A 57030-nucleotide genomic window follows, 5' to 3' on the forward strand; every position below is an offset into this window, starting at 1 on the left:
ACAGGCGGCATGTTGGAAGACGACTACCTCCCATTGCTGCAGAAATATGTGGGTGGCTCTCAGAGCAGACAGGGCGACACCTACCAAACACCAGACACCGTGGCGCAGGTTGTCATGCAGGTTGTTGAAGCAAACTCGCCGCCCCTGCGCGTGCGAACATCAGAGTGGTCCGAAAACATCACCCGTTTCAAAACCGGCCTTGACCCCGACGGCCTGAAACAGCGCGATCTTATCGTCGAACGCTTCCTCAGCTGATACGGATACCAATTCGAAGGTCTATCATCATGAAAATCTTTGCGCTTGTTGTGTTTTCCCTCCATGCTCTTGCCGAGCTCACTTTCGGCGCGAATGCGTTTCTTTCTGGCGGCTTTTCGTCACAATCCGTTGAGGCGCTCGAGAACCAACCCGCAAACATCGCCGGTGCGGCGCGGTTTTTGGGCACGGCATTGATGTCGCTTGGGCTGTTGGGCGCGATTGTTTTGTTCGGGCCGGGTGTCGGCTCATCAATGGGCCGCTCTGTTGCTGTTTTGCTGGCGCTTTTCCACGGGATCGGAGTGGTTGGAGTCCTACTGACCGCGCAGCAGAATACCGGGTACATGACGCAAGGTGCAGCGCCGCTCATTGTACATCTCGTGCTTGCCCTTGGTTTTTTGATTGTGCTTGCGCGACACCGATTGATCAGGATCGATTGATACGGGCATCTCTTTAAGCCTGTCTCCTGCGAGATTTCAGGATTGGTGGAATTTAACAACCTAAATCACGTTTTTTTCAAACTGTTTTTTGCCCAAACCCGTTACGAGCGATGGCAACCGAGTGACATTTTGACAACCTGAAGCTTCCTAAAGCTGCCATTGGCGCAGCCGCAGCGAAAGCTAACAATGTCCCGCAACCCAGTCATCTGGTTCTCGATTTCGCTGCATCGGGCCCGAAGGTCCGCTTTGCCCGCCGCGCCGCAGCAGATTTCAGTGGGGTTCACCGGACGCATACACTCCAAAGTGAATCACCGAAGATCATCCAAACTAAAACGAGAATGGTGCCCTTGTCCCCCATATGTCCCCCACGACGGGCAAAGCTTGTTACCGAAAGCAGCAATCCACACAAGACATTGATTTATAAGGAAAAATGGTGAGCCGTGATGGGTTCGAACCATCGACCTACTGATTAAAAGTCAGTTGCTCTACCAACTGAGCTAACGGCCCACTAGAGGCGCTACTTAGAAAGGCCCGCGCGTGCGGTCAACCCCCAAATGCTTCGCACCGCTGGATAAGTGCCTGCGCTTTGATTATATCGCCGCCATGACCGCAAACGACTCAGCATATTTGCCCTTTATGAAGATGCACGGGCTTGGAAACGACTTTGTTGTCGTGGACGAACGGGGAATCACGCCGCGCGTGGATGCTGCTGTTGCCGTGGCCATTGCCGATCGCAATCGAGGTGTTGGGTTTGATCAATTGGCGGTGCTGTCAGAGACACCTGATGCCGACGTCCACCTGACCTTCTGGAACAGCGATGGGTCGCAATCCGCGGCCTGTGGCAATGCCACCCGATGCATTGCCCGCCACCTGATGGAAGAGACAGGCAAGACTGCACTGACCATCACCACGGATCGCGGCGCTTTGCAGGCGCGGGATGCCGGCGATGGGCGGACCTCGGTCAATATGGGGCAGCCGCAGCTGGCTTGGGATGAAATCCCGCTGGCCCACGAAATGAATACGTTGGAGTTGCCAATCGAAGGTGCACCGACAGCCACCGGCATGGGTAATCCGCATTGCACCTTCTTTGTTGATGACGCCGAGGCGGTTGATCTGGCCGCAATGGGCGCGGCCCTAGAACATCACCCGCTTTACCCGCAGCGCACAAATGTGCAGTTTGCCAGCCTCATCGGTCCTGACCACATGCGCATGCGCGTGTGGGAGCGCGGCGTGGGGATCACCCTTGCCTCTGGCTCTTCCTCTTGTGCGACGGCTGTTGCCGCCGCCCGGCGCGGCCTAACCGGGCGCGATGTGACGATTGATCTGGATGGCGGTCGCCTGCAGATTAGCTGGCGTGATGATGGGGTCTGGATGACCGGCCCGACCGCCCATGTCTTTGATGGTGTCTGGCGTCTGTAATGTCTGACCAAGCGCCCATCTTTTCCAACCACGGTTGCAGGCTAAACGCCTATGAGACTGAAGCGATGAAGGACCTCGCTCAGGCTGCAGGCGTGGGCAACGCCATTGTGGTGAACACCTGTGCTGTCACGTCAGAGGCAGTGCGCAAGGCCCGGCAAGACATCCGCAAGCTGCGCCGTGATCACCCGGATGCCAAATTGATTGTGACAGGCTGTGCCGCGCAGACGGAACCGGACACATTTGCGGGGATGGATGAGGTTGATGTTGTCCTCGGCAATACCGAAAAGATGAACCCCACAACGTGGGCCGGCCTTGCCCCTGATCTGATCGGGCGGACAGAGCCGGTGCAGGTTGATGACATCATGTCAGTTACCGAAACCGCCGGGCATTTGATCGACGGGTTCGGCACCCGCAGCCGCGCCTATGTGCAGGTTCAGAACGGCTGCGATCATCGATGCACTTTCTGCATTATCCCTTATGGGCGCGGCAACTCTCGCTCGGTTCCAGCTGGGGTTGTCGTTGATCAGATCAAGCGGCTGGTCGACAAGGGCTATAACGAAGTTGTCCTGACAGGCGTGGACCTGACCAGTTGGGGTGCCGATCTGCCCGGTGCGCCAAAACTGGGTGATCTGGTCATGCGCATCCTGAAACTGGTGCCTGATCTGCCGCGCCTGCGCATCAGTTCGATTGACAGCATCGAGGTGGATGAAAACCTTATGCAAGCCATCGCGACTGAGCCTCGACTGATGCCGCATTTGCACCTGTCATTGCAGCATGGCGACAATATGATCCTAAAACGGATGAAGCGCCGCCATTTACGCGACGATGCCATCGCCTTTTGCCAAGAGGCGCGCAAGCTGCGCCCGGATATGACCTATGGCGCGGATATCATCGCCGGTTTCCCTACGGAAACGGAAGACATGTTCGCCAACTCCCTCGCGCTGGTGGACGAATGTGACCTGACTTGGCTGCATGTCTTTCCATATTCACCCCGCCCCGGCACACCTGCGGCCAAGATGCCTGCCGTGAATGGCACGCAGATCAAGGAACGTGCGGCACGGTTGCGCGCTGCCGGGTCCGCGCAGGTGAACCGCCATCTCACCGCGCAACCGGGCAAGACCCATAGCATCTTGATGGAAAACGCGCGCATGGGCAGGACAGAGCAATTTGCCGAGGTGCTGTTTGAAACCGACCAACCCGAAAGTCAGATCGTGCAGGCACAGATCACCGGGGTTGCGGGCCAGCAATTGACAGCATGACAACACATCCGGTTCTCTGGAGCTTCCGTCGCTGCCCCTATGCGATGCGCGCCCGTCTGGCGATCCAATCCAGCGGACGGCAGGTGGCTTTGCAGGAAATCCTGCTCAGGGACAAACCGGCACCGTTTCTTGCCGCCTCACCCAAAGGCACTGTGCCTGTTGTGCAGGACGGCGACGCGGTGATCGAGGAAAGTCGCGATGTGATGTTATGGGCCTTGGGTCGGAACGACCCCGAAGGCTGGCTGGATATGCCGCAAGAAGGGTTTGCCCTGATCGATACCTGTGATGGCCCGTTCAAGCAGGCGTTGGATCACACGAAATATGCAGTACGCTTTCCTGACCGGGATGAGGCCTGCGAGCGGGCGAAGGCGATGGTCTTTCTCAAAACGCTTAATGACCGTTTGCGCGACACCCCTTATTTGATGGGATCAAGGCGCACACTTGCGGATATGGCGATCCTGCCGTTTGTCCGCCAGTTCGCAAATACGGACCGGGTCTGGTTTGATGCGCAGGGGCTTGCACCTCTGACACAATGGCTGGATAATTTTCTGGCCTCGGATCGGTTTCGCGCGATTATGGTGAAGTATCCACCTTGGCAAGCAGGTCAGGATCAGGTCTTGTTTCCCTGATCCCAGGAAAAGGACACGTCCGCATGCAACTTTTGATTTCTCCGGCCTCTCCTTTCGTGCGCAAGGTGCGCGTCCTTTTGCGCGAGACGAACCTGATGGACGCCGTCGAAGAGGTGAATGTCACGACAACACCCTTGAACTCTGCTTCAGAGGTTTTGGCGGCAAATCCTATGGGCAAAATCCCTGCGCTGATCCGCTCAGACGGCCCCGGCATCTATGACAGCCGGGTCATCACACGCTTTCTGGATGACCATGCGGGCAGCAACCTTTATCCGCAAAGCCGCATCTGGGAAATTCTGACACTCGAAGCGACAGCTGACGCTATTATGGATGCAACCGTCGCGATGTCCTATGAGGCACGGTTGCGCCCAGCAGATCAGCAATCACCCGACTGGATCGAAGCGCAATGGGCCAAGGCCGCACGCGGTATTGCTGCCGTGAACAGCCGCTGGATAAGCCATCTGTCGGGGCCGTTGAACATTGGTCAGATTGGGGTAGCCTGCGCACTGTCCTACATTGATCTGCGGCATAGCGAACGTGGCTGGCGGAACGGGAATGAGGCATTAGCCGCATGGCACGCAGAATTTTCTGCGCGCGACAGCATGGTCACGACAAGACCTGAATAACCGGCTTAGAAATTAAAGCTGACACCCACATTCAGGGCATTGGTGACAACATCTGCTTCCAGCGTACCGCCGGATTCCAGATCAGCCGTGTTTGACGAAAAGGTGCCTTTGTATTCACCAAAGATCGACCATTGGTCATTGATCGGCATGGACGCACCGGCAATCCATGTCGCCGCAGGGCCGGTGATCTGGTAGCCGAACGTCTCTGATGCGCCGTTGGTCAACTCAACATGCGGCAAGGATAAGCCAACACCGCCACCAACATAGGGGCTGAGGTTGCCAACAACAGGAGCCCAGCGCCGGTAGGCATTGACGGTCAGGGTGTTCAAGCCGTCGGTCATTTCCAAAACATCATAGCCCGCCGGCAGCGAGTCGTCCGTCGGGTAGACTTTATTGTGGGCGAAATCCAATCCGTATCCGAACGTCGGGGTTTGCCACCGTGTGGCACGGATACCGTAATAGGGTGGCGCCTCGAACGACCGGCCTTCCCAATCAAGGGAAAAGTCATCATCGCCGATATCAGGATCACGAATCGAAATGTCCGATGATGGGGCAGACTGGATGCCGCCATAGAAGCTCAGCTGCACCTCTGCAGGTGCAGTTGCCGGAACAGCCAAAAGTGCCAAGCACAATGCAAGCGCGCGATTCATCAGAGTTGTCGTCCAGTTGGAGTGGTATCAAAGCAATTAGAGCAACCGGTGGTAGTCTGACAACACAACATTAAGCGAGGATGAAGCGAGACACCGTGATTGTAGCGGCGCTGTCACAGCTTACGCGTGGAACTGGAATTTTTCCGCCTACCATAGGCACTTATCGGCGGAAATTTGAACATCAGCGCGATCATCTCACTAACGCTTGGCGGCGAATCGGTCGCCAAATGTGCGCGGCAGATTTTTCCCCGCGGCAGCTGTTGAGTGTGGTTTGAGAACAATAAACTGACCTCGGGTGTTAAACTGCGCCAGATTGTCCGCTGGACGTTAATGGTTTTGGTGGATAAACAGCGGGAAATTTGGCCAAAAATGCGTTTTGGCCTAACTCTTTGAAGATGGCCCTAGGGCTTGTAACGGAATCGGAGATGTAACTCGTGTCACATGCAGATGATCATCAGGGTACACGCCGCGACTTTCTGTACTACGCGACCGCTGGTGCGGGCGTTGTAATGACAGGCGCCGCGGTTTGGCCGCTGGTTAACCAGATGAACCCGTCGGCGGATGTTTTGGCGCTTGCCTCGATCCGCGTTGATATCAGCGCGGTTGAGCCGGGCACACAAATCACTGTGCTTTGGCAGGGCAAGCCCGTCTTTATTCGGTCCCGCACCGAAGAAGAAATCGCAGAAGCCCGTGCAGTTGACGTTGCCGAGTTGCCTGATCGGGATGCCAACAACGCCAATCTGGGTGAGGTACCTGCAACCGACGAAAACCGTGCATTATCAGAAGATGGCACATGGCTGGTTCAGATGGGTGTCTGCACACACCTTGGCTGCGTGCCATTGGGCGACGCAGGCGACTTCCATGGCTGGTTCTGCCCGTGCCACGGTTCGCACTACGATACATCCGGTCGGATCCGCAAAGGCCCAGCGCCACGCAACCTGCCCGTCCCTGTCGCGTCCTTCGCGGACGAAACAACAATCCAACTGGGTTAAGGAGAGAAAGCCATGGGCGGAATTCCCCACGACCATTACGAACCAAAGACCGGCGGCGAAAAGTGGCTCCATAGCCGCCTACCCATTGTTGGTTTGCTCTATGACACACTGATGATCCCCACACCCAAGAACCTGAACTGGATGTGGATTTGGGGTATCGTTCTGGTTTTCACACTCGTGCTGCAGATTGTCACCGGTATCGTGCTGGTGATGCACTATGTTCCGCACGTCGATATGGCGTTCCAATCGGTTGAGCACATCATGCGCAACGTGAATGGCGGCCATATGATCCGCTATTTCCACATGAACGGTGCATCGCTGTTCTTTGTGGCAGTTTATGCGCACATCTTCCGCTCGCTCTACTACGGTTCGTATAAATCACCGCGTGAGGTGACATGGATCGTCGGGATGCTGATGTATGTTCTGATGATGGGCACAGCCTTTATGGGTTACGTATTGCCTTGGGGTCAGATGTCGTTTCACGGTACAGCCGTGATCACCGGCCTGTTTGGCGCGATCCCGTTCATCGGTGAATCTGTGCAGATCTGGCTGTTGGGTACGCCTAACGGTTCTATCGCACAGCCTGCACTGAACCGCTTCTTCTCGTTGCACTATCTGCTGCCATTCATCCTTCTGGGTCTGACAATTGTTCACGTCTGGGCCTTCCACACGACAGGCAACAACAACCCAACAGGAGTTGAAGTGCGTCGTGGGTCGAAAGAAGAAGCAGCCAAGGATACGCTGCCGTTCTGGCCGTATTTCGTGATCAAGGATCTGTTTGCGCTGGCAATCATTCTGGCCGTCTTTGTGGCTGTTGTGGGCTTCATGCCGAACTATCTGGGCCACCCCGATAACTACATTCCTGCGAACCCGCTGGTCACACCGTCGCACATTGTGCCGGAATGGTACTTCCTGCCGTTCTACGCGATCCTGCGTGCCTTTGACCAAGAGGTTTGGCTGGTGATTGCAGTCAACTGGCTGACCTTCGGCATCGTCGACGCCAAATTCTTTGGTGTTGTGGCAATGTTCGGCGCGATCGTTGTGATGGCACTGGCACCTTGGCTGGATACATCCTCGGTCCGCTCTGGCCGCTACCGTCCGATGTTCAAGTGGTGGTTCTGGCTCTTCGCCGTGAACTTCATACTGCTGATGTGGGTTGGTGCCCGCCCGGCAGAAGGGATCTATCCCTACATTGCCTTGATCGGTGCGACCTACTGGTTTGCTTACTTCCTCGTCATCCTGCCACTGCTGGGCGTGATCGAGAAACCAACCACTCCACCCGCAACGATCGAAGAAGACTTCAACGCGCACTACGCGCCGAAAAGCGATGGCGCTAAGCCAGCCGCCAACCCGGCCGAGTGAGAGAGGACCAAGACTGATGTTCCGTAAAATCACACTCACCGCCGCAACAGCGCTTGCCCTCATCGCAGGGCAGGCCATGGCCGCTGAAGTCGAGACAGAGATCACAGACTATGCGTTCCCGTTTGAGGGGCCGTTTGGCAGCTATGATCAGATGCAGCTTCAGCGCGGTCTGCAAGTCTACACCGAGATCTGTGCGGCCTGTCACGGTCTTGAACTGGTGGCGTTCCGCAACCTGCATGACGAAGGCGGCCCACACCTGCCCGAAGATCAGGTGCGCGCATATGCAGAGTTCTATGAGGTTTTCGATCAATCGCTGTTTGACGGCGAAGGGGATTTCCGTCCTGCAACACAGGCGGATCACTTCCCTGGTTCCAGCCTGTCCAACGCACCCGACCTTAGCCTGATGGCAAAAGCTCGCGCTGGCTTCCATGGGCCTTACGGCACTGGCATCAGTCAGTTCGTCAATGGCATGGGTGGTGCGGAATACATCGCGTCGTTGCTCGCCGGCTACCACGAAGAGCCCGAATGCGCGCTGGAAGGCGAGCCAATGGACGGCTTCTACAACGTAGCCTTCGGCGCTGGTGGTTTTCCAGAAAGCTGCATCGACGATCACGGTCACCACATGGTACCAGGCAGCTGGATTTCCATGTCGCAGCCGCTTTGGGGTGATGACGTTGTCTACGAAGACGGCTCCTCAACCGAGATTGAAGCGGTCGCCCAAGACGTGGCAGCATTCCTGATGTGGACAGCCGAACCAAAGCTGGTTGCGCGCAAGCAGGCCGGTCTGACGGGTGTATTGTTCCTGATAGTCCTGTCGGTCCTGCTGTACCTGACCAACAAGCGTATCTGGGCGCCACATAAGAACAAAGAATAAGATCAACTGATCTGACAACGACAAAGGCCCGCCAGTTTGGCGGGCCTTTTGCATTTCGTAAGGTGGATCTTGATCCACCTTACCCCAAATAAGCGGCCAGTGCGGGCGGCGGATCGTCCAACAAGACATCTGTCGCAACAGGCGCGCTCACCGCGCCGTCAGCAACCACCACCACCTGATCAGCAATGCGGCGCGCATCGACTGGATCATGGGTGACCATCACGACGGTTTTGCCAGCGGCGATCAGCTTGGCTTTGACCAAATCCAGCATGTCATCCTTCAAAGCAGGACCCAATGCCGCAAAGGGTTCATCCAGTAATACAAGCGACCGCCCTGCGACCAGAACACGACCCAGCGCAACCCGGCTTTGCTGCCCTCCTGAAAGAGCACCAGGCTTGCGATCAGCGAAACCTGACAGCCCGACAGACGCCAACGCCTCCGCAACGGTCGTTGATTGCTCTGACGACAGGCGCAAATCGGGCCGCAATCCCAACCCAATATTCTGCGCCGCCGACAAATGCGGAAATAGGTTATTGTCCTGAAACAGCATGCTGATCGGGCGCACTCCGGGCTGCACATCGGTCAGGTGCTGCCCATCCCACATCACACGACCCCCATCGGGTGTCAGAAACCCTGCAATTGCAGACAGCAAGGTGGACTTTCCTGCACCGGATGGCCCCATCAGTGCGGTAACCTGACCCGCTGCTATCTCAATATCCGCGGCCAGAGCAAAACCGCCCATACGCAAAGACAAGTTTTCAAACGTCAGCATCAGCGCGCCCTCCTCGATCACAAAGCCAAAACAGGGCAAAGCTGATCACCAGCAAAACCAACCCCGCACTTGCCGCCGTTTGCATCTGATAGGCCCCCATCAAGCGGTACATGGCAAGCGGCAAGGTTTCCTCACCCTGCCCCGCAAACAAGGCGATGACACCCAGATCACCCATCGACAGGGCAGCGGCCAACCCGGTGGCAAAGCCCAAAGGGCGGCGCGCGCGGGACAGAACGATCAACCGGATAAAGGTCCAGCCGCGCAAATCCAGCGATGCCGCCAAGCGCCCGTAATCGGCCAGAACCTGTGCTATCGCCGGTGCGACACTGCGCAAGGCAAAGGGCAGCGCGAGGGTGGCATTGGCAAGCATGGTCACCAGCAAAGCCACATCAGAGGGGCGCACGAAAGGAAACACAATCAAGAACGCACCGGTGCCAACGACCAGACCAGATGCCGCCAGCGGCAAGACACCGATCACAGAGATCAGCGCACCTCCCCGCAGGGCCAGCGCCAGGGCCATGCTCACACAAAGAACCGCTGAACCGGTTGCGACCACAACAGAGCGTCCAGCTGCTGCCCAAATGCTGTCAGGCAGATCAAACAATCCCGGAACGCCTCGGAATACGACCATTGCCAAGGGCAAAAGCAGGAACAGCGCCGCAAACAAGATCCAAAAAGCATCCACCGCAGGCCGGGCCGTATCCCACCGCTGCACCACACGGTCTAGTCCGGTGCCTACCTGATCACGTCCCGTCACACGCCACGCCAGAAACGCTGCACCCACGCACAGCCCAAACTGAATGCAGGCGAGCAACGCCGCCTTGCCGAGATCAAAGTCAAAGCGCAGCGCCTGATAGATTGCCAGTTCAACCGTCGTTGCGCGTGGGCCGCCGCCCATGGTCAAGGCAACCGCAAAACTTGTCAGGCAAATCAGAAAGATGACCAGAAAGCTGCTGGGCACGACAGCCCGCAACATTGGCCATTCCAGCAGGCGACCAACGGGGGCATTCAACGATGCGGCCAGACGAAACCGCTCGGCCGGGATGGCAAGCCAACCTTGCAGAAGAAAGCGGATCGCAAGCGGAAGATTGAAAAAGACATGGGCCAATACGACCCCATGCAGACCAAAAATCGAAATGGGCGGCAGGCCAATTCCCTGCAAAATCCCGTTTAGAACACCATCCCGTCCAAAGACCGCCAATAGCCCAAGAACGGCAACGATCACGGGTAACAAAAATGGAGCGCCCAGAAGGGTAATCAGCAACTGCCGCCCCGCAAACCGCCTGCGCGCCAAAGCTCGGGCTACGGGAATAGCAAGCGCAACGCTGATCGTCGCCGATAGCAAGGATTGCAGGATCGTAAAGTGGATCGCAGCCCAATCAGCCGGGGCCAATCCACTGCCCCATTCAGCACGCCAGGCAACTGCGCCCAGCGTGCCGAGGGTCAGCAAAAGCACCAGCGCCGCCGCAGCGGCACCGGGCCAGCGCGCTGTTATTGCGACAGGGCTGTGCGCCATTCTTCCAATGCCGCGTCGCGGGTGGCAGCGGCCTCTTCCGGCGACAGCAAAAGCGAGGTTTCCGGTGTCAGAAGTGTGTCAAACCCATCGGGCAAACCTGCCTCTGGTGTGGCCGCTGGATACATCCAGTTCGTTGTTGGAATGATGCTCTGGAACCCGTCGGACACCATAAAGGCCATGAATTGGTCGGCCAGTTCTGGCTGATCGGTGCCTGCCAGTTTGCCGGCGACCTCAACCTGCATGTAGTGGCCTTCGTCAAAGCCCCAAGCAACCTTGCTGTCGTCCTCTTCGGCGATCAGGTGATAGGCGGGCGATGTCGTGTAAGACAGCACTGCGTCAGCTTCACCCTCAAGGAACATGCCATAGGCCTCTGACCAGCCGGGGGTGACTGTGACGATGTTATCTGCCAAAGCGGCCCAAATCTCGGCTGCGTCATCGGGATGTGCAGCTTTGACCCACATCAACAGGCCCAGACCGGGGGTAGACGATCGTGGGTCTTGGATGACGATCTTGAGGTCACTGACCGCCAGATTGCGCAGGGACGTCGCCTGCTTTGCACCGGCGTTGCCAACAAAGGCAAAATAGCCCCAGTCGAAAGGCAGAAAATCCGCGTCAGCCCATGCAATCGGCAGGTCCAGTTCGGCGTCAACGCCATGTGGCGCGAAAAGACCAGTTTCACGCGCGGCGGCGGTCAGGTTGGTGTCCAACCCCAACACGACGTCAGCGTCAGTGCGTGGGCCTTCCAACTGCAAACGCGCCAGCAAGGCAGCACCGTCACCCGCGCCGACAAATTGCAGGTCGCAGGCACACTCTGCTTCAAAAGCAGTCTCTACCGCGGGGCCGGGGCCCCACTCGGTGACGAAGCTATCGTAGGTCATGACTTGCAGCACCGGGGTCTCGGCCAATGCGCCTGTGGCACAAAGGGCGAGTCCCGCGACAACTGGCAGATAGGTGGTTGGTTTCATCGTATCCTCCAAATGCGACGGGCGAACGGGGGATAGCGTGATTGCTAAACCTTCCCTCCGCCGGTCTTAACCGGTTCAGGTTCAACGGGTCCGCGCTGTGCGCATCTCAGCCAAGGATTGGCCCCCCGAGGTAGGGCCTAGCTATGCCGGATTGCATGACGGCGCAAGGGAAAGCACTTGAGCCTCATTGTCACCCCCGCTAGACCCAACCGGCAAAGGGGATTTCCATGTCGATCAACAGTTTCGGTCATCTGTTCCGGTTCACCACTTGGGGCGAAAGCCACGGGCCCGCTTTGGGTGCCACGGTTGACGGCTGCCCGCCCGGCGTAGCGCTAGAAGCTGCGATGATCCAGCAATGGATGGATAAACGCCGTCCGGGTCTGAACAAGAACACCACCCAGCGCAACGAACCAGACGCAGTGCAAATTCTGTCAGGCGTGTTTGAAGGCAAAACCACAGGCACGCCAATCCAGTTGATGATCAAGAACACTGATCAGCGGTCCAAGGACTATGGCGATATCGCCAACACCTTCCGCCCCGGCCATGCAGACATTACCTATCACCAGAAATACGGGCTGCGTGATTATCGTGGTGGCGGGCGGTCTTCGGCGCGGGAAACGGCAGCGCGCGTAGCGGCCGGAGGCGTGGCGCGCGAAGCAATCAAGGTGATTGCACCCAATGTGCAGATCAAAGGGTATATGACCCAGATGGGTGCCAAACAGATTGACCGCTCAAAAGTTGATTGGGCGCAGATCGATCAGAACGATTTCTTCTGCCCTGATGCAGAGGCCGCCGCAGAGTGGAACGACTATCTGGCATGGCTGCGCAAAGACGACCACAACTCTGTTGGGGCAATCATCGAAGTGGTGGCGCGTGGTGTTCCAGCAGGTATCGGCGCGCCCGTTTACGCCAAGTTAGACACTGATCTGGCTGCTGCGATGATGTCGATCAATGCCGTGAAGGGTGTTGAGATCGGCGAAGGCATGGCTGCCGCCGCACTCACCGGTCGCGACAATGCCGATGAGATATTCATGGGCCAAGGCGGACCAGAGTATTCATCGAACCATGCCGGAGGCATCCTTGGCGGGATCAGCACCGGGCAGGACCTGGTCGTGCGATTTGCGGTGAAACCAACGTCGTCCATCCTATCCCCGCGCAAATCGATCCGCATGGATGGGTCAGAAACCGAAGTGATCACCAAGGGTCGTCACGATCCTTGTGTCGGCATTCGGGCTGTTCCGGTAGGCGAGGCCATGATGGCCTGTGTCATTCTTGATCATCTGCTGCTGGACCGAGGACAAACTGGCGGGGTACGCGGTCCTATCGGGTAAGGTGGATCTTGATCCACCCTACTGTTTGGAAAGCTGCACCGCCAAAATCCCACCTGCGATAATCGCCACACCGATCACATCTAAAACGCCAATCGCCTCGCCCAACAGTGCCGCCGCAATAACCACCCCCAGAAACGGGTTGAGGAAATGGAAGGTTGATGCCTTCACCGCGCCGATCCGGCCTACCAGCAGGAACCAGACAAGCGTTGCGGCCAAACCGGATACCAATGTGGTGTAGACAAAGGCGACAACCAACTGCCAGCTCCACGTGACATCCCACACCTCAAGCGTCAGTGCTGGCACCCAAAGGATCACGCTACCCACCAGCATCTGCAGGCCCACGATCATCAGGACATTGCCGCCGGATGACGCGCCCAGCACGGCCAAGGTTGCAACCGTCAGCGAAACAACCCCGATCACACACAGGATGAGGCCATAGACATCGACACCACCCTGTAGCCGCGCGCCCATGATCAACACCACGCCACTCACACCAGCAATGAGCCCCACAATGCCCAGCGGCCTGACCCGATTGCCAAAGATCAGCCATCCCGCAAGGGCCACGAGCAACGGCATGGTTGAGGCTATAATCGCAGCCAATGACGCCGGGATCGTTTGCATCGCCACAAAATTCAGACCCAAATAAAGGGCGTTCTGACAGATACCAAAGATAACGACACCAAGCCATTGCTGGCGGCTGAGCCGTGCCGACTGGCCCAGCGCCCACGCGATAAGAACACCCAGTAAACCCGAGATAAGAAAGCGCAACGCCAAGGCGGACAATGGCGGCGCGTACTCGACAATGATGCGGGCAGAGGTGAATGCCGACGACCACATCAGCGCGAACGCCAGTCCCATAAGGATTGCTTTGATGTCCATACGATCCAACTATCGAAGAAGTTCAAAATGGGAAATGCCCATCGCACCGGGCAAAGAAAAAGGGCCGCCCGATCCGGACGGCCCTTTCTATTTCTGCATCAAGCCCTTGGGCCGGATGACTTAGCCATTCACGCTGTCTTTCAACGCTTTGGCGATTGTCATTTTGACAACCTTGTCTGCGTCTTTCTTGATCTGCTCACCCGTGGCAGGGTTGCGAACCATACGCTCTGGGCGCTCACGGCAGTAGATTTTGCCAACGCCAGGAAGTGTCACGGCGCCGCCGCCTGAAACTTCTTTGGTGATGATGCCTGTTACAGCGTCAAGTGCAGCGCCCGCTGCCTTCTTGTCCATGCCTGTTTCATCGGCCAGTGCAGTTACAAGCTGCGCCTTTGTCAGTGGTTTTGTTGCCATTTTACTGTTCTCCTCATTTGCCCCAGCAGTAGGGCCTATTACGCGCACATTAAACGTTATCTTGTGTCACACCACAACGATTAGTGTAGCAAATGAAAGGAAAAACACGTTTTTTTGCCGGTTTTTGTGGCCTCAGAGGAAGGCAGTCTCTTCAAAACTGCGCAATTTCCGGCTGTGGATCCGTTCCAGCGGCATTTCACGCAAGCGTTCCATCGCCCGAATACCGATCATCAGATGGGCCGCGACCTGTGTTTTATAGAAATTCGACGCCATGCCGGGCAGTTTCAACTCTCCATGCAGTGGTTTGTCGCTCACACATAGCAATGTGCCATAGGGCACGCGGAAGCGAAAACCATTAGCCGCGATGGTCGCACTTTCCATATCCAGCGCAATCGCACGTGATTGCGACAGCCGCTGCACAGGCCCCGCCTGTTCACGCAGTTCCCAGTTGCGGTTGTCGATGGTGGCAACTGTGCCTGTTCGCATGATCCGTTTCAGCTCATAGCCTTCCAATTCCGTCACATCAGCAACGGCGGTTTCCAGCGCGATCTGAATTTCTGCCAGCGCCGGGATTGGCACCCAAACTGGCAGGTCGTCATCCAGCACGTGATCTTCACGCAGATAAGCGTGTGCCAACACGAAATCACCCAAGCGCTGCGAGTTCCGCAGTCCCGCGCAATGCCCCACCATCAGCCATGCATGTGGACGCAAGACCGCGATATGATCCGTCGCTGTTTTGGCATTCGACGGGCCAACGCCGATGTTCACCAGAGTGATGCCGCTGCCATTGGCGCGTTTCAGGTGATACGTCGGCATCTGCGGCAGCTTGCCGGGCACGGGGATCGGCGCATCGGATTCTGTGATCTCGACATTCCCGGTACTGACAAAGCTGGAATAGCCGCTTTCCGGGTCAGCAAGCATATGGCGCGCGTATGCTTCAAACTCTTCCACGTAAAACTGGTAGTTGGTGAACAACACATGGTTCTGAAAATGCTCTGCCGCCGTCGCCGTATAATGCGCCAGCCGGGCAAGCGAATAGTCGACGCGTTGGGCGGTAAACGGCGCCAAAGGCCGTGCGCCATCGGGGTAGGTAAACGCCTCACCATTGACGATGTTGTCATGCGTCGTGCTCAGATCCGGCACGTCGAAATTGTCCCGCAGGTTAAACTCCATCGAGCCGTCTTGCGGCACGGTCAATCCGGGATCATTCGCCGCGGCGAAATGCACTGGCATCACGGTGCTGGACGCACCGATCACGACAGGTACCCCGTGGCTTTTGATCAAAAGGGCGATCTGCTGCTCCAGATAGGCGGCAAAAAGATCAGGGCGTGTCACAGTCGTTGCATAGATGCCCGGCTCGGCCACATGCCCAAAAGACAGGCGCGTATCGGTCTTGGCATAGGTTGTCGTTGTTAGCCGAATTTCGGGATAGAACGCGCGGACCCGAGCAGCGGGTTGCCCTTCGCTCAGGGCCTTGGCGAAATTCTCTGACAGGAATTTGACGGCGGTTTGGTAAAGCTCGTGCAACCGTTCAACCGCCAGTTTGGCGTCGGTAAAGCTTTCTGGTTTGGGGATATCAGGCGTCCGGATTGACACCTCTTTGGCCATATTCATGCGCTTTCCTCGAATACTTCGGTGATTTCAAACTTATCGACATCCACCAGACCCAGATCAGAGATCCGCAACGATGGGATGACAACAAGTGCGAGCAGCGAATGCTGCATATAGGCATTGTTCAATGTGCAGCCACAGGCGGCCATCGCGGCGACCATTTGGTCGGCGTTCGCCGCGACATCAGCGGCGGGGCTGTCGGACATCAGGCCAGCGATGGGCAGTTCCACCAGTGCCAGTTCAGCCCCGTCTTTCCAGACGGTCACACCACCGCCAACTTCGCCCAAACGATTGGCCGCTGCGGCCATCATCGCCCGGTCCGTTCCCACCACAATCATATGGTGACTGTCATGTGCAACGGTCGAGGCCATCGCCATTTTTCCGGTGTAGCCGAAGCCCGACACAAAGCCATTCACGACCTTGCCAGTCCCTTGGTGCCGTTCAACGAGGGCAATCTGATAGGTGTCACCTTCACCTTCGACCAGCCCGTCAACAACCGGCAGCTCAGCTGTCAAAGCCTCGGTCGGCGCTTGGTTTTCCACCACGCCGATCACCTTAGCCTTGACCTTGTTCTTGCCGTCAGGCGCGCTGACCGCAAAATCCGCATCATCCAGCACCTTGCCCATATGCACGGTCCTCCGTGCATCGGCGGGCCAATCATAATGTGGGCAATCGACCGTGATCTTACCATCCCGAGCAACGGTTTGTCCGCGCGCGATCACCTCTTCAATCGGCAGGGTTGTCAGGTCCGACGTTAGGATCATATCCGCCCGGCGTCCCGGCGCAATCGACCCAATCTCGCGCTCTAACCCGAAATGCGTCGCTGTGTTGATCGTCGCCATTTGCAAAGCAATCACCGGGTCACACCCGCAGGCAATCGCATGGCGCACGACCCGGTTCATATGCCCATCGTTGACCAATGTGCCCGCCATGCAATCGTCCGTGCAAAGGATAAAGTTGCGTGGGTCCAGCCCCTTTTGGGTTACCGCCGTAATCTGGCTTTCCACATCATACCAAGCCGACCCAAGGCGCATCATCGACCGCATCCCGTTGCGCACCCGCGCAATCGCATCAGCCTCTGCCGTGCCTTCATGATCATCAGCCGCACCACCCGCAACATAGGCCGAAAACGCAGTGCCCTTATCAGGTGAGGCATAGTGCCCGCCTACCGTTTTGCCCGCATTCATCGTCGCCGCCATCTCGGCCAGCATCTGTGGGTCGCCATTGATGACACCGGGAAAGTTCATCATCTCGCCCAAGCCAATGATACCGGGCCACGCCATTGCCTCGGCCACATCTTCGGCAGAAATTTCAAAACCTGTCGTCTCCAACCCCGGTGCGGAGGGCGCGCAGGACGGCATTTGGGTGTAGATATTGACGGGCTGCATCAGCGCCTCATCATGCATCATGCGCACGCCGGCCAGACCGAGCACATTGGCGATCTCATGCGGATCAGTGAACATGGTTGTTGTGCCATGTGGGATCACAGCGGCGGCAAATTCGGCAGGCGTTAGCATCCCGCTTTCGATATGCATATGGCCGTCACATAGACCGGGGATCAGATAGCGGCCCGCTGCCTCAATCACCCGCGTGTCATCGCCAATGCAGTGCGAAGCATCCGGTCCAACATAGGCAAAGCGCCCCTCGGCGACCGCCACCTGCCAGCCATCCAAAACCTCGCGGGTTTGCACATTCACCAGCTTGCCGCCACGAACGACAAGATCAGCCGCTTCCCGCCCCGCAGCCACAGCGACCAGTCGGGGGGCCACTTGTGCCCATGATTTGATGTAATGTTCCATCCCCAATGGTTTCACCGTTTGGAGAGAGGTTCAAGAGGTCAGATGTTGTGAATTTGCAGCGGCTTCTCATCCGGGTTCGTACGCATGATGCCCCCCATCGCCAAACTGATCCTGCAAACGTAAAGGGCCGCCAGGTTTCCCCGGACGGCCCCAAAAATCAAATGATAGTTGCAGCTTACTCTGCTGCGAATGTCGCGAGGTAGGCATAAAGATCATAAGCCTGATCTTCCTGACGAACCTGATAGGCCATCTTGCCGCGCGCGCGCCGGTCATCCAGCGTTTCACGCAGCCAACCTGTTGGGTCCTGCACATAGCCAACGAAAGATTCTTCCGTCCAAACCGCGCCTGTCTCACCCAGTTCGACGATTGCGTCGCCGTAACGGAACCCTTCGGCGGATCCCAACTGGCTTCCTGCAAGGTCAAACAGGTTCGGACCAGTGCGGGCATTGCGACCGGCAAGCACTTCACCAGAGGCGTCGGCGACAACGTGGCATGCGACGCACTGGCGGTTGAATTGCTCAGCGCCAGCAGCGGCATCGCCTTGGGTCGCGGCATGGCCGTCGGCAAAGGCGGGTGCAGAAAGAACAGCAAGGGCTGCTGCGATATTAAACTTCTTCATGATCGTATTCCTCTTCGATCCAGTTGTCGTGACCGTTCGCCCCAGTCGAAGGGCAATGTATTACAACGCGCCGGGTGGTCCACCCCCAGGGGCAAAAGATTGCGTGATTGGTGTGTGGCCACCGCATGCACGAAGGTACATTGCTTCCATCTAACCTTAAGGCATTGATAAGACGGCTAATATCAACATTCATGCACAATTGTGATCAAGCAAAGCGCAACCGATCGGTTCCCTTGGGAACGGTTGGTCAATTGATGGGTTGCACACAAATCTTCCATTCGCACGTCCGATAGTCGACCAACATCCGAGTCTTTACCGGGTTGCCAATCATCACAGGAACGACGTGGCTGCCGCGGCAATCGCTTTACGTCAAACCGCGCAAGTTGGACCCGCTTAGGCGCGATGAGGACTCCAGCAACTAAGACCCATATGCCAAACGAAAAGGCCCGCGCTGACCATTCAGCGCGGGCCTTTGTATTTTCTGGTCGGTGTTACTGGGTCGCGGTGAAGCAATCCGTTTTCACATCGATACAGATTTGGCTGGCTGCATCGCGCGACATTGGCCCCACTGTTACCATCGTCAAACCACCTGCTTGCCGGAAACTGGGTGTCATTTGACCCAGGACCGCCGCGTTTGTGCTCGCCAGATTGGCCCAATGGTTCTGCGCATTGCCAGCAGAACTGAACGATCCCAGCACAGCGATGTGGCGTCCGGCAGGCACTTGAGTGGCTGCAACAGGTGTCACCGCTACCGGTTGCGCGGGCGCTGGTGCTGGTGCTGGTGCAGCCGCTGCAACAGGCGCTTCAACAACAGCCGGGGTTGCCATTGCTGCGCGTGTCGCCTCGGCGATTGCGGCGCGGTTGGCCTCACTTGCGTCCATGATCAGACCAGAGTTGGTGCTGCGCAGCGAAGGCACATTCACGTTTGTGCTCATCGATGGGCCAGCCGATTGCAAGGACTGCACACGAGAGCGCAACTGTTGTGTCACACGGCGGGCGTCCATGGCGTTGTTCACGATACGTGGCGTGATCAGCACCAGAAGTTCTGTCTGCGCGCGGCCCTCGGATGAGTTGCCAAACAGGTTCCCCGCGATCGGCAGATCCTTCAGGATCGGGATACCACCATTACTGGAGGTGCGGCTGTCAGAGAACAAGCCACCCAAGACAATCGTTTCACCACTGTCGACAGAAACAGAGCTGTCAATGACGCGTTGCGAGATGATCGGGTTTCCCGTGGCAGGGTCTGTTTCACCTACAAGGCTGACCTCTTGACCGATGTTCAAGATTACCGAACCAGAAGAGTTGATGCGTGGTGTCACTTCAAAGATCACGCCGGTATCGCGGTATTCAACGGTCGAGACAAAGACGTCATCCGCGTTTGTACCATCCTGCGCGGTGCGCACCGATGTCGGCACCTGATCACCCACCACAAGACGGGCGGATTCATTATTCAGGATCATCAGGTTAGGCGATGAGATCACATTGATCCGGGTCACGGTGTCCAAGGCATCGATCACGGCATTTGCCGGATTACCGCCCAATGACACACTGAACCCCGGCAAGTTTGGCGAAACATTGAGTGTTTCACCCTGGGTCAGGCCCAAGCTGCCGCCACCATCTTCAAGGAAGTACTGCACGCCATACCGCAGGTCATTGTTAAGCGAGACTTCAACGATTGTGGCCTCGACCAGAACCTGCCGCTGGGGCACGTCAAGGCGATGCAAAATACCAAGGATGCGGTTGTATTCATCGGGTGTTGAGTGGATCAAAAGCGTGTTTGTTGCCTCACTCGCCACAACACGCGTCGCGTTCAACGTCCCTTGTGGGTTGAAAAAATCTGCGCTCGCTTCGATAGCTTCCGCGTCTTCGTTTGTGGTTTCAACCGAAATGCCAAGGATCTGCGACATGGTCGGCGCGATATCAGCGGCGCGCGCATACTTCATATCGTATGAATAGACTTGCGCATCGTTCGCGCCGTCTTGTGTCAATCGGCCGATCCAGACGGCTACATTCTCAAGCGCGCGTGGTGTCTTGGCCACCGCAAGGATCGAGTTGTTTTCCGGGATCACCTCAAACACGGCAATCGGCTCAAAGGCTTCATCTGTTTCAACGACGCGTTCCAAACCGTTCACGATAGACTGCGCAGAACGCCCATTAATCGGGAAAATCCCGACCGAGCGGTTGGCAAGCCAGTCTACGTCAAAGCTCTGGATGGTTTCCTGCCAGGATTGCTGATCAACCGATGTACCAGCAAGCACCAGAATGTTGCGCTGGGCGTCGATGCCAACAATGCCGTCACCGGCGAAGGGTTGCAGGATGGCGGCCATTTCCTGAGCGCCAATGTTGCGCAGCGGGATCACACGGAGGGTGTAGCCGGGAAGCACGTCGCGCGCAGTAGACGGCGAGATGGACAAATCAGCCGACAGCGGGGCGATGGCAAAGATATCGCCACGGCGTACCAAAACAGCGTTGTTCTGTTTCAGCGCAAGTTCGAACACCTCAATCGCAGTGGTCCGGGTCACAGGCTGAGACGACCTGATATTCACGGTACCCTGCACGCCTGGGTCGATCACATAGTTGATTTGCAGCAGCTCGCCCAAGATGGCGGCGGCGGCAGATTCAATATCAACGCCGACAAGGTTCAGCGAAACGGTCCGTTCGCCGTTTTCGTTCACAAAGTCACTGTCGATCAAAAGCGGCTGACGGCCGGGAAAGATCGTGCCCTGCCCGGCACGCACATTCTGACCACCTGTCACGCGCCCTTGCTGACGGTTCATACCGGCAGAGTCGCTGTTATTTCCGAAGATATTGGCCAACTGCCAACCACGCAGGTCAGTGTTGCCCTCAGACCGATCAACTTGCGGAAGATTCTCACAAGCCGACAGGATCACGGCCGCAGCCGCGAACGCCATAAACTTTTTCATACTCTGCCTCATCAGCTGCGCCACGGATCTTTTGCCCAGGTGCACGTGGTTATATTGGGTTCACCTTAGCAGCGGTGATTTACCAGATTGATGGGAAATTGCGGATCATGACGAAAATGAGACACAGGTGTGTCCCGTACGACACGGCTGTGTTTCGCGCCGACGCGCCCTTCCACAAGCGTCGAGCCCCAACTTCACTAAGCCCGGAAAGTGATGCGAAACCAATAAGTAGGAAGCTCTGAAACGGTAAAAGGAACCCTCCAAGACCAAGGACAAGCCAGATGTCCCCAAGGCCCATTGCCTCTTTTTTTAAGGCCCAAAGCAAGATTTGCCGCGTGATCAGCAAGGCCAAGGCAGGGACCGCCATTTGCAGGACGACCTGCAACGGATCACCCGACTGAAACGCGAAAATGAAGGCCAGCGCGATGACCCCAAGCGTCCATTCGATGGGTAACCACCGCCACTGCCAATCGATGCTCGCCAGCAAGACAAGCAGACAAAGCAGCGCCGCGCCAAGCGCAAAATCGACGTCGATCACAGCAATTACCGCCACTGATGCAGCCAAACCAACGCCAAACCCAAGGGTCGCAGGCCCAGTCCAGCGCCGTGCCTTCGCGCGGTCAAACACCACCCGCAGATACCCGCGCACAACAAAAGGCAATGGTCCAAATGCCAGCGCAACGCATAAGACCAGCAAGGGCAAACCGCCCGTCACAAGCGCGCTGCTCATCTCAGAATTTCCATGCCAAGAAAATCGTATTCCGTGCGACCGCCCCGAAAACTCAGCCCTTGAATAGCAACCGTCGCGATGACCTGCGCACGCACGCCACTGGTCAAAAGCCCTTCGGCCTGCACCGTGTATACGGGTCCTTCTGTGCCACCCAGCCAGACCGACGCCGTGCCCAATCGCGGCATCGACAGCCCCTGACTGCGCCGTTCGACAATTGTGCTCACATCGCTTGGCCCTAGCCCCGGTATCGCTGCCAAAAGCGGGGGCGGGGCGGTAATGGGGTTAATCTGCGCGTCTATGTTATAGGTTGTCAGAACGCGGCGGGCCTCAAGGCTTGCCTCTTGCGGAAACCCTAGTTCTGTCAGCAGCAGCGCGATTGAGCGGAAATTGCCGCGTTCGCCTTCGTCACCACGCTGCGTGATAATGGCACGCGCGATGGTCACCGCATCGAATGCATCAATGCCTTGTCCTTCGCCAAGTTGCTGCAAAGTTGGTGCCAACAGTTGCACCGGTGCCTGATTGATGTCGAGCTTGCCGCCCTCATCAAAAATCCGGTAGGTCACTTGCCCTTCAGCCATCGTAATCGTGACGGGGGTCCCGTCCCGCAAGCTCCGGGCCTGATCCGGCTCGTACCGCCCAAGATCGGCGAGCGCGACGTTCAGCCCGCTGCGCGCCAGTTCAACCGCGCGTCCTGTTTCGACTTCGGCGCGTGTGGACAACGCTGTCTGGCGTTGTGTCGCCAGATAACTGGCCGCGGCCAGCAACATGCCGAGCGATATCCAAAGGACAGTCAGCAGGATGAACCCGCGAAAACGGCCTCTGCTTTGGGAGGTCATCGCAACTCGCAATCGTCGTTGTCCAACCCGACAATCCCGGTGCGGGATACACATGATGCGCTGTGGGTCGCGGGCATCTTTGCCACGATCATCCTGTCAGCACCTCTTTCCAGCGCAACGGCAGAGGGCAGACCTTGTTCCGGCTGTGGTTCATACGTCCATTCACCGCCGTTAAAGCTGTTGGCTTTGGCAAAGAAATAGACAAATCGCAGAGGAACATCCGTGATGATCACGGTACTCGGGCGCGCGGTTTCATCCACTAGCCGGACGTCACGGATGTCAAAATGGCGCGCGGCATCAAGGCGGTACAATCCATCTTCGTCTCTGATGATATCAAGGCTGATCATCACCGGGCGGTCGGTGCGTATGGTGCCATCATCCACGACCAGCCGCATCTGCGTTGGCGTGCCGACAAAACGACCCACAACCGCTTCATACCCATCTGTGGTCGCTGACCCGGCCCAAGCCTGCAAGACACGGCGCGCTGTCAGCCAATCTGTCGCCTCTTGTTGCAGCGGGTTCGGCTGCATTGCCGTCTGGCGTAGACCCCAGGTGGCGCTTGTCATCAAGGCCAGCGTCAGGGCGGCGACCGTCAGCGCGACCAAGGCCTCTGCCAGCACAAAACCGCGCTGAGAGCGGTGGCGATATCGTCTGCGTCTAATCATAGCGGGGTCTGCCGATAACGAATGCCACGCAGGACCAATGGACTGCCATCGGGGCGCGGAGATTCAACAGTGACATAGATAAAGGCGAGCTCTCCGGATTGGACCGGGCCCAGCGTCATATCAGGGGTGCCACGTTCCGTAACGCTGAGCGACCATTCCAGTCCTTGTATCGTGCCGCTGTCCTGCAAACCGATGCGCAGTGGCAGATCGATACCAACACGGTCCAGCACCTGTGTGGCAACCAGCATCTGTTCGGCCTGCACGTCTGCCCGGCGCTCCATAAACAGCCCTTGGGATAGGGCTTGATAAAACCCAGTCACAGCCATTGTTGCGATAGCCAGGGACACCAGCGTTTCCACAAGCGTAAAACCCCGCGATGGCCGGCGGCGCCTCATGGTGACAACCTCACTTGTCCCGTCAACCAATCCACGCCCACGGTTCGGGTCAGATCACCAGACACCAGCACCAGTTCCAATCCCTCACTTTCACCCGAGGGACGGATGGCTATTGTCGCGGACTCTGTTGGGCTGGTCACACCGCGGCCGAATACATGCGTTTCAATTGGGGTCGAGACGCGCATGTCTGGTTGCGAATAAATCACCTCTACAGGGCGTCCCGTTTCGGCAGCCTGCAGGCGAGCCTGCTGAAACATCAACGCGATGGAGGCCACATCATTTTCCAACTGCGCCTTTTCGGTACGGCCCAGCGCAAAGATCGAGATCGTGCCGATTAGCACCACAATGGCGACAGTGACCAGCATCTCAACCGCGGCAAAGCCCTGCGCGTTGCGCCATTGGGTTGGGCGTCTAGCCTTCCACATCGGCATCAACGCCAGTACCACCAGCGCGCCCGTCCGCACCCAACGACCGCACCCGCACCTGCCCTTCGTCAAGGATATAGATGTAGGCACCGCCCCATGGATCAGCGGGCAAGTTGCCGTCACGCAGATATGGCCCGGCCCAACCGGGTACATTTGTCGGGTTGGCAATCAAGGACGTCAACCCTTCGTCTTGGGTCGGGTAACGCCCGGTTTCGATCAGGAAAATATCCAACGCGCTGCGCAATTGCGAAATCTGCGCCTCGGCGGCACTCACCTGCGAAGATTGCAACTGACGGATCGCACCAGTGCCCACCAACCCGATCAGAAGACCGACAATAGCCACAACAACCAGCATCTCGACCAGCGAAAACCCCGCGTCGGCAGGGCGGCGGCGCGCGGGCCGCTTTCTAGAAAGAGATGGCATTGACGGATACGATAGCTGAAAACAGGGCATAAAGGCTTACTCCGATCATCAACCCGACACCTACAATAAGTGCGGGCTGGAATAGTAGAAGAAATCTCTCAAGGTCACGATCAGCGGCTTCTCGCATATCGCCAGAGGTCCGGCTGATCATACCACCCAAATCGCCGGCCTCTTCGCCGATGCGGATCATCTCTAGGGACTCGCGCGGTAACAGGTCCGTTGTGCCTAGCGCCGCTGACAGCGCTGCACCGCTTTCGACCTGTTTGGTCACGTCACTCATACCTGTGCGCACTGGTCCAATGGGCGCGGATTTGGAAACGACCCGCAAAGCACCACTTAGCGTGATTTCGCGGCTCAGCATTGCGCCAAGCACATGCAGTAACAGCATCATCTGGTTGCGAAGCACGAGGCGGCGAATAATCGGCACGCGGTTACCCAGTCGGCTGAGGATACCGCCCAGCAATCCACGACGTGCCGCAAGATAGATCGCCAGACCCAACCCAATCGCCGCAAGCGCGATGATCGGCCAAAGTGCAGAAAGAAAGCCAGAAACGGCAAAGACGGCCCGACCCATTGTCGGCACCAGTTCGATCCGGTCTTCGACCAACGGCAGGAACTGCGGGATGATCGCCACCATGATCAGGCCGACAGATAGAACGGCAACCGTCAGCAAGATGCCCGGATACATCAGCCCCGTGACAATGCGGCGCCGCGTATCAAGGCGGTTCTGCATGATATCGGCGGCGGTGGACAGCGCGCTTGCCATATCACCTGAAACCTCGGCCCCGCTGATCAATGACAGGGTGACCGGATCGTCCACACCCGCCTTTTCCCGCATGGCCGCTGACAAGGCCGCACCCTCGCGCAGCCGGTCCCTTACTTTCAGCGCGGCTTTTGATATCGGGGCCTCGCCACCGTCACCAATAATGGCCAGCGCACGCTCTGACTGAATCTGGCGGCCGGACAGTTTGGCAAGCCGGACCAAGAAATCCGTGGTTTGGCGCGGGGTCAGCTGATCAGCGCGGCGGCGACCAAAGCCTTTGGTCCGCGCAGGTCCGGTGCCTTCATCTGCTGAAAGGCTGACGGGGAAAAGTCCCTGCTCTCGCAGGACGCGCATTGCGTCCTTTTGATCAGCCCCATGGACCTGACCCGATTGCTTTGCACCCGTCGCATCACGCGCGACGTATATAAATGACTTCTGCCCCTGCTCCACCTTATCCCGCCTTTAGAAAGACTTCACACCAAGAACACGCATTACTTCTTCCAAAGTCGTCTGCCCTTCCGCGACCATCCGCACGCCTTCGCTTGCCATCGTGCGCACGCCAGTTGACGCATCTTTGCCAGCAAGGGCAAGTTCTTCTGGTTCCATCGCTTCGAACAGGGCCAAACGGCCCCGAAACCCCGTCTGGTTGCACGCGTCACAACCCACTGACGTCTTCAAATTCCAAGTAGTTGGGTCAGTATGACCACCTGTGCGCTGATCTAGCTGCGTAAAAAGTGTGCGTGTCTGATCATCTGCAACCACCGCACAAGTCGTGCAGACACGCCGTACAAGGCGCTGCGCCGCAACAAGGCGCACAACAGATTTCATCAAGTATTCGGGCACACCAAGATCAATCAGACGGGTTGCCGCATCATGGGCGCTGTTGGTGTGCAAAGTGGAAAACACCAGGTGGCCGGTCATGGCAGCACGAACTGCAAGCTCAGCCGTTTCGCTATCACGAATTTCGCCCACCATAATAACGTCGGGGTCATGGCGCAGCACGGTGCGCAGAGCGGCGGCAAAGGTCCAGCCCAGTTCAGCGTTCACTTCGATCTGCTGTAGGCCGGGTGTCTGAATTTCTACGGGGTTCTCAATCGTGACGATCTTGCGCCGCGTTTCGTTCAGCGCATTCATCGCGGCATGCAGCGTTGTCGTCTTACCGCTGCCCGTTGGGCCGGTAACAAGGATCAAGCCATTGGGCTGCGCAATCGCGGCACCCAGCCGTTCCGACACATGCGCTGGCAGATGCAGGTCTTTGAGCTTGGACAACCCTTCGTGATTGTCCAGCAGGCGCAGCACAATCGCTTCGCCATGGATCATCGGTGCACTGGCCACACGCATATCAATCTCGCGACCGGACAAGCGCTGGCGAATTCGGCCATCCTGCGGCAGGCGACGTTCACTGATGTCCATACCTGCGAGGATCTTGAGGCGCGAAACGACACCTTCGTAAATGCCGGGATCGGGGCTTTGAACCTCGGTCAGTTCTCCATCAACCCGCAAACGGACGCGCGCAGAGGTCGCCGCTTGCACGGGTTCAAGGTGGATATCTGTCGCGCGCATCTCAATCGCAGCATCGAACAGTGTTTCCAGATAGCGGACAGTCGGCGCGTTGTTGGCAAGCTCGGTCAGCTTGTCGGTATCAAGGTCAAGCCCATCGGATGGCGCGACAAGATCGCTGGCATCGGGGGCCTCGGCCTGTGCCGCTGCTTTGTCGCGTGCCATCGCCATTTCGATGTCGCGGTCAGTGGCAATGCCAACGGACAACCCGGCGCCAAAAATCATCTCAAGCGCGGCAATGGCATTGTCATCAAACGGATCGGCAACAGCAAAAAACGCGCGATCTGGCGCGATCTCAAGCGGGACAATCGCCGAACGGCGCAAGTAATCCGCCGACAAGCGCGGATCTTCGGGCAGACGCACCGGCATATCGTCTAGCGTAACCAGCGGACTGTTGAGATGTTCCGCACAAGCTCGCGCCCATTCTTTCTGGGAAATCAGCCCCAGCCGATCCAGTACGGCACGCACTGGTTGTCCAGTCGCTGCCGCTGCATCTTTGACTTTTTGCAAATCGTGATCAGACAGCGTTCCATTCTCAAGGAAGATCGCCGGAATGCGGCCGCGCATTGGAACGTCAACGAGCAAGTCTTTTGCCTTTGATTCGAGGGCAGATAGCGCTGCCACGTGATTCTACTGTTTCCACTTGCAACAGTAGTTGCTCTGCACATGGTAAATCCATGTCTAAGTTTGCGGCAAACGGACCGAATTGGAACGAAAAGGTGGATATACCGTACAAATTCTGGCAAGTGTTCGCAGATTAGCAACGGTTGTAAGCGTTTTCGCGCCTATTCGTGTCAAAACTATGGACGAAGTTGATTTCATGAGATTTTCCGAAGCATGTTCATTCACATTCCATTTACCTAGTTGGCCTGCACTCCGCTTGCCGACCGTACCCACAGCAGAGAGCATCCATATGAAACTCGTCAGCACCAGACTGCTCGTCGCCACACCAATGTTTGTCTCCGCCATGGCCACAAGCGCCCTGGCCCAAGAAGCTGCCATCGCAAACCCATCCGCTGTTTCCGACAGCGCGGTCACTGCCGCTTCGCTTGAAACGAGTTCGGTCGTTATTCCACTGCGTGTTTCCGTGCCTGCCGATGGCACCTATGTATTCACTTCCCCCGCCGACAACGATGTGACGCTGTCTGTTGATGGATCGGTTGTCTTGGTTGTGCCCGCAGGCGGCAACGCCAACGCGCAACCATTCCGCGTGATCACATCACTGAAAGCGGGCGATCACCTGATCGAATTCCAGGGCGAAAACCTTTCGGTTGAGCAAGTTGCGCTAGTTTCGTTTAACGCTTTGGGTGACGCACCCGTTAGCCTCGCCAATGTGGCTGAGGCGCTGTCGACTGAACAGGCACGGACCTTCTCTGCTGGAGTTGCGGCACAGCCCGGTTCTTCTGCGGGCGGTTCATCCACGTCCGAAACAACGACAACTCCTTCGGCACCTGAAATGCAGGTTGCTTCGCTGAACACTTCTGCTTCACGCGAACCTTTTGTGATTGGCGGCACCTCGTCCGAGGCAAGCGCTGCGCGCGCGCCCGAAGGTTCTTCAAGCCGCAGTGCGACGTCTTCGGGTTCTGATAGTGGCGGTGGTGGCGTTTTCCGCCGGTCTGTTGAGGGCGCTATCAACTCTGTCATGCAGGCAACCGGTGGCGGGGATGGTGGCACTACAACACCTACTCCAACACCTACTCCAACTCCGACCCCCACTCCAACGCCAACGCCAACACCTACTCCAACTCCAACGCCAACGCCGACCCCCACTCCAACGCCTACTCCGACACCTACTCCAACTCCGACCCCCACACCTACTCCGACACCAACGCCAACACCTACTCCGACACCAACGCCAACGCCAACGCCCACTCCGACACCTGTGCCGGATGACATGGCGATCTCAAGTGCGTTGACACCACCAACGGATGTGACGTTGACCGAAGCGGTTCAGTTGACGGCTGGCGCGACGCAGGCTGGTGTTGTGGCCTATACAGGTCAATCGCTCTTTGGTGCGGTGATGGATCCGCTGACATTCAACATCGTCAACGTCACGATTGCGCCATCTGGCCGCACGACGACCGTCGATGTGGGCAGTGCAACCGGCCAATTCGCGGTGCGTCTGTTCGCAGAGGACCTGACCACAGGTGAAGTCACCGTGACGCTGACAGGCGCATCCACAAACAACCCCAATGTTGCAAGTGTGCCGGTTTCTTATCAGTTCACAACCGGTGTCCAGGCGGATGGCGTCGGCCAGGCCTTGTCCCGCATGAGCTTTGGCGCGACCGAGGACCTGTATACACGGGTGCGGGCCATGGGCTTTGACGCTTATGTGGCAGAACAGCTGAACCCAGACAGTGTCAGTGATGCGGCGTTCCGGTCGATGAACTTCGACCAGATATTGCGACGTGACAACACGAACAACGGGAACATCACCACCCGCTTGTTCTTCCACAATCTTGCCCACTCTGCATTCTCTGAGAAGCAGTTGCAGGATGTGATGGGCCAATTCTGGAGCAACCACTTCCACGCGACCAACAAAAACAGCGATGTGCGCGTTCAGGCGATCGAAGACCGTGCGTTCTTCCGCGAGAATGCCTTTGGTAGCTTTGAAGATCTGCTGCTTTATTCCGCCCGCAGCCCGCTGATGTCGCAATACCTCGACAACGATCAAAGCCGCGCGGGCAACATCAACGAAAACTATGGCCGCGAGATCCTTGAACTTCACACCGTTAGTGTCGATGGCGGCTATGGCGACGACGATGTCGTTGCGGTGTCCGAAATCTTCACAGGTTGGAACTATGTACGTACCAACCCCAACAACGATGATGAAGCACGGACATATGAGTTCAACTTCAGAGATGACCGTCATGACACTGACGACAAGGTCATCCCGTTCCTGAACACGACAATTCCCGGTCGAAGCGGTGCCGCAGGTGTTCAGGAAGGTGAAGAACTGATTGCGCTACTCGCCGATGATCCGCGCACGCATTCCTTTATTTGCGGCAAGATCGTCCAAAAGTTCGTCGCAGATGTGCCGCCCGCAAGTTTTGTAGATCTTTGCACTACGGCATGGGTCGCAACTGACGGCAACATGGGTGAGGTACTGCGCGCCATCCTGACAGCGCCAGAGTTCATCACAAATGTTGAGTATCAGCGCAACAAAGGCCGCACTCCTTACGAGTTCGTTGTCGGTGTTATTCGCGCCCTTGATGCATCGCCCGATGCCGGCGACAGCGATGGCACTTTCTTCGAACGCTTCCGGACTGGATCGGTCAACGCTGGTTTTGATCCCTTCAACTTCCCTGCTCCCACAGGACTGCCAGAGAATGGCTCGGCTTGGATGAACTCCGCCGCGTTGATGGGTCAGTATCGTTCGATCGTTGATATTTCCTTCCGTGAAAACACCTACAACTTTGATATCGGCACTATGGTGGCCGATGCGGGCCTAGTGACCGCTGAAGAGGTCGCCGGTTACTTGCTAACGATCGCAACGGCCGACCGGTTCACGCTGGAAGAGTACGAGGCCCTCATTGAACTGCTGAAGGACGAAGATGGTATCTTTGATCCCGTTGGCCAGAACGAGAACGAAGCCTATCAACGCGCGGTTGGTCTTCTGGTCGTCCTGCCAAGCCTCCAATTGCAATAAGCCTCGGCTCCCATCCGATTAGGAAAGGTATCCAAATTGAAAAACCGTAGAGAATTCATGAAGTCCTCAGCAATGGTAGCCGCTGCAAGCATGGCGGGCATTGCTGGCGCACCAAAGTTTTCTTTCGGCCAAAGCGCCGGAGGCAAGACTTTTATCAAGATCTTCATGCGGGGTGGTGCCGATGGTCTGCACCTTGTCCCACCTGTTGGAGACATGGCTTACTATAATCACCGCCCCAACCTCGCAATTGGCGCACCGCTGTCGAGCGACGCAAACACCGCGATCAGCCTGGGCAGCACCTATCGCGCCCTGAACCCGAACCTAGAGCCGCTGATGGAAATCTGGGACGCTGGGCGTCTTATGATTGCACCGGCCACGGCGATCAGCGACGGTAACCGGTCGCACTTTGACAACCAACGCTGGATTGGCACTGGTGAACGCAACAACATCATTGACGGCTATCTGAACCGCTACATGCAAAACGTCGCGGGGCCGGATCACCCGCTGCGTGGTGCAGTTCTGGGTAAGACATCGCTTAGCACTGAACAGCGCGGCAGCATTGTTGTGCCTGCTGTGAACAACCGCGATGGGTTTAACCTTGAGCACCCCGTTCTGTGTGGTGGCTCTGGCTGCGCCGACAACCGGCTGACGGATATGATGCGCGACATCGCCATGCACGAGATTGACCAGCCCGGACTTGAGGGTGATCTGCGTGATAACCAACTGGTCATGCTGGATTCGATTTCCGAAGTGCAGGCCGCCGGTGTGAACTATGTCGTCGAAGCAGGTGGTATGGATTACTCCAACAGCCAGCTTGGTCGTGGTCTGCGCCTTGCTGCACAGCTTCTGAAGGCCGGTGTGCCGCTTGAAGTGGCCGCCATGGACTTCAACATCGGTTGGGACACGCACTCTAACCAGATTCCCGGCGCCAACAACGGCAACCGCTTCAGTGATCCGAACTTTGGCTACCACAGCCGGATGCGTCAGGGTGCCAACGATCTGGTAACCTTCTACCGCGATATGGGTACAGGCATCGACGATGTTGTGGTTCTGGTCTGCACCGAATTCGGCCGGACCGTCAAAGAGAACGGCACAATCGGTACCGATCACGGGCATGCTTCGTCCTGGTTTGCCTTTGGTGGTGCAACGGCTGGCGGGCTTGCGCCGGATGTGACTTCTATTGCCGAAGATCAACTGATTTCTGCGCGCTTCCTGCCGCACGCCACCGAATTCCGCGATATCGTTGGCGAAATCATGATCCGTCACATGGGTATGCCCGAGAGCTTGCTGTCGGAGATTTTCCGCGGCCACGCCTTCACCAACCACGGCCTGTTTACGCGCGGCGTCGCATAGCGCCAAAACTGACACGGTTGAAAAGTCTGACGCTGAGGGGCAAAGTGCCTCTCAGCGTAATTCGTTCAGGGACTATGTTTCGGCATGAACACATCACAAGACATGCCATCCAGCCCCTCGGCGGCGCAAAAATCTGTGAATACCTTCACAAAACTGGCGAATCTGGCGTCGACCAGCATCTCGATGCTGCACGAGCCACCGCGAATCCCCAAGAAATCGCCCCCGCCCGAGCTTTTCCTTGGTGACACCTCTTATGCCTTGCGGCTGGATGAGGATGTGATGAATTTCTCAAATCTGGGCGAATTGACGATTTGTCTGGAAAATCTGCCCGAAAATGAAATCGATATCGTCTTTGCCGGGCGCACCGCCTTTGATCTGACATTTCAGGTGCCAAATGGCCCCTTCAATGATCTTGAAGCGATCATCGAGACAGAGTTGGAATTTCGCTCGCCCATTCAAAGCGATCAATGCGTCTGGTTCTGGTCCGCCAAGGAAACGCCCAATGGCGACTGGATCGTCGAAGCGGCGATTGTGTTGAAAGGTGCAGTCGATTGGATTCTTGATGCGATGGAGCATACGGGCAAGTCGATCAATCTGGCGCGGCGACATCGCCCTGACGGCTCGCTCCGTGTTGCGGTGGAACCTGATTGGCTTGAAAAACCATCGCGTCTTTCGACGGCTGCGGGCCCCTTGGCGAGCATCCGGAAAATCCCGCCCACTTTGCGGTTTCCCCTCGGGTCTTTTGCATTATTTCTTGTATCAGCCATCGCCCTGTTCGTCGTGCAGTCTGTGCGCAGCGACAGCGTGAACGAACAGGCCGACGCGGCGACGGCAAAACTGCGCGAACTGGCAGCAGAGCAAGCCGTCACCCGTGGTTTGCAAGACCGTCGCGATTTGGGGAACGCCCGGCTGACGATCATTGGCACGATGGCCAACACGTTGCCGGACGGTGTCTGGCTGGAACAGATGCTGGTCGATGGTGAGGACGTGACAATCATCGGCTTCGCGCCATCTGCCGCAGAGGTCACGCGACTGCTGGCGGCATTGCCTGCCTTGAAAGATATCGAATTTGGCTCTCCAGTGACCCGCGACAATACGCAGAACCTTGAACGGTTCCGCATCAATGCTGTTCTGACAGGTGAAATATGATGAACGATTTCACCTTTCATAACCCAACGCTAGTTCGGCGGTTCGGCACGCTTTTGGTTGTCGGCACATCGATCCTTCTGATTGCTCTTACCTTGGTTCTGACCAACATTGCGCGCAGCAAATACGCCGGTATTAGCGATCAGCTTGATGCCATCGCATTGGCAGAACGCGCCGCACAGCCGCAGACCGGTGCGCGACCGCTGGCCACATTCTACGTCAGTGAAACGCCACAGCTGGCGCAGGCGCAAATGCAAAGTGACATGCAGGAACTGGCGACGGAATTTCAGGTCCGGTTGGAAGTCATCCGCGCCGATCAAGTCGAGCCTTTGAACGGGTCCTTACGGCTGGCGCTGACGTTGAATGGCGTTGTGCAAGAAAGCGAGTTAGGCAGCTTTATGGAAAGCCTGGCCAACCACGACCCGATGATCGTGGTCGATAGCATTTCATTGCGCCGCGCGCGCAGCAACAATCGCAACGCCGATGAACGACCCTTGGCGATCCAACTCAAACTGAGCGGGTTTGCGTCGCAATGATGAAACTGTCCCCACATCTCCAGACGACCGTGCCGCTGGCTGCGGGGCTGATCTGCGTTGCTCTGGCTGGTATCATATGGATGCCGCTGGTCCGTGACGGTGAAGCTGCACCGCTGCCTGCCGCACAATCCGTCCCCTCTGACGCACCCGATGCCATGGCAGTGCTTGCCGAACGATCACAGGATCTGGTGGAGCGTCCGCTGTTTCATATCACGCGCCGACCCCCCGTGGTTGCCACAGTTGCAGAGCCGGCGCCTGTCGCCATCACACTCAGCCTCACAGGCATCGTGAATGACGAGAACGACCGCATCGCGTTGATGCAGTTGTCCAATCGTCCCGATCTTCTCAGACGGAGGGTCGGAGAAAAGATCGGGAACTGGGAGATCGAAGAGATCACAGATACCTCGGTTGTTGTCATCTCTTCGGATGGTGAACGTCAGGTGATTTCGCTGTCATCAGGAAACCCCTGAACCCGCTTACCACATACCAACATCGCGCATGGCCCTGTGGCGGCGCTCTGCCTCTTCACGCTCACGCTCTGCGGTGTTGCGCGGATAGTGCGGGGCCTTGAAATGCTGTGGTGCGTCCCACATGGAAGGGCGGCCACGGTTAAGAACGCCGTCGATAAGAAGTGAAAGCATGGCTTTTCCTTTCGGGGTTGTGATGTCCCTTACTTATTGACTCTTGCCCAATTCTGCGACTCAGTATGGTTTCTGTAATGAAAGCTGAGCTATCATATGAATTGGCGTAACATCCCATCCCTCGCGGCCCTGCGTGCGTTTGAGGCCGTCGCCCGCCGTGGCTCATTCACCGCCGCTGCGGCAGAATTGAACGTCACCCATGCAGCCATTGCCCAGCACGTCCGCGCGATCGAAGCAGAGCTGAACACGTCCCTTTTGGTGCGTGAAGGGCGCGGCATGGCAATGACAGAGGCGGGGGCGGCCTTGGGTGCCGCGCTTTTTGACGGGTTCAGCCTGATCATTGACGGCGTGCAGGCGGTGACTGCAGATGCCGAAACGCGCCCCATCGCCCTGTCTGTCACGCCGAGCTTTGCAGAAAACTGGTTAATGCCGCGGTTTGCGGATTTCTGGGCCAAACATCCTGATTTTGGGCTATCGATCAATCCAAATGTTACGGTGATCGACCTGCGCAGAGACGGTATTGATTTGGCCGTGCGCTATGGCAAAGGCGATTGGGCCGGACTGGAGGCGACATTTCTGTTGCCAGCTGATTTCACTGTGGTTGCGGCACCGTCACTGTTGCAAGGCCGCGAGATCAAGTCCTTCGAAGACCTCGACGGCCTGCCGTGGATTTTTGAGACCGTTCACAAAGAGGCGCGACGCTGGGTCTTGGACTCGGGCATCGACGTGTCAAAAAGCCCAGTCAACGACGTCCCAACCTTCGGTATGGTGATGGCGGCCGTTCGGGCGGGCAAAGCACTGAGCGTGGCATCAAGTGCGTTGGTCGCGACAGACTTCAATGATGGGAAACTGGTTAGGCTGATGCAGCGGCAACCCAAAGGATTGGGCTACTACATCGTTCATCCCAAAGGGGTGCTGTCGACCAAAGCGCGTATTCTCAAATCGTGGCTGCTTGCGGCGGCCAAGGCCTAGCGCGGGCTGCGCTTGGCCAAGATACGTTGCAAGGTTCGGCGGTGCATCGACAGGCGTCGTGCGGTTTCAGAAACATTGCGGTCGCACAGTTCATATACCCGCTGGATATGTTCCCAACGGACGCGGTCCGCACTCATGGGGTTTTCCGGCGGCGGCGGAAGTTCATCCTGACGGGCCAGCAAAGCGTTGGTCACATCAGTGGCATCGGCAGGTTTAGATAGGTAATCTGTCGCACCGATCTTCACGGCGGCCACGGCAGTTGCAATCGCACCATAACCGGTCAGCACAACAATCCGGCTTTCCGGGCGGCGGGCGCGCAGTGATTCCACGACGTCCAGTCCATTGCCTTCCTCAAGTCGCAAATCGACAACTGCGTAAGCTGGCGGGCGGGCAACAGAGATCGCCTTACCTGCGGCAACCGATCCTGCCATCTCAACATCGAACCCACGTTTCGCCATCGCTTTTGCAAGGCGACGCAGAAACGCTTCATCATCGTCTACAAGAAGAAGACTTTTGTCTTCTCCCAAATCCAACGGTTCCATATTCATTCTGGTTCCAACTTCATTTCTGGGGCTGAGGTAGCGCGGCAGTGCAGCACGTCAAATCCATAGCCCCGTGGTGACACGCATATTATTCCCCATCGTTGCACAAGGATGCAATCGCTCTATGATTTGACTTCAGCAACTTCGGATTGCCCATGCCAACCAGCAACGCACAGCTTTTTCAGGCTCAGAACCGCAGCAATTGGGTGCGGTTGCGAACGCTTGTCGGGCTGCGCTGGTTTGCTGCGATCGGTCAGGCAGCTGCGGTTGTTGTTGCGGTGCAAATCTATGGGTTGCAGATTGACGTTACCCCTGCGGCCCTCGTCATTCTCGCGTCCGTGCTGGCAAACCTGTTTTCTTTGTCGCTTTATCCCAAAAACAAGCGCCTTCGAGAACAAGAGGCAACCATCTGGCTTGCCTTTGACATACTGCAGCTCAGCGTTCTGCTTTACCTCACTGGCGGGTTGAACAACCCCTTCGCCATGATGGTTCTTGCCCCCGTGACCATCGCCGCAACCGTCTTGCCGCTGCGCGGCACAATAATTCTGGGATTGGTGGCGATGGCGCTGATCACCGTGATCAGCCGCATCCATGTCCCGCTCATTCTGGCGGACGGCACAATGCTAGCCCTGCCGATCCTGTTTCAGTTCGGTTTCTGGCTAGCTTTGCTTATCGGGTTGGTCTTTCTGGCACTATACGCCCGACAAGTCACAAACGAGACGCATGTAATGAGCGAAGCACTATTGGCCACGCAGCTTGCCCTGTCGCGCGAACAGAAGCTGACGGATCTGGGTGGCGTTGTGGCAGCAGCGGCGCATGAACTTGGCACACCTCTTGCCACGATCAAGCTGGTCAGCGGTGAGTTGAAGGACGAATTGAAAAGCAGTCCCGAACTACTCGAAGATGCAGAGCTGATCAGCCAACAGGCTGACCGCTGCCGTGATATTCTGCACTCCATGGGTCGCGCGGGCAAAGATGATCTTTATCTGCGGCGCGCACCACTAGAGGTGGTCGTGCGCGAGGCTGCCGAACCACATCTGTCGCGCGGCAAAACCGTCACATTTCAGCTTACCCCCGATGAAGGTGCCGGCCAAAATCAACCGATCATTCCGCGACAACCCGAAATCATCCACGGTCTGCGCAATCTGGTCCAGAACGCAGTCGATTTTTCCAACTCTTGTGTGACCGTTGATCTGACGTGGTCCGACGATGGAATTGGTGTGCGGATCTCTGACGATGGGCGCGGGTTCCCGCCCTCTGTGTTGGGCCGGATCGGTGATCCATATGTCCGGCGCAGGCGTCTAGCTGAGGACGGTGCGCGGCGACCAGGATATGAAGGAATGGGACTGGGGCTTTTCATCGCAAAGACGCTGCTGGAGCGTTCAGGTGCCACCCTGACCTTTTCAAACAACCGGCGCCATGGACAGGCGAACTGGAAAGGCCAAGCGACCGGCGGCGCAATCGTCGATGTGACCTGGCCGCGTGATACGTTTCAGCCTGACGAAGACTGGGCAACCCAACCGCTCGGCGAAAACAAACCAATCAAAACTTGAGTCGATTCATGTCGTTCCGATTAAGGCTGCATTAACCTTCATAGGCAATTGTCTGTCAGCATGTTGGCTAGGGCGGACTTTGAATGTCGATGACCTTATTTGATCTTGCTGTGATTGGATTTGCAGCGTTGCTGGGTGCGTCACTGATCGTGGTGATGCGCGGCAAGGCGCAGTGGCGCGCCGTAGCCGCACCTGAGATCGTACAAACCAAAAAGGCGCAGGAACCCGTGTTTCTGTTTCGTGGTGGTGTTCTGATCGACGCAACCGCTGATGCGCTTGCGCTGATCGCGCATCAGACCGCGCACAAGTCCGAATATGACGCCGTGTTGGACGCCTTTCGTGGCCCTTTTCCTGAATTGGGCAGTGTCTTGCAGGACGAAACCATCGGCCTGACCCGATTGATATGCCAGAACGACCCAACTTTGCTGTTAGAGGTTGAGCGAAACGCCCATTGCGTGCGCATCACTGCTGTTTGCCGCAACGAAACACCACTAGAGGATCCACTTTCGGCCCTATCGCGCGATTTGTACTTTGCGCAGAACGACCTGCTGCGCGATGTCGCGCACCACGCACCGCAACTGATTTGGCAAACCGATCTTGCTGGAAATGTGACATGGTCGAACCAGACATTCATGTCCTTTGCAGAGCGTTCGAAACGTCCGGTCACAACCAGCGATGCGACGTCGCTGCAATCGCTTGCCATAGTTCTACAGCAAACCGCAGACGACAAGCAGAACTACCGCAAATCCATTGATATGACCGATGAGGACGACCCGCATTGGCTCGATATCACCGTGGTCAATCGTGATGGCGGGACATTGCATTTTGCATCGGATGCCAATGCGATCATGCGGGCGGACCGGGCCCGCCGCAACTTTGTGCAAACCCTGGGCAAGACTTTTGCCCAACTTTCAACCGGCCTTGCCATCTTTGATCGCAACAGACAGTTGGCCATGTTCAACCCAGCACTCCTCGACATGACAAAGTTGCCGGTCGAATTTCTAAGCACACAACCCAGCATCGATACCGTACTGGACCGCCTGCGAGAGCTTCGCATGATGCCGGAACCGCGCGACTATGTGTCTTGGCGCGACCAATTCGCGGCCGTCGAGGACGCCGCGAAGAACGGCACCTATAGCGCGAACTGGTCTTTGCCTGATGGGCAAACGCTCCGGGTGATCGGTAAACCGCATCCTGACGGGGCCTTTGCCTTTTTGTTCGAGGATATCACCGCAGAGGTGTCATTGACCCGGCGTTTTCGCACCGACATCGAGACCGGACAGGCCGTTTTGGACGCGCTGCCCGATGGCATTGCCGTTTTTTCACGGGCTGGCACGCTGATGATGTCCAACCACGCCTATGCCCGCCTGTGGGAGACGAAATCAGAACTCATGCTGGAACACCGGGAACTCGCGAGTGAAATGGCCGTCTGGCAATCACGCGCCGTGCCCAGCGCGATGTGGGACGAGATGATAGATGTCATCCAGCGTCTGGAAGCGCGCAAGGTCTGGTCAGATGATGTTATGCTTGAGGACGGGCGGCATCTACGGTGTCATGCGCATCCGATTTCTGGCGGCATGACAATGGTCCGTTTTACCATCGCCCCGTCTATGCGCCCCACCATCCGAAAACTTGCCGCGACAGGCCCAGTTTTCCAGGTTGGCAAAGGATGATTTCCGCTTGCAGCAGGTGCTCAAGACCATAGTCTTGGGCCATGACCCAACGGATCCTTCAAACATCGCTAGCAGATGAAGCGGCGACAGCCGCACTTGCTGCAACGATTGCACCGATTTTGCTGCCCGGCGACACGCTTTTGCTGGAAGGCGATATCGGAGCAGGTAAGTCTGCCTTTGCACGCGCGCTGATCCGTGCGCGGTTGGGCCGTATGGAAGACGTACCCTCACCGACATTCACATTGGTCCAGACCTATGAAGACGCTGATGGCGATCTCTGGCACTGTGATCTCTATCGGCTGACCCATCCGGATGAGGCGTTGGAGCTTGGCCTCGACACGGCATTTGAAACGGCGATTTGCCTTGTTGAGTGGCCCGACCGATTGGGCGCGGCGACACCACAAAACGCGCTCCGCCTGGCGTTTGTGGCAAATCAGGATAATCATAACGTGACGATCACTGGGTCGGCCGCTTGGGCCAACCGCGTGCGTGTTCTGCATGGTTGATCGCGCAACCTTGATCAAAGAGTTCTTGCAAAACTCGCCTTGGGTCGATTGGGACCAAACGCCCATCACCGGTGATGCGTCATCACGGCGGTATCTGCGACTACACAGGGGCGATAAGACGGTTATCCTCATGGATGCCCCGCCGGAGAACGGCGAAGATACCACGAAATTCGCAGAACTGGCGGCGTTCCTGAACAGCAATAACCTGTCAGCGCCAAAGGTCCTCGCTCATGCGCCAGACATCGGATTAATGGTCATCGCCGATCTTGGCACTATGGATTTCGCCGCCGTTCTCAAAGGCAAACCAGCCGATCAAGCCACCCTGTATGATGCCGCTGTTGACGTACTCATCACGCTCAAGACGCTCAGCGCACCGCAGGGCCTGCCGGTCATGACACCACAGGTTGGCGCGCAGATGATCGATATTCTTGGCACGCATTACACACGGTCATCGGTCACAGAGCTTTGCGCAGAAGTCGAATGCGCGCTTGCCACTCATGCACCCAACCCTGACACCCTAGCCTTGCGCGATTTTCATGCGGAGAATATGATTTGGCGACCAGATCACAAAGGCAATGACCGCGTTGGGTTGCTAGACTTTCAGGACGCGTTCATCGCACCAGAGGGTTATGACCTTGCCTCGCTCTTGCGCGATGTTCGGCGCGATATCCCGCGAGATGTTGTCGCCCAAACCATCGACAACTACTGCGCGCGCACCAACGCACCCGCTAACTTTCGCACGCAGCTCGCCTGCCTTGGCGTGCAACGCAATCTGCGTATCCTTGGCGTCTTTGCCCGGCTGGCGACAGACCATCAAAAACCGCGATATCTGGCATTCATGCCCCGCGTCTGGACCAATATCCTGCACGATCTTGGCGACCCCGCATTGGATCGCCTGAAACGCGCGGTCCTTGCTACTGCCCCGCCTCCCACGACAGATATCTTGAACGGATTGATCGCATGACGGTCCCGATTCTTCTTTTTGCAGCCGGGATGGGCACCCGGATGGGCGCGTTAACGGCAGACCGGCCCAAGCCACTGATCCCTGTGGCAGGCAAGCCGCTGTTGGATCACGCCCTTGATCTGGCAAAGGATGCACAAATCGGCAATGCAGTGGTCAACCTGCATTACAAAGGCCAAATGATCCGCGACCACCTTGCAGGTCAGGACGTCCTTTTTTCCGACGAAACAGATTGCCTCCTTGAAACCGGCGGGGGCTTGCGAAAGGCGCTGCCCCTGCTTGGCGCAAGCCCCGCACTGACAATGAATACGGATGCGGTCTGGAACGGTCCCAACCCGGTGACCCATATCCAGAACGCATGGGACGACAAAATGGAGGCGCTCTTGCTGATGGTGCCCACGAAAAATGTCCACGGTCATCTGGGTAAAGGAGATTTTGAGATTGATGCTGACGGACGGCTGCATCGGGGCCCAGGAGCGATCTACACAGGCGTCCAGATGATCCGGACCGAAGCACTTTTTGATATCCCGGAACAAGCCTTCTCAATGAACGTCGTCTGGGACCAGATTGCAGCGCGCGGCCGACTATACGGCACACTTTATGATGGGCAATGGTGCGATGTTGGCCAGCCCGAAAGCATCACGATCGCCGAGGCCATGCTGCATGTTTGACCAAACCCACACGCCGCGCATCTTTGGCAGCGCTCCCGGCGTGGATTTCGCCAAGAGCCTTGTTGAAGGACTAACCGAGCATTTTGCCGATCTGGCCCCTCATGACTGGGCCAAGGTCGAGATTTACGTCAACACCACACGTATGCGGCGGCGCATTCGGACTGTGTTTGACGACGGGCCAGCCCGGCTTTTGCCGTGCATCCGGCTGGTGACGGATTTGGCAAGCGACCCAATTTCGCTCGCCCTGCGTCCAGCGGTTTCTCCGTTAGAGCGGCGCCTGCAACTGGCGCAATTCGTCAGCAAACTGCTTGATCAAGAGCCGGATCTGGCACCCCGCGCGGCGCTTTATGACCTGTCAGACAGCCTTGCAACGTTGATGGATGAAATGCAGGGCGAAGGTGTAGGGCCAGGTGCCATCGCTAACCTCGATGTCACCGATCAATCCGGTCATTGGGACCGCGCGCTGCGGTTTCTCAAAATCATCACACCGTTCTTCGGTGGGGGCGAAGAAGCGCCTGACAAAGAGGCGCGCCAGCGCATGGTTGTAGAGGCATTGGCGGAACGCTGGGAAACCAATCCGCCGACGCATCCGGTCATCGTGGCAGGCTCCACCGGATCACGTGGCTCGACGGCCCTGTTCATGCAGGCAGTCGCGAAGCTGCCGCAGGGGGCGATCATCCTGCCCGGCTTTGATTTCGATCTGCCAAATGACGTTTGGGCCGGTATGAGCGATGATATGACGGCCGAAGATCACCCACAGTTCCGGTTCCGCCGCCTGATGGACCTGATCGGATTTGAACGCGATGATGTCTCCCCCTGGTCCACGCAAGCGCCGCCGAACGCCAGACGCAATGCGCTAGTATCGCTGTCTCTGCGACCTGCCCCGGTGACGGACCAATGGCGCAAGGACGGCCCAGATCTGGATGATCTGATCGCCCCGACCGAAGCCCTCACACTGATCGAGGCGAGCACACCCCGCGCCGAGGCGGAAGCCATCGCGCTGCGCCTGCGTCAAGCCGCCGAAGATGGGCAGACAGCCGCTCTCATCTCACCGGACCGCATGCTTACCCGCCAAGTCACAGCAGCGCTTGATCGCTGGGACATCACACCTGATGACAGTGCGGGCTTGCCGCTAGCATTGTCGGCACCGGGGCGTTTCTTGCGCCATGTGGCTGATCTATTTGGCAAACCGCTGACTGGTGAGGCCTTGCTGATCTTGCTGAAGCACCCGCTTTGTCATTCCAACCACCCTGACCGGGGCGATCATCTGCGGCACACGCATGATCTGGAACTGCATCTGCGCCGCCACGGGCCGCCCTTTCCAACAGCCGAGGATTTGGCGCGTTGGGCCAGTAAGGATGAACGCCGCGCAAATTGGACGACATGGTTATCGGTCCTAATTTGCAACCTGCAAGACAGCGGCACGCAAGATTTGAGCGCTTACTATGCACAACATATCGCTCTGGCACAGGCGCTCTCTGCCGGACCGGATGGCGAAGAAGCGGGTGGGCTCTGGGACAAAGCTGCCGGGCGCGAAGCGTGGCGGGTTTGTGAAACACTCAGGCTTGCTGCTGGTGCAGGTGGTCCACTGTCTGCGCGCGATTATGCAGCACTTTTTGGTGGCGTCATTGCTGATGGCGTAGTGCGTGACCGCGATGCAGGTCACCCTGATATCCTGATCTGGGGCACGTTGGAGGCACGCGTGCATGGCGTTGATCTGACCATCCTTGGCGGCATGAATGATGGTGTCTGGCCAGAAGCACCAAAACCTGATCCATGGCTCAACCGCGTGATGCGCGCGCAAGCAGGGCTTTTGCTGCCGGAACGGCGCATCGGGCTGTCTGCGCACGACTATCAACAAGCCATCGCCGGGGCAGAGATCTGGATCACTCGTGCAAAACGCTCTGCGGACGCCGAAACCGTGCCCTCGCGCTGGGTGAACCGGCTGACCAATCTGCTCAAAGGTTTGCCGGATCAACGCGGACCGGAAGCCTTGGACGCGATGCAGGCGCGTGGCGATCATTGGCTGGCGATGGCGCATGCGCTGTCCACGCCCAAGGCACGGGGCGCGCCCGCAGCGCGCCCGTCGCCATGCCCGCCGGTTGCAGCGCGACCGGATCGGCTGTCGGTGACACAAATCAAAACGCTCATTCGTGATCCCTTCGCGATTTATGCCCGCAAGACGCTGCGACTTGATCCGCTAGACCCTCTCGTGCCCAGCGCTGATGCACCCCTGCGCGGAATCATCGTTCACCGCATTCTTGAGCGATTCATTGAGGCAAGGGGTGGCCCCGCCGACCGTGATTTGCTGATGCAGATAGCACTGGAAGAATTCACCAAGGACTGCCCGTGGCCCACCGTCCGCGCCCAATGGATGGCACGCATGGAACGATCAGTTGATATCTTTCTGGCTGGAGAGGCTGTCCGACAGGCGCAAGCCAAAGCATCCGTTCTAGAGGCCAAAGGCGAGATTTATGTTGCCCCGTCGGGCGTACTACTAACCTGCAAGGCGGATCGTATCGACCTGACCGAAACGGACGAAGCGCTGATCTATGACTACAAAACCGGTGTCATGCCGACCGGCCCGCAACAGGAAAAATTCGACAAACAGCTTTTGCTTGAAGCGGCCATGGTCGAACGCGGCGCCTTTGAGAATACCGGAGAACGTCATGTGGCGGGCGCCAGCTTCATCGGCGTCAACGCTGGGATGGCCGTCGTGCCAGCGCCGCTTGCCAAGCAACCGCCAGATCAGGTTTGGGCCGAGTTAGAGACACTTTTTGACAACTGGCAAGACCCGACACGCGGGTACACCGCGCGGCTGGCGCTCTTCTTGAAGTCAGACCATGGGCCTTACGATCATCTGTCGCGTTATGGCGAATGGGACACCTCTGATGAACCTGCACCTGAGGTACTGACATGATGCGCGACGATGCAACGCAGCGGCAGGTTGAAGCCGCCGACCCTGGGTACTCTACCTGGCTGTCGGCCAATGCCGGATCAGGCAAAACGCGGGTGCTGACCGACCGCGTTGCGCGGTTGCTACTGGAAGAAGTCTCGCCGCAGAACATCCTGTGCCTCACCTACACCAAAGCCGCCGCAGCCGAGATGCAGAACCGCCTGTTCAAGCGGCTGGGTGCGTGGGCGATGATGCCCGACGCGGATTTGCGGGCAGAGCTGACGACGCTTGGCGTTGATCGCCAGATTGACGGTGCGCAACTGGCGCAGGCACGCACCCTTTTTGCCCGCGCGATTGAAACGCCGGGTGGGTTAAAAATCCAGACGATCCACTCTTTCTGTGCCGGCGTCTTGCGGCGGTTCCCGCTTGAAGCGCAGGTCAGCCCGCAATTCCGCGAAATGGAAGACCGCGATGCAGAATTGCTGCGCGCCGATGTTGTGGATGGCCTTGTCGTGGGGCCAAAAGCAGACGTCGTGCATCAGCTTTTGCAGTATTTCACTGGCGATGACCTTGGCAAATTCACTGCAGAGATTGCCAAAAACAGCGACTATTTTCAAACACCACTGGACCAAGGGGCACTGCTGCAGACGCTTGATCTGCCTGCAGGGCTGAATGCGACACGACTCTGCGATGATGTTTTTGACCGCGATTTGCTGAACCAGCTTGCGAGCGCCTGTTCTGCCGGGTCCGCCAATGATGTCAAAGCGGCGAATGCGCTGACAAGTTTGCTGCACGCTGATGCCGGTCCCAACGATATCCTCAAAGGTCTTGAGGATGTCTTTCTGACTAAATCCGGCAAGGCCCCATTTACCGCCAAAATCGGAACCTTCCCGACCAAAGCCACTCGCAACGCCAACCCTGATCTTATTGCGGATGTTGAGGTGCTGATGGGCCGGGTTGAAGATATCCGCCCGCTCCGCCTCGGGCTGATTGCGTTTGACAGAACCACGGCACTTTATCATTTCGCGCAGGCCTTCCTACCTGCATATGCTGATCGCAAGCTAACCATGGGTGCGCTGGATTTTGACGATCTGATCCGCAAGGCCAAGGCGCTTTTGACCGATCCGGCCGTCGCACAATGGGTGCTGTTTCGGCTGGACGGTGGCATTGATCATATTCTGGTGGATGAGGCGCAGGACACCAGCCCGACCCAATGGGCCGTGATCGAACAGTTGACGCAAGAGTTTGCCACCGGCGAAGGCGCGCGGACCGACCGCGAGCGCACGGTCTTTGTTGTTGGTGACAAAAAACAATCGATCTATTCGTTTCAGGGCGCCGATCCTGCTGCCTTTGACCAGATGAAAGGGCATTTTGAGGCGGCGCATGCGGCGATTGGCAAGCCCTTCAACGTCACCTCGCTTGACCATTCCTTTCGATCCTCGCAGGCAATCCTTTCGGTTGTTGATGCCACTTTCCAAGGTGATCGCGCGGCAGGAATGGACGAAGGACTGAACCACGTTGCATTTAAAGATGGGATGCCGGGGCGTGTTGATCTGTGGCCAGTGGTCGAGAAATCCAAAGACGAAGAAGACCGCGTTTGGTACGAACCTGTCGATCTGCCAAGCGCCACCGATCACACCGTGATCATGGCGCAGCGCGTGGCGGCACAGATCAAGCATATGATCACCAATGACACGATCCCCGTTGAGATCAAGAATACCGGCACATACCAGCGCCGTCCGATCACCGAGGGTGATTTTCTGATCCTTGTCCAGCGCCGGTCAGAACTATTTGCCGAGATTATTCGCGCCTGCAAAGCGGCCAATCTTAAGATAGCGGGCGCTGACCGATTGCGGGTTGGTGCCGAACTTGCGGTGAAAGACCTCGCTGCATTGCTTAGCTTCCTCGCCTTGCCCGAGGATGACCTGTCGCTTGCCGCTGCGCTGCGATCGCCCTTGTTTGACTGGTCGGAACAGGATCTCTTTTCGCTCGCCCATCGCCGGGCCAAGGATGCCTATCTTTGGACAGCGCTGCGTGGTTCTACGCACCATGCAACGCTTGCCGTCATCGACGACTTGCGCACGCAGGCTGATTTCCTGCGCCCCTATGATCTGATCGAACGTATTCTGACGCGGCACGATGGACGCCGCAAACTACTGGCCCGGTTGGGGCCGGAAGCCGAAGACGGTATTGATGCGCTGCTGTCTCAGGCACTGGCTTACGAAAGCACGGGCGTGCCCAGTTTGACTGGGTTTCTGACCTGGATGGAGACCGATGACCTTGAGATCAAGCGCCAGATGGACAGTCAGGGCGACCGCATCCGTGTGATGACAGTGCATGGGGCCAAAGGGCTGGAAGCGCCGATCGTGATCCTGCCGGACACTGCCAAGCGCGACAATCAGGCGAAACAGGAAATGCTGCCCGCCGGGGATCATGTGATCTGGAAAACACCTACCAATGCCTCTGCCCCGGCGGTGACCGCCTTGCGAGATGACGTTGTTGCCAAACAAGCCCGCGAGCGGATGCGTCTGCTTTATGTGGCGATGACACGAGCCGAGAAATGGCTGATCATCGGGGCGGCAGGTGATGTCGGCGACGGTGATGCGAGCTGGTACAATGTCGTTGCCGATGGGTTGGCCCAGCGCGGCGACGTTGATGCGGTGCAAGGTGACTTGACCGTGCGCCGGGTCGCCAAGGGGGATTGGGACGGGCCCGAACTGGTAACCCCGGACCGGAAAGAGCCATCCAAGGTCACGCCATCCGATTTTGGCACGCTGGCGCTTCCTGAAAGGCCCAAAACCATCGCGCCGTCTGAATTGGGCGGCGACAAGGTGCTGCCTGGCGATCCCGCAGAGCTTGATGAGGAAGACGCCAAGGCGCGCGGCACGCAAATTCACCGTTTATTGGAACATCTTCCCGGTGCCCCGCAAAGTGAGCGGCACGGTCTTGGTCTACAACTCATCCAGTCAGATGATGATGCTTTGGTGGAAGAGGTTTGCGCATTGATCGACAAACCGGACCTGCACTGGATATGGACCGACGACGCGCTGACCGAGGTTGATATCACCGCCACTCTGCCGGGCGTCGGGCGCATCCACGGGGCGATTGACAGGTTGATCATCGGACCTGACAAAATCACCGCGATTGACTATAAGTCTAACCGGATTGTGCCTGAGACACCCAACCAGACCCCGCTTGGCCTGACACGACAGCTAGGGGCCTATGCCATGGCGCTCCACAAGATATACCCCGATCACCGCATTGAAGCGGCGATCTTGTGGACCCACACTGGTGATCTGATGGTTTTGCCTGACGATCTGCTTCACGAAGCCATGATCGGGGTTACGACACCTTGACCAACGCGGCCTCGGTTCATAGGTTCCGGCTCTAATGTTTTTCGCCAAGGAGTAACCTGATGGCAACCGTAGCAGTAACAGACGCCACCTTTGACGCCGAAGTCCGACAGTCCGACATCCCTGTTGTTGTCGATTTTTGGGCCGAATGGTGTGGCCCATGCAAACAAATCGGCCCCGCATTGGAAGAGCTTTCCGCCGAGATGGACGGTAAAGTGAAGATCGTCAAAGTGAACGTTGACGAAAACCCCAACTCACCCGCCCAGATGGGCGTGCGGGGCATTCCGGCACTTTTCGTTTTCAAAAACGGTGAGGTTGTTTCCAACAAAGCAGGCGCTGCCCCCAAGGCCGCCATTCAGGGTTGGATCGAAGAATCGATCTAAACTGACACATCTGATTTCGTAGAAAAGGGCACCCATTGCGGTGCCCTTTTTCATACCGGCCACCCATGCCCGCGCAGAACCGTTTGTATCGTCTGTTTAACCTCCGGTCGCCCTGCATTGATCGCCTTCATTTGCAAGAACCAGTAAAGATACGCTGCATAATTCGGTTGGTACCGCATCACTTGATCAAAGGCATCGGGGTCTTGGCCGCGCAACGCGATGTGATGGAAATCGGACTTTCCAAACAAGATAAGCGGTTTTTCAAAGAAATATCCCATGAACCCAACGCTTGAATTCTGGGTCACAACGTAATCGCAGTTCTGCAAATACTGGGCATCACTGTTAAGCGTAACAGTCAGCCGCAGATTGTCAGCCAAGATCTGTTCCAGCGCCCGCTGTTCTGCATCGCTGTAATTCTCAGACGGATGCAGCGTCGCGATCACCTTGCGGTTAGGGTCACGAGCCAGCACAGTTTTGAGCATCTCAACCGGACTGTTAGATTGAAAAGACCGCTGGCGCAGCAACTGCCCTTGTAAAGGCACATAGACAAACCCGTCCCTACGGGCGTGCCGCGGTGCCTCGGCAAACAAGCGCTCGCGCCAGTATCGGAAAAAATTCGCAGCTTTGATTGCTGGAACTGCTGCCGGGTCGAAATGCTCTTGTGCCACAGGCCAATCCCACCGCGCGGCCTGCTGCTCAATATGCCAGAACGGGTAAAGATAGGTCTTGCGAAAGGTCAAACCGCAGTCGTTCACCGGCGGTTCCATCAACCAAAGACTGCGACCAGGTCGGACCAGCGCGCGGGCGCGCGCTAGGTCGTCGTCACCATCAAATGCAACTTGCAGCCCTGCCTCTTCCTGCACATCGGACAGCCTTGAGATAAAATTATGGTTGCCCCCCTCTGCCTGATTGCGCAGCTTGGAGTGCAGATAGAATGTGACGGTGTCCTGCGCGCTCATGCTGGTGACGCTACTGATGTGGCCAAGCGGGAACAAGCCGTGCGGGGTTGTTTGGCAGCAAACCCCTCGCCATATAGGACGCAACACTTTCAGGAGCAGATGATGGCAAGCGAAGAATTCCCCGGCTGGCATGGCACCACAATCATCGGTGTGCGCAAAGGTGGACAAGTTGTCATCGCTGGCGACGGGCAGGTCAGCCTTGGCCAGACTGTGATCAAGGGCACCGCGCGCAAAGTACGGCGTCTATCACCCGGCGGGCAGGATGTGATCTGTGGCTTTGCCGGATCAACTGCTGATGCTTTTACACTGCTTGAGCGGTTGGAGAAGAAACTTGAGGCAACACCGGGTCAGCTTGCCCGTGCTTCCGTTGAATTGGCCAAAGACTGGCGCACCGACAAATACCTGCAAAAGCTCGAAGCGATGCTGATCGTCAGTGACGGGTTCGATCTGTTGGTGATCACAGGCGCCGGTGACGTGCTGGAGCCTGAACATGATATCGCCGCCATCGGATCGGGCGGAAACTTTGCCCTTGCCGCTGGCCGCGCCATGATGGCGTCTGACAAAGACGCCGAAACCGTCGCCCGCGAGGCGATGGCGATTGCCGCTGACATCTGTGTCTACACCAACGGCAACCTGACGGTTGAGACGATTTCCACATGATCGAACGCGATGACCTGCGGGCTGCTGTTGGCAGTGGTCTTATCAACGAAAAACAGGCCGCTGGCCTGATCAGCCTGTCTGACAGCCGCCGTGGCGCACGCGAAAACCTGAACCCCGGCGACGAACCTTTTGAGCTTTTCAAAGGGTTCAACGAGATTTTCATTGTGATCGGCCTGCTGATCCTTTCCGTCGGATGGTGGGGCGTCGTGGCCCTCGCTCTTGGTGATGAGATCGTGAATCTGCAAGATTATGCCATGGTCGTGTCGCTCATCGGTGCGGGTATTCTGTGGCTGTTGTCCGAATATTTTGTACGCAAGCGGCGCATGGTGGCCCCGGCCATCGCCTTGTCGGTCATGTTCGCCGCCAATGCTGCCTTTGGCATTACCGCTGTGATGTCCGAACCCTTCATGATCGCGCAGAACGACTATTCCAGCGTGCCCTTGCCGCTTTTCTTGTCCACACTTGCAATCCTCGTCTATTGGTGGCGTTTCCGCGTACCTTTTGCGATGGCGATGATCGCCGTGGGGCTGTTCATCACTGCCATCGTTTATGCCGCCAGCCGTGAAGGGCGCGTGGCAGATATGAGCGAGTTTTTCCTACTCTCCGCTGGCGGCCCTTTTGCATGGATCACATTGGTTTTGGGCATCCTGGTCTTTGCTGTCGCCATGATGTTCGACATGAGCGACCCACACCGTGTGACGCGTCGTTCAGCCAATGGATTCTGGTTGCATGTGGTCGCAGCCCCAGCATTGGTTAACACCATGGCCCTGTCGCTGCTGGATCAAGACAGCAATCTGATCCTGCTTGCAGTGCTGATGCTTTTTGCCGTCGTCGCCATCGTCATCGACCGCCGTTCATTCCTAATCGCCGCAATCGGCTATATCGTGGCCCTCGCGGCAACCGTCTTTGATGGGGATGGGGCGGCGCTGACTGTGCTGATCCTTGGCGTTGTCCTCCTTCTACTTGGTGCGTTTTGGGAACGGATCAGGGCACGCATCTTGCGCCTGATGCCTGGCTTTGTCCCGCTGCACCGTCTTCCTCCTTCGCAAGTTTGAAAGTAATCATGACTGACCTGACCCCCCGTGAAATCGTTTCGGAACTTGACCGTTTCATCATCGGCCAGAAGGACGCCAAACGTGCCGTTGCCGTGGCTTTGCGCAACCGCTGGCGGCGCAAGCAATTGGGTGATGATCTGCGGGATGAGGTTTACCCCAAGAACATCCTTATGATCGGGCCCACCGGTGTGGGTAAAACAGAAATCTCTCGTCGTTTGGCGAAACTGGCGCGCGCGCCCTTCCTCAAGGTCGAAGCGACCAAGTTTACAGAGGTCGGTTATGTGGGTCGTGACGTTGAACAGATCATCCGCGATCTGGTTGATACTGCGATCATCGATACCCGCGAACACATGCGCGAAGACGTCAAAGCCAAAGCGCGTGCCGCTGCCGAAAATCGTGTGATCACTGCTGTTGCTGGCACCGACGCTCGCGACGCCACGCGCGATATGTTTCGCAAGAAACTGAAATCGGGTGATCTGGACGACACAGTGATTGAGCTTGAACTGACCGACACGTCCAACCCGATGGGTGGTTTTGAAATCCCCGGCCAGCCCGGCGGTATGGGCGGCATGATGAACCTTGGCGATTTGTTCGGCAAAGCAATGGGCGGGCGCACAGTCAAAAAGAAGATGACGGTCGCCGATAGCTATGACGCGCTGGTTGCGGATGAGGCGGACAAACTATTGGACGATGAATCTGTGACCAAGTCGGCACTGGAAGCGGTCGAACAGAATGGCATTGTGTTCCTAGATGAAATCGACAAGGTCTGCGCACGCGCTGACGCACGCGGTGCTGATGTCTCGCGCGAAGGCGTGCAGCGTGATTTGCTACCACTGATCGAAGGAACCACCGTTTCCACCAAACATGGGCCAATCAAAACCGACCATATCCTGTTCATCGCATCCGGCGCTTTCCATGTGGCCAAGCCATCGGATTTGCTACCCGAATTGCAGGGTCGCTTGCCGATCCGGGTTGAATTGCGGGCACTCACCGAAGGCGATTTCGTGCGCATCCTGACCGAAACAGATAACGCGCTGACACTGCAGTATTCTGCCCTGATGAAAACCGAAGAGGTCACCGTGACCTTCACCGAAGACGGGATCAAGGCGTTGGCCAAAATCGCGGCTGAGGTGAACGAAGCCGTCGAAAACATTGGGGCGCGCAGGCTTTATACTGTGATCGAACGCGTGTTCGAGGATCTTTCCTTTAGCGCGCCCGACCGAGCGGGTGATGAGATTGCGATTGATGGCGCTTTTGTCGAAGAGCATTTGGGTGAGTTGTCGCGGTCGATGGACGTCAGCCGCTACGTATTGTGATGCGGCTAAACCGATATCCCGCCGTGATCGTGCTGTTTTTCGCGGGCATTCTAACGGTGATCTTTGCCTATGCGACGCTGAACCTGTTTCAGATGTCGATGGCGAATATCCGGTTCCTGCGCGAATTCGGCACGATGGCAGTCATGGAGGGGGCGCTGTTTCAGCTTTTGCAAATACTCCTCTCGGCTACGATTGCCATGGTCAGCTACATCGGGTTCAAAATCTGCGAAAGCGAATTGGTCCATCGCTATCACGAATGGCAAAATCGCTGATTTTGGGGCTTTCACCTCTGCGCTGATCGGATCATCAAAGGCGCATGAGCCGTCAGACAGGATACCTGCGATTCATCCGCGCAAACCTGCCCTTCCTTGGGGCGGGGTTCTTGCTTTCGTTCTTGTCGAGCTTTGGGCAGACCTTCTTTATCGCCATCTTTGGCGGGGAAATCCGCGAGGCTTACGGACTATCCAATGGCGATTGGGGATTGATCTACATGGTCGGCACCGGGGCGTCAGCGGCAGTGATGGTTGTTGCAGGCGGATTGGCGGACAGGTTCCGTGTGCGGAGCCTGGGTATTGTCGTCGTCCTGATGTTGGCGTCGGCCTGCCTCTTTATGGCGTTCAACACCGCCGCAGCCCTATTGCCTTTCGTGATTTTTGCAGTGCGTTTCACCGGGCAAGGAATGACAAGCCATGTGGCCGTCGTGGCCATGGCCCGGTGGTTCGTCGCGACGCGCGGGCGCGCGCTGGCGGTGGCATCCTTTGGGTTCATGTTTGGTGAGGCGACGTTGCCGCTCACCATGGTTTGGCTGAAAACCATGATCGAATGGCGCACGCTCTGGATTGGTTTTGCTGGGTTCTGCGTTTTGGCCTGTTTTGTGCTGTACCGGCTGCTGCGGTTGGAACGCACACCGCAGGCAATGGCCGAAACCACGCAATCCACGGGCATGGACGGCAGGCAATGGACACGGGCCGAGGCGCTGCGCCACCCGTTGTTCTGGGCGATGGTCCCTGCTGTCATGTCATTTTCAGGCTTTGGCACAGCGTTCTGGTTTCATCAGGTGCATTTCGCCGAAATCAAAGGTTGGTCACATCTGGCACTGGTATCGGTTTTTCCGCTGGGCACGCTCGCCTTGTCACTCTCCACGGTCGGCTATGGTTGGGCTATTGACAGGTTTGGGGCTGTTCGGCTGTTGCCAATCTACCTGATCCCTTATGTGATCGCCTTCATTCTGCATTGGTACGCGCCCTCGCTCGGTTGGACAGCGTTAGCCGTGGTTTTGATGGGGATCGCTGGTGGTGGGCAAACAACATTGCTGAATGCCTGCTGGGCAGAGTTTTATGGCACAAAGAACATCGGATCGATCAAATCGGCAGCAGCAGCATTAATGGTGCTGGGGTCCGCCATTGGGCCGGGGCTTAGCGGGTGGTTGATTGACATCGGTGTCGGGTTTGAAGTGCAGCAGCTTGGGTATGCCGCCCTTTTCGCCTTTGCGGCGCTGATCCTCATCGTGCCAACCCGCCGGGCACTGGCCGCTTTAGCGGCCTCGTCTTAGATAAACGTAATACGCCCCATGCCCGCCATGGCGCATATGGGCTGGGGTCACCTGCAAAATCGCTTGAGACAACGGCGGCAGCGCGAGCCACTGCGGGACCTGATGACGAAGCACCCCATGTCGCGTGGGGATTGGCCCACCATCATCACGATCTTTGCCCTTGCCGGTAATGACCAATACCAAACGACGGCTCATCGCCTGAGAATTGAGGATAAATCCCACAAGTTCGGGGTGCGCTTCGGCCATGGTCATCCCATGCAGGTCGATGCGCGCCTCTGGTTTCAATTTGCCGCGCTTCATTTTTCCAAATGACTTGCTGTCCATATTGACAGGAGAGGCAGCCAATCGATCCACCAAAGGGCGCATCAGATCGTGATGGCGGCGGGGTTGCGCGCGTTCACCCACCTTGAAGGTTGGCAGCGGGTCCGCTGCTGCCATCGGTTTTTTGGGTTTGGGGGTGATGTCGGGCGCTGGCGTTTCCCGGTCTGCATGTAGCGGCGTTGCGCGTTCCGCGACACGATCCCACAACGCGCGTTCCTCTTGTGACAAATGGCGCGGCTTTCGCATCAGCGTTGCGCCACCATCAAACAATGCGCAATCGTCGCGGGCAGCAAAACAACCATGCGGCCGCCGTCTTTGATCTGCCCAGCCTCCATCCCCGCCTGCGCACCAGTACCAAAAAAGATATCGGCCCGTTGCGCACCCTTGATCGCAGAGCCCGTATCTTGCGCGATCATCAACCGGTTCACAGGTGCGGCTCCGCCTTTTTCAATCCAGACCGGCGCGCCCAGCGCGACGAACTCTGGATCAACAGCAATCGACCGGTGCGGCGTAATCGATCGGTTCATCGCGCCTAACGGGCCAAGTTCGGCTGGGACTTCGCTGACTTCGCGAAAGAACACATAGCTTTCGTTTTCCCACAGCAGGGCAAGGCCCGCATCTCGGTTCTCGGCAACCCAATTGCGGATGACCGCCGCTGACACCTCGTGCTCGGCAAAGATGCCGCGCTCGACCAGCTTCATCCCAATAGAGGAATAGTCGCGCCCGTTCTTTGCGCCATAGCCGACCCGCATCATTGTGCCATCAGGCAACCGAACCCGCCCAGAACCCTGCACTTGCAGGAAAAACAGATCAACGGGGTCTGTCAGCCAGGCCAATTCCAACCCCTGATCCCTGAGCGGCTGGTCTTCTTCGATCTGGCGGCGTGTATAGTAGGGTTCTCCCGGTGTCAGGTCGTCGGGCACGGCATAGATCGGATATTGATAAGCGTCACCCCAGATGCGTGATCCGGGCAGTTCCGGTTCAAAATAGCCGGTGAACAACATCGGCTCGCCATCCTCGATCAGAATGGGGCGAAAGAACTTTTCGAAAAAGCCGCGCGGCTCTGGTCCGGTTCGGGCAAAATCACACAGGATTGCCCATTCGCGATCTGGCATGTCACCGCATGTGTTCAGAAAAACATCCAGGGCCGCCTGATGATCATCAGACGGCCAATCGTTGAGGTCTTCATAAGAAAGCTGGGTATATGTCGGTTCAGCCATGACACTGCCTGCAATTGTCAGTGATAACCCAATCGCCGCCGCCCAGCCTGCGATCATTCGCCCGTAGCAACAAGCCGCCAGTTCGGATCGCCAGCGTCCATTTTGCGCGCAAAGGTCCATGTATCTTTCTGGCGCTTGATCTCTGACTCACTGCCTTCGATCACGTCACCGGCGTTGTCACGGACAACAGAAGTCATTTCGCTTTTGAAGCGCACACTGACTTCACCGTCTTTGGAGACCTCGTCAAACTCTGCATCTGTCAGGGTCATATCACTGATGCCAATGAATTTGGCGTCGATCGTCAGGCCTTGACGCTGACGTTCATCAACGACACCGGCAAAGGCTTCGTACACATCTTCAGAGATAAACGGAACTATGTCGTCCAGTTCACCATTTTCAAAGGCCATCAGGATCATTTCATAAGCGCCGCGCGCACCACCCAAAAATTCGCTGACATTAAAAGCTGGATCAACGCGTTTCATCGCGGCGAGGGCTTTGGCGGCGTCAGAATCTTCTTCCACGTGGTCGGTGATATCCAGATCAGGGCCACCTTCGATCACATCAAAGTCAGGCTTGCCCGTGCGGCGGGATGGGTCAGGCCGGGTGGCGGCAGGTTTCTCAAAACCTTCACGGGTGCCTAGCACGCCGCGCAGGCGCAAAATTAGGAACACAGCGATGCCAGCAAGCACCAAAAGCTGAATAAGCGGAGAATTCATTGCGACCTCGTTTCGGGGAGGGCATGGAAACACGCCCTTTCATTCCTTATGTAGGTCAGGGGTAAGGCCAAGTCCACCTTACCCCCGAACATGTTATGAAAGGCTAACCCTATGTGGCTGTTGCTGGCGTTTATTGCTGTTCCAATGATCGAAATCGCCCTGTTCATACAGGTTGGCGGGTTCATTGGCGTTTGGTGGACATTGTTGATCGTGCTGTTGACGGCGATTACTGGATCCTACCTTGTGCGTAGTCAGGGCCTGCAAGAGCTTAGTAAGCTGCAAAATTCGTTCAAAGACCTGCAAGATCCGACAGAGCCTTTGGCGAATGGCGCGATGATCCTCTTTGCCGGTGCGCTTTTGCTGACGCCGGGGTTCTTTACCGATGCCGTTGGTCTGTCGCTTTTGGTGCCGGGAGTGCGCAGCGCGGCCTTTCAATGGGTGAAAAGCCGGGTGAAAGTACAGCAGTTTGAAATGGGTCAAGACCCTGCCCAGCGCCCACAACCATCCGGTGATCGTGTGATTGATGGTGAGTTTGAAGATGTGACCCCACAGAAAAACCGCCGCGATGGCCCATCAGAGTGGACCCGGCATTGAGCCTTTAGAAATAGGCTGATAGGAACGCGCGAACCTTTTTGAACTGGAGCACTTTCCAATGTCCGATACACCCGAAAATGGTGCCGCTACCCCGCCGCAACAACCGCAGATCACCAGCCGCATTCTGGCGCAGTACATCCGCGATATGTCTTTCGAGAATATCCTTGCCCAAAAGGGTGTGACCGGCGACGCGCAGCCCGAAATTCAGGTGCAGGTGAACCTTGACGCGCGCAAGCGCAAACAAAAAGACCAGTATGAGGTCATCACCAAGCTGAACATCACCAGCAAGACAAAAGAAAAGTCAGAACCGCTTTTCATGCTTGAGCTTGAATATGCCGGCGTTTTTCAGGTTGAAGGCGTCCCGGAAGAGCAGATGCACCCATATCTGCTGATCGAATGCCCGCGCATGACATTCCCATTCCTGCGCCGCATCGTCAGCGACGTCACGCGCGACGGTGGCTTCCCACCGCTGAACCTCGATACGATTGATTTCCTTGCCCTCTATCGCTCAGAGCTGGCGCGTCGCGCCGAATCTGAGAAAGTTGCGAAAGAAAAGGCAAACTAAGGCAGGGCTTTAGCCCCGTTTTTTCCACAATGCGCCGTCGCCCAACTGATCTAGAAACGCAGTATGGGCGGCGGCTTCTTCATTGGTGAGCTTGCTTGGCAATGACGTT

56 protein-coding genes, 1 tRNA gene and 1 riboswitch (2 of these 58 running past the window's edge) are annotated in these 57030 nt (G+C 57.2%); of the genes, 31 read left to right on the forward strand and 26 right to left on the reverse strand.

The window, feature by feature from the left end:
* Both DHN10_RS00285 and DHN10_RS00290 read left to right on the forward strand, forming a co-directional pair.
* Window positions 1-255: the end of an SDR family oxidoreductase gene (locus DHN10_RS00285; RefSeq protein ID WP_108813267.1), read on the forward strand. It extends 597 nt beyond the left edge of the window; 255 of the gene's 852 nt are visible here — the last part of the coding sequence; its start codon lies beyond the left edge, outside the window; its stop codon occupies window positions 253-255.
* A 29-nt stretch (window positions 256-284) separates the two neighbouring features.
* Window positions 285-692 carry a hypothetical protein gene (locus DHN10_RS00290; RefSeq protein ID WP_108813268.1) on the forward strand — a complete coding sequence of 136 codons (408 nt, stop codon included), beginning with the start codon at window positions 285-287 and terminating at the stop codon, window positions 690-692.
* Between the two features lie 431 nt (window positions 693-1123).
* Here DHN10_RS00290 and DHN10_RS00295 read toward each other — a convergent pair.
* Window positions 1124-1199: transfer RNA gene (locus tag DHN10_RS00295), tRNA-Lys, on the reverse strand.
* A 96-nt stretch (window positions 1200-1295) separates the two neighbouring features.
* Between DHN10_RS00295 and dapF the strand changes: the two genes are divergently transcribed.
* From dapF to DHN10_RS00315, 4 genes are read left to right on the forward strand one after another with little or no spacing between them, the layout of a single operon-like run.
* Window positions 1296-2111, forward strand: a complete 816-nt coding sequence (dapF, locus tag DHN10_RS00300; protein ID WP_108813865.1) for a diaminopimelate epimerase — start codon at window positions 1296-1298, stop codon at window positions 2109-2111.
* On the forward strand, window positions 2111-3370 hold the full coding sequence (gene mtaB / locus DHN10_RS00305; protein ID WP_108813269.1) for a tRNA (N(6)-L-threonylcarbamoyladenosine(37)-C(2))-methylthiotransferase MtaB: 1260 nt from the start codon (window positions 2111-2113) through the stop codon (window positions 3368-3370). The genes dapF and mtaB overlap by 1 nt, the downstream gene beginning before the upstream one ends.
* Entirely contained in the window at window positions 3367-3999 is a 633-nt protein-coding gene (locus tag DHN10_RS00310; protein WP_108813270.1) for a glutathione S-transferase, read from the forward strand. Before mtaB ends, DHN10_RS00310 begins: the two co-directional genes overlap by 4 nt.
* Before the next feature lie 23 nt (window positions 4000-4022).
* A complete protein-coding gene (locus tag DHN10_RS00315; RefSeq protein ID WP_108813271.1) occupies window positions 4023-4625 on the forward strand; it encodes a glutathione S-transferase in 603 nt (200 codons plus the stop codon).
* A gap of 5 nt (window positions 4626-4630) precedes the next feature.
* Here DHN10_RS00315 and DHN10_RS00320 read toward each other — a convergent pair whose 3' ends face one another.
* Window positions 4631-5275 (reverse strand): outer membrane protein, encoded by a 645-nt coding sequence (locus DHN10_RS00320; RefSeq protein ID WP_108813272.1) that lies wholly within the window; start codon window positions 5273-5275, stop codon window positions 4631-4633.
* A gap of 434 nt (window positions 5276-5709) precedes the next feature.
* Between DHN10_RS00320 and petA the strand changes: the two genes are divergently transcribed.
* From petA to DHN10_RS00335, 3 genes are read left to right on the forward strand one after another with little or no spacing between them, the layout of a single operon-like run.
* Window positions 5710-6267 (forward strand): ubiquinol-cytochrome c reductase iron-sulfur subunit, encoded by a 558-nt coding sequence (petA, locus tag DHN10_RS00325; RefSeq protein WP_108813273.1) that lies wholly within the window; start codon window positions 5710-5712, stop codon window positions 6265-6267.
* A gap of 12 nt (window positions 6268-6279) precedes the next feature.
* Complete coding sequence (locus tag DHN10_RS00330; RefSeq protein ID WP_108813274.1) at window positions 6280-7629, forward strand: cytochrome b; 1350 nt, start codon at window positions 6280-6282, stop codon at window positions 7627-7629.
* 16 nt (window positions 7630-7645) lie between these two features.
* A complete protein-coding gene (locus DHN10_RS00335; RefSeq protein WP_108813275.1) occupies window positions 7646-8503 on the forward strand; it encodes a cytochrome c1 in 858 nt (285 codons plus the stop codon).
* Window positions 8504-8582: 79 nt separating this feature from the next.
* On the opposite strand, the gene DHN10_RS00340 is transcribed toward DHN10_RS00335, so the two are convergent.
* Genes DHN10_RS00340 through thiB form a run of 3 tightly spaced genes read right to left on the reverse strand, consistent with a single transcriptional unit; the run spans window position 8583 to window position 11756 of the window.
* A complete protein-coding gene (locus DHN10_RS00340; RefSeq protein ID WP_108813867.1) occupies window positions 8583-9275 on the reverse strand; it encodes a thiamine ABC transporter ATP-binding protein in 693 nt (230 codons plus the stop codon).
* Window positions 9262-10791, reverse strand: a complete 1530-nt coding sequence (locus DHN10_RS00345) for a thiamine/thiamine pyrophosphate ABC transporter permease ThiP (protein WP_108813276.1) — start codon at window positions 10789-10791, stop codon at window positions 9262-9264. The genes DHN10_RS00340 and DHN10_RS00345 overlap by 14 nt, the downstream gene beginning before the upstream one ends.
* Complete coding sequence (gene thiB / locus DHN10_RS00350; RefSeq protein WP_108813866.1) at window positions 10767-11756, reverse strand: thiamine ABC transporter substrate binding subunit; 990 nt, start codon at window positions 11754-11756, stop codon at window positions 10767-10769. The genes DHN10_RS00345 and thiB overlap by 25 nt, the downstream gene beginning before the upstream one ends.
* 35 nt (window positions 11757-11791) lie before the next feature.
* A riboswitch (TPP riboswitch) is annotated at window positions 11792-11894 on the reverse strand.
* A gap of 89 nt (window positions 11895-11983) precedes the next feature.
* Here thiB and aroC point away from each other — a divergent pair.
* Window positions 11984-13087 (forward strand): chorismate synthase, encoded by a 1104-nt coding sequence (aroC, locus tag DHN10_RS00355; protein ID WP_108813277.1) that lies wholly within the window; start codon window positions 11984-11986, stop codon window positions 13085-13087.
* An 18-nt stretch (window positions 13088-13105) separates the two neighbouring features.
* Here the strand turns inward: aroC and DHN10_RS00360 are convergent, their stop codons facing one another.
* From DHN10_RS00360 to DHN10_RS00425, 14 genes are all read right to left on the reverse strand, one after another.
* A complete protein-coding gene (locus tag DHN10_RS00360) occupies window positions 13106-13966 on the reverse strand; it encodes a DMT family transporter (RefSeq protein ID WP_108813278.1) in 861 nt (286 codons plus the stop codon).
* A gap of 120 nt (window positions 13967-14086) precedes the next feature.
* Window positions 14087-14377: an HU family DNA-binding protein gene (locus DHN10_RS00365; protein ID WP_108813279.1), complete on the reverse strand. Its 291-nt coding sequence runs from the start codon at window positions 14375-14377 to the stop codon at window positions 14087-14089.
* Window positions 14378-14509: 132 nt separating this feature from the next.
* On the reverse strand, window positions 14510-15991 hold the full coding sequence (locus DHN10_RS00370) for an AMP nucleosidase (protein ID WP_108813280.1): 1482 nt from the start codon (window positions 15989-15991) through the stop codon (window positions 14510-14512).
* A complete protein-coding gene (gene ade, locus DHN10_RS00375) occupies window positions 15988-17787 on the reverse strand; it encodes an adenine deaminase (protein ID WP_108813281.1) in 1800 nt (599 codons plus the stop codon). The genes DHN10_RS00370 and ade overlap by 4 nt, the downstream gene beginning before the upstream one ends.
* Before the next feature lie 175 nt (window positions 17788-17962).
* Window positions 17963-18406, reverse strand: coding sequence for a c-type cytochrome (locus DHN10_RS00380; RefSeq protein ID WP_108813282.1), 444 nt, complete (start codon window positions 18404-18406; stop codon window positions 17963-17965).
* A 491-nt stretch (window positions 18407-18897) separates the two neighbouring features.
* Entirely contained in the window at window positions 18898-21330 is a 2433-nt protein-coding gene (gene gspD / locus DHN10_RS00385) for a type II secretion system secretin GspD (RefSeq protein ID WP_159086873.1), read from the reverse strand.
* Window positions 21331-21409: 79 nt separating this feature from the next.
* Window positions 21410-22060 carry a prepilin peptidase gene (locus DHN10_RS00390; RefSeq protein ID WP_108813284.1) on the reverse strand — a complete coding sequence of 217 codons (651 nt, stop codon included), beginning with the start codon at window positions 22058-22060 and terminating at the stop codon, window positions 21410-21412.
* A complete protein-coding gene (locus tag DHN10_RS00395) occupies window positions 22057-22896 on the reverse strand; it encodes a general secretion pathway protein GspK (RefSeq protein WP_159086874.1) in 840 nt (279 codons plus the stop codon). The genes DHN10_RS00390 and DHN10_RS00395 overlap by 4 nt, the downstream gene beginning before the upstream one ends.
* A complete protein-coding gene (locus DHN10_RS00400) occupies window positions 22893-23561 on the reverse strand; it encodes a PulJ/GspJ family protein (RefSeq protein WP_159086875.1) in 669 nt (222 codons plus the stop codon). The genes DHN10_RS00395 and DHN10_RS00400 overlap by 4 nt, the downstream gene beginning before the upstream one ends.
* Window positions 23558-23956: a PulJ/GspJ family protein gene (locus DHN10_RS00405; RefSeq protein WP_108813287.1), complete on the reverse strand. Its 399-nt coding sequence runs from the start codon at window positions 23954-23956 to the stop codon at window positions 23558-23560. Before DHN10_RS00405 ends, DHN10_RS00400 begins: the two co-directional genes overlap by 4 nt.
* Window positions 23953-24381, reverse strand: a complete 429-nt coding sequence (locus tag DHN10_RS00410; protein WP_159086876.1) for a pilus assembly FimT family protein — start codon at window positions 24379-24381, stop codon at window positions 23953-23955. Before DHN10_RS00410 ends, DHN10_RS00405 begins: the two co-directional genes overlap by 4 nt.
* Window positions 24368-24805, reverse strand: a complete 438-nt coding sequence (gspG, locus tag DHN10_RS00415; RefSeq protein WP_159086877.1) for a type II secretion system major pseudopilin GspG — start codon at window positions 24803-24805, stop codon at window positions 24368-24370. Before gspG ends, DHN10_RS00410 begins: the two co-directional genes overlap by 14 nt.
* Window positions 24789-26018 (reverse strand): type II secretion system F family protein, encoded by a 1230-nt coding sequence (locus DHN10_RS00420; RefSeq protein ID WP_108813290.1) that lies wholly within the window; start codon window positions 26016-26018, stop codon window positions 24789-24791. The genes gspG and DHN10_RS00420 overlap by 17 nt, the downstream gene beginning before the upstream one ends.
* A 12-nt stretch (window positions 26019-26030) precedes the next feature.
* The gene (locus DHN10_RS00425; RefSeq protein WP_159086878.1) at window positions 26031-27713 is read right to left on the reverse strand and encodes a GspE/PulE family protein; all 1683 of its coding nucleotides are present in this window, start codon (window positions 27711-27713) and stop codon (window positions 26031-26033) included.
* Between the two features lie 328 nt (window positions 27714-28041).
* Here DHN10_RS00425 and DHN10_RS00430 point away from each other — a divergent pair, with 328 nt between their 5' ends.
* The 5 genes from DHN10_RS00430 to DHN10_RS00450 all read left to right on the forward strand — a co-directional run bounded on the left by DHN10_RS00430 (window position 28042) and on the right by DHN10_RS00450 (window position 34282).
* Entirely contained in the window at window positions 28042-30777 is a 2736-nt protein-coding gene (locus DHN10_RS00430) for a DUF1800 family protein (protein ID WP_159086879.1), read from the forward strand.
* Window positions 30778-30849: 72 nt separating this feature from the next.
* The gene (locus tag DHN10_RS00435) at window positions 30850-32130 is read left to right on the forward strand and encodes a DUF1501 domain-containing protein (RefSeq protein WP_159086880.1); all 1281 of its coding nucleotides are present in this window, start codon (window positions 30850-30852) and stop codon (window positions 32128-32130) included.
* A gap of 84 nt (window positions 32131-32214) precedes the next feature.
* Window positions 32215-33279: a PilN domain-containing protein gene (locus tag DHN10_RS00440; RefSeq protein WP_108813294.1), complete on the forward strand. Its 1065-nt coding sequence runs from the start codon at window positions 32215-32217 to the stop codon at window positions 33277-33279.
* Window positions 33279-33812, forward strand: coding sequence for a GspMb/PilO family protein (locus tag DHN10_RS00445; RefSeq protein ID WP_159086881.1), 534 nt, complete (start codon window positions 33279-33281; stop codon window positions 33810-33812). Before DHN10_RS00440 ends, DHN10_RS00445 begins: the two co-directional genes overlap by 1 nt.
* Entirely contained in the window at window positions 33812-34282 is a 471-nt protein-coding gene (locus tag DHN10_RS00450) for a hypothetical protein (protein WP_108813296.1), read from the forward strand. Before DHN10_RS00445 ends, DHN10_RS00450 begins: the two co-directional genes overlap by 1 nt.
* A 6-nt stretch (window positions 34283-34288) precedes the next feature.
* Here the strand turns inward: DHN10_RS00450 and DHN10_RS19635 are convergent, their stop codons facing one another.
* Window positions 34289-34453, reverse strand: a complete 165-nt coding sequence (locus DHN10_RS19635; protein ID WP_159086882.1) for a hypothetical protein — start codon at window positions 34451-34453, stop codon at window positions 34289-34291.
* 96 nt (window positions 34454-34549) lie between these two features.
* Here DHN10_RS19635 and DHN10_RS00455 point away from each other — a divergent pair, with 96 nt between their 5' ends.
* Window positions 34550-35425: a LysR family transcriptional regulator gene (locus DHN10_RS00455; protein WP_108813297.1), complete on the forward strand. Its 876-nt coding sequence runs from the start codon at window positions 34550-34552 to the stop codon at window positions 35423-35425.
* On the opposite strand, the gene DHN10_RS00460 is transcribed toward DHN10_RS00455, so the two are convergent.
* Window positions 35422-35973: an ActR/PrrA/RegA family redox response regulator transcription factor gene (locus tag DHN10_RS00460; RefSeq protein ID WP_108813298.1), complete on the reverse strand. Its 552-nt coding sequence runs from the start codon at window positions 35971-35973 to the stop codon at window positions 35422-35424. The genes DHN10_RS00455 and DHN10_RS00460 overlap by 4 nt on opposite strands.
* Before the next feature lie 149 nt (window positions 35974-36122).
* Here DHN10_RS00460 and regB point away from each other — a divergent pair, with 149 nt between their 5' ends.
* The 8 genes from regB to trxA all read left to right on the forward strand — a co-directional run bounded on the left by regB (window position 36123) and on the right by trxA (window position 47963).
* Window positions 36123-37520, forward strand: coding sequence for a sensor histidine kinase RegB (gene regB / locus DHN10_RS00465; protein WP_108813299.1), 1398 nt, complete (start codon window positions 36123-36125; stop codon window positions 37518-37520).
* An 83-nt stretch (window positions 37521-37603) separates the two neighbouring features.
* The gene (locus DHN10_RS00470; RefSeq protein WP_108813300.1) at window positions 37604-39193 is read left to right on the forward strand and encodes a PAS-domain containing protein; all 1590 of its coding nucleotides are present in this window, start codon (window positions 37604-37606) and stop codon (window positions 39191-39193) included.
* Window positions 39194-39234: 41 nt separating this feature from the next.
* Window positions 39235-39699: a tRNA (adenosine(37)-N6)-threonylcarbamoyltransferase complex ATPase subunit type 1 TsaE gene (gene tsaE, locus DHN10_RS00475; protein ID WP_108813301.1), complete on the forward strand. Its 465-nt coding sequence runs from the start codon at window positions 39235-39237 to the stop codon at window positions 39697-39699.
* Window positions 39692-40663, forward strand: coding sequence for an aminoglycoside phosphotransferase family protein (locus DHN10_RS00480; RefSeq protein ID WP_108813302.1), 972 nt, complete (start codon window positions 39692-39694; stop codon window positions 40661-40663). The genes tsaE and DHN10_RS00480 overlap by 8 nt, the downstream gene beginning before the upstream one ends.
* Window positions 40660-41331 carry a nucleotidyltransferase family protein gene (locus DHN10_RS00485; protein WP_108813303.1) on the forward strand — a complete coding sequence of 224 codons (672 nt, stop codon included), beginning with the start codon at window positions 40660-40662 and terminating at the stop codon, window positions 41329-41331. The genes DHN10_RS00480 and DHN10_RS00485 overlap by 4 nt, the downstream gene beginning before the upstream one ends.
* A complete protein-coding gene (gene addB / locus DHN10_RS00490) occupies window positions 41324-44251 on the forward strand; it encodes a double-strand break repair protein AddB (protein ID WP_108813304.1) in 2928 nt (975 codons plus the stop codon). The genes DHN10_RS00485 and addB overlap by 8 nt, the downstream gene beginning before the upstream one ends.
* Window positions 44248-47583, forward strand: a complete 3336-nt coding sequence (gene addA, locus DHN10_RS00495; protein WP_108813305.1) for a double-strand break repair helicase AddA — start codon at window positions 44248-44250, stop codon at window positions 47581-47583. The genes addB and addA overlap by 4 nt, the downstream gene beginning before the upstream one ends.
* Before the next feature lie 59 nt (window positions 47584-47642).
* Window positions 47643-47963, forward strand: a complete 321-nt coding sequence (gene trxA, locus DHN10_RS00500; RefSeq protein WP_108813306.1) for a thioredoxin — start codon at window positions 47643-47645, stop codon at window positions 47961-47963.
* Window positions 47964-48013: 50 nt separating this feature from the next.
* Here trxA and DHN10_RS00505 read toward each other — a convergent pair whose 3' ends face one another.
* Window positions 48014-48922, reverse strand: a complete 909-nt coding sequence (locus DHN10_RS00505) for a capsular polysaccharide export protein, LipB/KpsS family (protein WP_108813868.1) — start codon at window positions 48920-48922, stop codon at window positions 48014-48016.
* 102 nt (window positions 48923-49024) lie between these two features.
* On the opposite strand from DHN10_RS00505, the gene hslV reads away from it, so the two are divergent.
* The 5 genes from hslV to DHN10_RS00530 are packed head-to-tail and all read left to right on the forward strand — an operon-like array spanning window position 49025 to window position 53505.
* Window positions 49025-49582 carry an ATP-dependent protease subunit HslV gene (gene hslV / locus DHN10_RS00510; protein WP_108813869.1) on the forward strand — a complete coding sequence of 186 codons (558 nt, stop codon included), beginning with the start codon at window positions 49025-49027 and terminating at the stop codon, window positions 49580-49582.
* The gene (locus DHN10_RS00515; protein ID WP_108813307.1) at window positions 49579-50637 is read left to right on the forward strand and encodes a hypothetical protein; all 1059 of its coding nucleotides are present in this window, start codon (window positions 49579-49581) and stop codon (window positions 50635-50637) included. Before hslV ends, DHN10_RS00515 begins: the two co-directional genes overlap by 4 nt.
* Window positions 50638-50645: 8 nt before the next feature.
* Complete coding sequence (hslU, locus tag DHN10_RS00520; RefSeq protein ID WP_108813308.1) at window positions 50646-51953, forward strand: ATP-dependent protease ATPase subunit HslU; 1308 nt, start codon at window positions 50646-50648, stop codon at window positions 51951-51953.
* Complete coding sequence (locus DHN10_RS00525; RefSeq protein WP_108813309.1) at window positions 51953-52225, forward strand: hypothetical protein; 273 nt, start codon at window positions 51953-51955, stop codon at window positions 52223-52225. The genes hslU and DHN10_RS00525 overlap by 1 nt, the downstream gene beginning before the upstream one ends.
* A 44-nt stretch (window positions 52226-52269) precedes the next feature.
* Complete coding sequence (locus tag DHN10_RS00530; protein ID WP_108813310.1) at window positions 52270-53505, forward strand: MFS transporter; 1236 nt, start codon at window positions 52270-52272, stop codon at window positions 53503-53505.
* Here the strand turns inward: DHN10_RS00530 and DHN10_RS00535 are convergent.
* From DHN10_RS00535 to DHN10_RS00545, 3 genes are read right to left on the reverse strand one after another with little or no spacing between them, the layout of a single operon-like run.
* Window positions 53488-54072, reverse strand: coding sequence for a Smr/MutS family protein (locus DHN10_RS00535; RefSeq protein ID WP_108813311.1), 585 nt, complete (start codon window positions 54070-54072; stop codon window positions 53488-53490). The genes DHN10_RS00530 and DHN10_RS00535 overlap by 18 nt on opposite strands.
* The gene (gene mltA / locus DHN10_RS00540) at window positions 54072-55103 is read right to left on the reverse strand and encodes a murein transglycosylase A (protein WP_234416937.1); all 1032 of its coding nucleotides are present in this window, start codon (window positions 55101-55103) and stop codon (window positions 54072-54074) included. The genes DHN10_RS00535 and mltA overlap by 1 nt, the downstream gene beginning before the upstream one ends.
* Window positions 55100-55762, reverse strand: a complete 663-nt coding sequence (locus DHN10_RS00545; RefSeq protein WP_108813312.1) for a Tim44/TimA family putative adaptor protein — start codon at window positions 55760-55762, stop codon at window positions 55100-55102. Before DHN10_RS00545 ends, mltA begins: the two co-directional genes overlap by 4 nt.
* 111 nt (window positions 55763-55873) lie before the next feature.
* On the opposite strand from DHN10_RS00545, the gene DHN10_RS00550 reads away from it, so the two are divergent.
* Together DHN10_RS00550 and secB are read left to right on the forward strand one after the other, a co-directional pair.
* On the forward strand, window positions 55874-56356 hold the full coding sequence (locus tag DHN10_RS00550; protein ID WP_108813313.1) for an FxsA family protein: 483 nt from the start codon (window positions 55874-55876) through the stop codon (window positions 56354-56356).
* A gap of 58 nt (window positions 56357-56414) precedes the next feature.
* Window positions 56415-56921 (forward strand): protein-export chaperone SecB, encoded by a 507-nt coding sequence (secB, locus tag DHN10_RS00555; protein WP_108813314.1) that lies wholly within the window; start codon window positions 56415-56417, stop codon window positions 56919-56921.
* A 9-nt stretch (window positions 56922-56930) separates the two neighbouring features.
* On the opposite strand, the gene dnaQ is transcribed toward secB, so the two are convergent.
* Window positions 56931-57030, reverse strand: the 3' end of a protein-coding gene (gene dnaQ / locus DHN10_RS00560; protein ID WP_108813315.1) for a DNA polymerase III subunit epsilon. Its footprint extends 632 nt past the window's final position; only the last 100 of its 732 coding nucleotides appear in the window; the start codon falls outside the window, past its right edge; the stop codon is at window positions 56931-56933.

It is taken from the genome of Loktanella sp. Alg231-35 (assembly GCF_900143545.1).
GTDB lineage: Bacteria > Pseudomonadota > Alphaproteobacteria > Rhodobacterales > Rhodobacteraceae > Yoonia.

Coding starts and splice junctions, on each gene's coding strand:
- DHN10_RS00290 (WP_108813268.1), top strand. CDS start 285: ATGAAAATCTTTGCGCTTGTTGTGTTTTCCCTCCATGCTCTTGCCGAG.
- dapF (WP_108813865.1), top strand. CDS start 1,296: ATGACCGCAAACGACTCAGCATATTTGCCCTTTATGAAGATGCACGGG.
- mtaB (WP_108813269.1), top strand. CDS start 2,111: ATGTCTGACCAAGCGCCCATCTTTTCCAACCACGGTTGCAGGCTAAAC.
- DHN10_RS00310 (WP_108813270.1), top strand. CDS start 3,367: ATGACAACACATCCGGTTCTCTGGAGCTTCCGTCGCTGCCCCTATGCG.
- DHN10_RS00315 (WP_108813271.1), top strand. CDS start 4,023: ATGCAACTTTTGATTTCTCCGGCCTCTCCTTTCGTGCGCAAGGTGCGC.
- DHN10_RS00320 (WP_108813272.1), bottom strand. CDS start 5,275: ATGAATCGCGCGCTTGCATTGTGCTTGGCACTTTTGGCTGTTCCGGCA.
- DHN10_RS00330 (WP_108813274.1), top strand. CDS start 6,280: ATGGGCGGAATTCCCCACGACCATTACGAACCAAAGACCGGCGGCGAA.
- DHN10_RS00335 (WP_108813275.1), top strand. CDS start 7,646: ATGTTCCGTAAAATCACACTCACCGCCGCAACAGCGCTTGCCCTCATC.
- DHN10_RS00340 (WP_108813867.1), bottom strand. CDS start 9,275: ATGCTGACGTTTGAAAACTTGTCTTTGCGTATGGGCGGTTTTGCTCTG.
- DHN10_RS00345 (WP_108813276.1), bottom strand. CDS start 10,791: ATGGCGCACAGCCCTGTCGCAATAACAGCGCGCTGGCCCGGTGCCGCT.
- thiB (WP_108813866.1), bottom strand. CDS start 11,756: ATGAAACCAACCACCTATCTGCCAGTTGTCGCGGGACTCGCCCTTTGT.
- aroC (WP_108813277.1), top strand. CDS start 11,984: ATGTCGATCAACAGTTTCGGTCATCTGTTCCGGTTCACCACTTGGGGC.
- DHN10_RS00360 (WP_108813278.1), bottom strand. CDS start 13,966: ATGGACATCAAAGCAATCCTTATGGGACTGGCGTTCGCGCTGATGTGG.
- DHN10_RS00365 (WP_108813279.1), bottom strand. CDS start 14,377: ATGGCAACAAAACCACTGACAAAGGCGCAGCTTGTAACTGCACTGGCC.
- DHN10_RS00370 (WP_108813280.1), bottom strand. CDS start 15,991: ATGAATATGGCCAAAGAGGTGTCAATCCGGACGCCTGATATCCCCAAA.
- ade (WP_108813281.1), bottom strand. CDS start 17,787: ATGGAACATTACATCAAATCATGGGCACAAGTGGCCCCCCGACTGGTC.
- DHN10_RS00380 (WP_108813282.1), bottom strand. CDS start 18,406: ATGAAGAAGTTTAATATCGCAGCAGCCCTTGCTGTTCTTTCTGCACCC.
- gspD (WP_159086873.1), bottom strand. CDS start 21,330: ATGAAAAAGTTTATGGCGTTCGCGGCTGCGGCCGTGATCCTGTCGGCT.
- DHN10_RS00390 (WP_108813284.1), bottom strand. CDS start 22,060: ATGAGCAGCGCGCTTGTGACGGGCGGTTTGCCCTTGCTGGTCTTATGC.
- DHN10_RS00395 (WP_159086874.1), bottom strand. CDS start 22,896: ATGACCTCCCAAAGCAGAGGCCGTTTTCGCGGGTTCATCCTGCTGACT.
- DHN10_RS00400 (WP_159086875.1), bottom strand. CDS start 23,561: ATGATTAGACGCAGACGATATCGCCACCGCTCTCAGCGCGGTTTTGTG.
- DHN10_RS00405 (WP_108813287.1), bottom strand. CDS start 23,956: ATGAGGCGCCGCCGGCCATCGCGGGGTTTTACGCTTGTGGAAACGCTG.
- DHN10_RS00410 (WP_159086876.1), bottom strand. CDS start 24,381: ATGTGGAAGGCTAGACGCCCAACCCAATGGCGCAACGCGCAGGGCTTT.
- gspG (WP_159086877.1), bottom strand. CDS start 24,805: ATGCCATCTCTTTCTAGAAAGCGGCCCGCGCGCCGCCGCCCTGCCGAC.
- DHN10_RS00430 (WP_159086879.1), top strand. CDS start 28,042: ATGAAACTCGTCAGCACCAGACTGCTCGTCGCCACACCAATGTTTGTC.
- DHN10_RS00435 (WP_159086880.1), top strand. CDS start 30,850: ATGGTAGCCGCTGCAAGCATGGCGGGCATTGCTGGCGCACCAAAGTTT.
- DHN10_RS00440 (WP_108813294.1), top strand. CDS start 32,215: ATGAACACATCACAAGACATGCCATCCAGCCCCTCGGCGGCGCAAAAA.
- DHN10_RS00445 (WP_159086881.1), top strand. CDS start 33,279: ATGAACGATTTCACCTTTCATAACCCAACGCTAGTTCGGCGGTTCGGC.
- DHN10_RS00450 (WP_108813296.1), top strand. CDS start 33,812: ATGAAACTGTCCCCACATCTCCAGACGACCGTGCCGCTGGCTGCGGGG.
- DHN10_RS19635 (WP_159086882.1), bottom strand. CDS start 34,453: ATGCTTTCACTTCTTATCGACGGCGTTCTTAACCGTGGCCGCCCTTCC.
- DHN10_RS00455 (WP_108813297.1), top strand. CDS start 34,550: ATGAATTGGCGTAACATCCCATCCCTCGCGGCCCTGCGTGCGTTTGAG.
- DHN10_RS00460 (WP_108813298.1), bottom strand. CDS start 35,973: ATGAATATGGAACCGTTGGATTTGGGAGAAGACAAAAGTCTTCTTCTT.
- regB (WP_108813299.1), top strand. CDS start 36,123: ATGCCAACCAGCAACGCACAGCTTTTTCAGGCTCAGAACCGCAGCAAT.
- DHN10_RS00470 (WP_108813300.1), top strand. CDS start 37,604: ATGTCGATGACCTTATTTGATCTTGCTGTGATTGGATTTGCAGCGTTG.
- tsaE (WP_108813301.1), top strand. CDS start 39,235: ATGACCCAACGGATCCTTCAAACATCGCTAGCAGATGAAGCGGCGACA.
- DHN10_RS00480 (WP_108813302.1), top strand. CDS start 39,692: ATGGTTGATCGCGCAACCTTGATCAAAGAGTTCTTGCAAAACTCGCCT.
- DHN10_RS00485 (WP_108813303.1), top strand. CDS start 40,660: ATGACGGTCCCGATTCTTCTTTTTGCAGCCGGGATGGGCACCCGGATG.
- addB (WP_108813304.1), top strand. CDS start 41,324: ATGTTTGACCAAACCCACACGCCGCGCATCTTTGGCAGCGCTCCCGGC.
- addA (WP_108813305.1), top strand. CDS start 44,248: ATGATGCGCGACGATGCAACGCAGCGGCAGGTTGAAGCCGCCGACCCT.
- trxA (WP_108813306.1), top strand. CDS start 47,643: ATGGCAACCGTAGCAGTAACAGACGCCACCTTTGACGCCGAAGTCCGA.
- DHN10_RS00505 (WP_108813868.1), bottom strand. CDS start 48,922: ATGAGCGCGCAGGACACCGTCACATTCTATCTGCACTCCAAGCTGCGC.
- hslV (WP_108813869.1), top strand. CDS start 49,025: ATGGCAAGCGAAGAATTCCCCGGCTGGCATGGCACCACAATCATCGGT.
- DHN10_RS00515 (WP_108813307.1), top strand. CDS start 49,579: ATGATCGAACGCGATGACCTGCGGGCTGCTGTTGGCAGTGGTCTTATC.
- hslU (WP_108813308.1), top strand. CDS start 50,646: ATGACTGACCTGACCCCCCGTGAAATCGTTTCGGAACTTGACCGTTTC.
- DHN10_RS00525 (WP_108813309.1), top strand. CDS start 51,953: ATGCGGCTAAACCGATATCCCGCCGTGATCGTGCTGTTTTTCGCGGGC.
- DHN10_RS00530 (WP_108813310.1), top strand. CDS start 52,270: ATGAGCCGTCAGACAGGATACCTGCGATTCATCCGCGCAAACCTGCCC.
- DHN10_RS00535 (WP_108813311.1), bottom strand. CDS start 54,072: ATGCGAAAGCCGCGCCATTTGTCACAAGAGGAACGCGCGTTGTGGGAT.
- mltA (WP_234416937.1), bottom strand. CDS start 55,103: ATGATCGCAGGCTGGGCGGCGGCGATTGGGTTATCACTGACAATTGCA.
- DHN10_RS00545 (WP_108813312.1), bottom strand. CDS start 55,762: ATGAATTCTCCGCTTATTCAGCTTTTGGTGCTTGCTGGCATCGCTGTG.
- DHN10_RS00550 (WP_108813313.1), top strand. CDS start 55,874: ATGTGGCTGTTGCTGGCGTTTATTGCTGTTCCAATGATCGAAATCGCC.
- secB (WP_108813314.1), top strand. CDS start 56,415: ATGTCCGATACACCCGAAAATGGTGCCGCTACCCCGCCGCAACAACCG.